Source organism: Pseudonocardia oceanicola, assembly GCF_047200735.1.
Classification (GTDB): Bacteria; Actinomycetota; Actinomycetes; order Mycobacteriales; family Pseudonocardiaceae; genus Pseudonocardia.
Map to the genome: position 1 here is coordinate 1 of NZ_JBJZON010000037.1, position 51236 is coordinate 51236.

Sequence of the window (51236 nt, forward strand, 5' to 3'; positions counted from 1 at the left end):
CGACGCCGCCGCCAGCGCCAGCTCGATCCGCCGCTCCCGCAGGGCGTCCCGGTGCGGCCGCGCCCAGTCCTCGTGGCGGTCCTCCGGCAGCAGCTCCCCCTGGCCCGCCGCGAGGACGCTCTCGAGGAGCCGGAGATCCGTGGAGGTGCGGGCCGCACGGGCCCTCCGCAGGAAGTCCTGCACGTCGACGAGGACGGGTCGGCCCGGTGCGAGCTGGACGAGCTCGTGGCGCAGGACGACGCCGTGGTCGACACCGACCGTGCCGAGGGCGCGGCGCGCGGCGTGCAGGACCTGGTGGAGGTTGTTGCGGACGGCGCCGTCGCCGTCCGGCCACCACATCTCGGCGAGCCGGTCCTGATGCACGCGCCGCTCCGGGTCGAGGGCGAGCAGCTTCACGAGGGTGCGCGCCTTCCGGAGCCGCCACGCGGTGTCGCCGACCCGCCGGTCGCCGACGCCGACCTCGAAGCGGCCCAGAAGCCGGATCGCCAGTGCCTCGTCCACCCGTCCGCCCCTCTCCGCACCTCGCGAGGCGTGGGGCGAGTCTGCTCGGCACGGACCGACGCGGCAAGGATGCTCTCGCCTGCTGCCGACGACGGCCGCGGCCCGTCGCACACCGTGGCGGACGACCGGGTCCGGCTCAGGCGGCGGTGACGAAGCCGACCAGCAGGAACACGTTCAACGCGATGATCATCGCGGCGACGACCACCGCGGCGGCCGTCGTCAGCCGGTGGTTGACGAGCGGGCCCATGAGGTCGCGGCGGCGGGTGAACAGCACCAGCGGCACCAGCGCGAACGGGATCCCGAACGAGAGCACGACCTGGGACCACACCAGGGCCTCGGTGGGTTCCACACCGAGGCCGAGGACGACCAGGGCCGGCGCCAGGGTCAGCACGCGGCGCAGCAGCAGCGGGATACGGCGACGGAGGAAGCCCTGCATGACGACCTGGCCGGCGTAGGTGCCGACGCCCGAGGAGGCGAAGCCGGAGGCCAGCAGCGCGATCGCGAACGCGAGAGCCGCCCACTCGTCGACGGCGGCCCCGAGACCGGAGTACACGCCGGCGAGCGTGTCGGTCCCGGTGAGGGTCGAGCCGGCGAACACCGCGGCGGCGATGAGCAGCATCGAGGCGTTGATGAGCCCGGCGGTGCCCATGCCGACCAGGACGTCGAGCCGGGTGGTGCGCAGGATGAAGCGTTGCCCCTCGAGGGTGTCCGCGCGCAGCCGACGCTGGGTCAGGGCGGAGTGCAGGTAGATCACGTGCGGCATCACGGTGGCGCCGAGGATCCCGGTGGCGAGCAGCAGGCTGTCGGTCCCGGCGAACCGGGGCACCAGGCCGCTCACCGCGCCGGCGCCGTCGACGTCCACCCGGAACAGCGTGGCGAACAGGCCCACGAGCACGACCAGGAACAGCACGACGATCGCGCGCTCGAACGGCCGGTGCCCACGGCTCTGCAGGGCGAGCAGGCCGAACGCCACGATCCCGGTGATCAGACCACCGGTGAACAGCGGGATCCCGAACAGCAGCTGGAGGGCGATCGCCCCGCCGAGCACCTCCGCCAGGTCGGTGGCGACGGCGACCGCCTCGGCCTGGACCCACATCCCCCAGCTCACCGGGCGGGGGAACCGCTCGCGGCACAGCTCGGCCAGGTTCCGGCCGGTGGCCAGCCCGAGCTTGGCCGACAGCATCTGCACGAGCATGGCCAGCAGGTTCGCCGCCACGATCACCCACAGCAGCAGGTAGGCGTACTGCGAGCCCGCCGCGAAGTTCGTGGCGAAGTTGCCGGGATCGATGTATGCGATCGCCGCGACGAAGGCCGGCCCGGCGATCGTCAGCCGGGTCCGCAGACCTGCGCCCCGCCGGCGCTTCCCGCTCCCGGGGCGGTCCGGCCCGTCCATCCCGCCAGGGTAGGCATGGCTATCGCTGCGTGATAGCCGGGGCTCCCACCCCCGTTCGGACGATGGGCCTCGGCGCCGACTCCTGGGGGTGAGAACGGCGGAGAGGCCGGTGTCCCCGTCGAATGGACACCGGCCTCCGCCGACCGTCGGGACGACAGGATTTGAACCTGCGACCCCTTGACCCCCAGTCAAGTGCGCTACCAAGCTGCGCCACGTCCCGGCCGCCCCCGTGAGGGCTCGATCAGCCTACCGCACCGCCGATCGACTCCCTGCACCGGCCCGGGATCCGGCTCCCCCCAACTCGTCCGCGAACCCACTCGCCGAGGCCACACGGTGGGGCACCACCGTGCCGGCCGGGACCAGTCTCGTTCGGCGGGCTGCGGTGCACCACCGCCATCGGTCGCCCCACGGGGGCGACTTTCGTGGGTACCGGCCGGTAACCCGCCCTCGACCAGGAACCCCGCCGACGAGCTCGAGACGGGCGGCGTGCCGGACCGATCAGGCGACCGGGAGGGGCCCGGTGCCGGTGCCGGGCTCGGCCCCGTCGTCGGGTGCGTCGCGACCGGGGCGGACGCGGCGCTGCCCGTGCGGCGGCGTCGCCGGTGCGAGGGGCAGCTCCGCGCGCACCCGGAAGCCGCCCGCGTCGGGCCCGCAGAGGAGGTCGCCGCCGACGGACGCGACCCGCTCGGCGAGCCCGGTGAGACCCGCTCCCCCGGCGCCGAAGGATCCCCGCCCCGGGCGTCGGGCCGGCCCGTTGACGACCTCCACCCGGATCCGGTCGGTCGCGCGCCAGTCGATCTCGACCCGCACGGCGGACCCGGGACTGTGCCGGGCCGCGTTGGTCAGCGCCTCCTGGACCACGCGGTAGATCGCCTGGTCCGGTGCCACGGGCAGGGTGCGGCCGGTGCCGAGGGCGGCGAGCTCCACGTCGAGGCCGGTGTCCCGGGCCCGGTCGACGAGCTCGCCGACACCGCGGGCGACGGCCGGTGCCGGCCCCACGAGGCCGAGCGCGCTGCGCATCTCCGCCAGCGCCTCCTTCGCGTGCGTGCGGAGGAGGTCCGCGGCCTCGCGGGTCCGCTCCTCCTCGGCCGAGGCGGACAGCGCCGCCGCGCCGACGGCGATGAGCGTGGCGTGGTGACCGACGGCGTCGTGCACCTCGCGGCCGATCCGGGCCCGCTCCTCGGCCCGCGCGGCGCTCTCCCGCGCGGCGAGCGCCGCCCCCCGGGCGTCCTGCAGCTCCCGCAGGCTCGCGGTCAACCGCTCCCGGGTGGCCGTGAGCAGGCCGAACCCGAGCGGGCTGCCGGCCGAGAGCACGGCGAACACCACCGTGAGGATCACCGACTGCCAGGTCAGGACCTCGCGGTACAGCACCGGGACCACCGCGGCGAGGACGACCAGCACCAGCCACGGCACGGTCGCGCCGAGCCGCGTTCGGCGCCCGAGGGTGAACAACGCCACGATCTGGGCGGGCCAGCCCAGCCCGCCCCCGATCGCGCACAGCGACCCGACGACGGCGAGCCACGGGCGCACGTGCCGCAGCGGGAGCAGGGCGCACCCGACCAGTCCCGCGGTGACCGACCAGACGTACGGGCCCGGGGCGGAGAGCAGGACGAACACCGCCGGCAGGCCGACCGCGAGGACCTCGACCCCGAGCCGCCACAGCGGACCGCCCCGCCGGACCGCCGTCGCGACCCGCCGCATCAGGCGCCCCAGCTCTGCGCGAGCAGCGCCGCCTGGACCCGGTTCTCGGCACCCAGCTTCACCAGCAGCGCCGACACGTACTTCTTCACCGTCGCCTCGGCCAACCCGAGCCGGCCCCCGATCGTCGCGTTCGACTCCCCGTCGGCCAGCAGCCGCAGCACCTGGGTCTCCCGCAACGTCAGGTCCGCCGGGCGCGGCGGGACGGGCGCGGGTTCGGGCACGAGCCGCGGCAGCAGCCGCGCGGTGATCCGGGGGTCCAGGACCGCGCCGCCGGCGGCGAGGTCGAGCACGGCGCGGATGAGCGCCTCGGGCTCGGCGTCCTTGAGCAGGAACCCCTGCACCCCGATCCGCAGTGCCTCGGTGACGTACTCGTCCAGGTCGAAGGTCGTGAGCACGGCCGCCGGGACGGCGTCGGGGCGGGCACACAGCACCCGCAGCGCGTCGAGGCCCGACCGACCCGGCATCTGCACGTCGGCGAGCACGACGTCCGGCCGGTGCCGGTCGACGGCGGCGATCAGCCCCTCCCCGTCGGCCACCTCCCCCACCACGACCACGGTGCCCCGCGCCTCCAGTACGGTATGCAGACCCGCCCGGAGCAGCGCCTCGTCGTCCGCCAGAACGACACGGACGGGTCCGGTCGGACCGCTGGGGGAGTCAACGGCCATGCGACGAGGGTAGTCGGTGCGGCTGCGCCGCCAGGAGGACGCGCGCGGCGGCCCCCTCAGCGGCGCTTGCCCCTGCGGTCCCGCTTCTCGCGCACCCGCACCGACAGCCGGATCGGCGAGCCCTCGAAGCCGAACTCCTCGCGCAGCCTCCGCTCCAGGAACCGGCGGTACCCGGCCTCCAGGAAGCCGCTCGTGAACAGCACGAACGTCGGCGGCCGGGACTGCGCCTGAGTGGCGAAGAGCACCTTCGGCTGCTTGCCGCCGCGCACCGGCGGCGGCGTCGCGGCGATCACCTCGGACAGCCAGCCGTTGAGCCGGCCGGTCGGGATTCGCTGGTCCCACGAGGCGAGCGCGGTCCGCATCGCCGGCGCGATCTTCGACGTGGCCCGGCCGGTGAGTGCGGAGACGTTGACCCGCTCGGCCCACCGGACGCGGACGAGATCACGCTCGAGCTCGCGCTTCATCGCGAGCCGGCGCTCCTCGTCGACGAGGTCCCACTTGTTGAACACGATCACGAGCGCCCGCCCGGCCTCCTCGACCATGGACAGCACCCGCTGGTCCTGCTCGGAGATCGGCTCGCTCGCGTCGAGCAGCACGAGGGCGACCTCGGCCGCCTCGATCGCGGCCTGGGTGCGCAGGCTGGCGTAGTACTCCATGCCGCTGGCGGTCCGCACCCGCTTGCGCAGGCCGGCGGTGTCCACGAAGCGCCAGATCTCGCCGTCGAGCTCGACGAGGGAGTCGACCGGGTCGACGGTGGTGCCCGCGACGTCGTGCACGACCGAGCGCAGCTCCCCGGAGACCCGGTTGAGCAGGGAGGACTTGCCGACGTTGGGCCGGCCGACCAGCGCCACCCGGCGCGGCCCCCCGGCGGTCGCCCCGAAGGTCTCCCGCGGGGTCTCGGGCAGGGCCTCGAGGATCGCGTCGAGCAGGTCGCCGGAGCCGCGGCCGTGCAGGCCCGACACCGGGTGCGGTTCGCCGAGCCCCAGCCCCCACAGCGCGGCGGTCTCGGCGACCGCACGCTCATCGTCGACCTTGGTCGCGGCCAGCAGGACCGGCCGGTCGGAGCGGCGCAGCACCCGGGCGGCCGCCTCCTCGACCTCGGTCGCCCCCACCCGCGCGTCGACGACGAGCAGGATCGCGTCGGCCGTGCGCATGGCCAGCTCGGCCTGCGCGGCGACCTCCTTCTGCAGCCCGACGGCGTCGGGCTCCCAGCCGCCGGTGTCGACGACGGTGAACCGCCGCCCGTTCCACAGCGCGTCGTAGGACACGCGGTCACGGGTCACGCCGGGGATGTCCTGCACGACCGCCTCGCGGCGCCCCAGGAACCGGTTGACCAGCGTCGACTTGCCCACGTTGGGCCGGCCGACGACGGCGAGGACCGGCGCCGGGCCCTGCTCGCCGGAGCCCTCGCCGCCCTCGCCGAACTCGTCGTCGGCGGCGGCGAACTCGTCGGGGTCGAGCCCCAGCTCCGCCATGGCGGCGCGGTCGCCGCCGGTGATCGTGTCGTCCATCAGGCACTACTCCGCATGTTCGTGGCTCGTCTCGCGTCGAGGTCCGCGACCAGCGCGGCGAGCGCGCCGCGGAGGGTCTCGGTGGCCGCGGCGAGCTCCGCGCGGCCCCTCCCGGTCGGGGGCGGCAGGGGCTCGCCCACCAGTACGTCCACCCGCGGGCGCCACCGCCGCCCGCTCCCCTCCGGCCGGCGGGTCCCCCGGCAGACGACCGGGAGGACCTGCGCGCCGGAGGTGCGGGCCAGCCAGGCCGCGCCCTGCTGGGCCGCGGCGACGTCACCGCTGCCGCGCGTGCCCTCGGGGAACACCCCCACGAGCCCGCCCCCGCGCAGCACGCCGAGCGCCGCGGTCAGGGGGGCCCGGTCGGGCTCGCCGCGCCGCACGGCCAGCTGCCCGATCCCGCGCAGCCCCCTCCCCAGGATGCCGGTGAACATCTCCTGCTTGACCAGGAACACCGAACGCCGCCCGAGTAGTCCGAAGAGCAACGGACCGTCGACGAGCGCGCTGTGGTTCGCGACGAGCACCACGGGGCCGGCCGCGGGGATCCGCTCGCGATGGTGGACGTGGACCCGGAGCACGGGGCGGAAGCACCATGCCCCCACCCAGCGGGCCAGGTCGTGCAGCCTCGGGTCGGCGCCGGCGGGGAGGTCGGCCGGGGCACCGGCCGGGGTGGTGCTCATGTGACGAGCCCACGCTCCCGGACCAGCCGCAGGAGCTCCACCAGCACGGCGTCGACGGACAGGTCGTCCGTGTCGACGACGAGCGCGTCGGCCGCGGCGTGCAGCGGCGAGGTCTTGCGCGTCGAGTCCAGCCGGTCGCGGCGCTGGACGTCGGCGAGGGTCGCGGCGGGGTCGGTGAGCCGGCCCGCCCGGGCGTCCTGCCGGCCGCGGCGCGCGGCCCGGACCTCCTCCGAGGCGGTCAGGTAGACCTTCAGCTTCGCCTCGGGCGCGACCACGCTGCCGATGTCGCGGCCCTCGACCACGATCCCGCGTCCCCGCCCGAGGGCGCGGTCGATGTGCTCCCGCTGCCGGGCGACGAGCGCCGTCCGCACCTCCGGCACCGCGGAGACCGCGGAGACCGCCCTGGTCACCGGCTCGTCCCGGATCTCGGCCTCGACGTCCTCGCCGGCCAGCAGGATCCGGGGCGCGGACGGGTCGGTGACCGACTCCAGCTCCGCCGCCGTCGCGACGGCGGCGATCCGCCCCGGGTCGCTGTCGGCGGTGAGCCCGGCCCGCAGGCAGGCCAGCGTGGCGGCCCGGTACATCGCGCCGGTGTCGAGGTAGGCGGCGTGCAACGTGCGGGCCAGCCGCCGCGAGACGGTCGACTTGCCGGTGCCCGAGGGCCCGTCCATGGCGACGACGTCGTTCAGGACACCGTGGTCCGTCGACCCGGTCGCCGCCGTCGACGCTGTCGACGCTGTCGGCCCGGTCATGCCTCACCCCTCGTGCAGCGGTATTCCAGGCCCCGCCGGAACCTGGTGACCTGGCGCGGGCCGTCGACCATTGTGCCTGGCACGGGGTGCGGCTCCCCGACCCCCCTCGGCGGCTGCGGAGCCGGGGCCTCAGGAGGGCAGGTCGCGGCGCAGGGCCGCGGCCCCGCGCAGGTACACGTGCCGCAGATCGGCCCGGGCGAGATCGGTCTCGACGTGCGCGAGCAGCCGCAGCACCCGGGGCATCGCCCCGGGCACCGCGATCTCGGTGGCACACATCAGCGGCACGTCGGTGAGCCCGAGCAGGCGCGCGGCGTAGGCCGGGAACTCCGCCGTGAGGTCCGGCGTGGCCGTGAAGAGGATCGAGATGACGTCGTCGCTGGTGAGCTCGTTGCGTTTGAGCACGGCGCCGACCAGCTCGGCCGAGCCCTCGAGGATCTCCTCGCGGGAGTCGCCGTCGACCTGGATCGCACCGCGGATCGCCCGGACCGCCATCCCGCCCCCTACAGCCCGACGGCCTTGTAGAGCGAGCCCACCTCGGTCTGGTTGAGCGGGCGGAGCTTGCCGGGCCGCTGGTCGCCGAGGCGGACCTCGCCGACGGCGGTGCGGACCAGCCGCTGGACCGGGTGCCCCACCTCGTCGAGCAGCCGGCGGACGACGTGCTTGCGGCCCTCGTGGATCACCAGCTCCACCATCGAGCGGCCGGGCAGCGAGTCGACCAGCCGGAACGAGTGCACCCGGACCGGCCCGTCCTCCAGCTCGATGCCCTCGCGGAGTCGCTTGCCGACATCGCGTGCGACCTGGCCCATGACCTCGGCGACGTAGGTCTTCTCCACCTCGAACGACGGGTGCATCAGCCGGTGGCCGAGCTCGCCGTCGTTGGTCAGCAGGAGCAGGCCCTCGGTGTCCTGGTCCAGCCGCCCCACGTGGAACAGACGCCCGGCCTGGTTGAGCAGCTCGGTGCGCTGCATCACCAGGTCCCCGACGCAGGGCCGGCCGCGGTCGTCCGACATCGTGGAGAGCATCCCGGCGGGCTTGTTCAACGCCAGGTACACCTGGTCGTCCCGCAGCTGGATGCGGGAGCCGTCGACGTGCACCACCGCCGTGGCCGGGTCGATCCGCCGGCCCATCTCGCGCACCACCTCGCCGTCGACGGCGACCCGGCCGGCGGCGATGAGCTCCTCGGCCGCACGGCGCGAGGCCACGCCGGCCTGGGCCAGCACCTTCTGCAGCCGCACCCCCTCGGCCTGTGGGGAGGGGGCGGGGTGGGACGGGCGGTTCATGCTGCGGTCCTTCGGGTCCTGCTCACGGTCCTGCTGGGGGTCCTGCTCACGGTCCTTCTTCTCACAGCTCGTCGATCGCGTCGATGTCCGGCAGCAGCGGGGCCAGCGGGGGCAGGTCCTCCAGCGAGGACAACCCCAACCGCTCGAGGAAGAGCTCCGTGGTGCGGAACAGGGTGCCCTGGGTGGGCCCGTCCACGCCGGCCTCCTCCACCAGACCGCGCGTGAGCAGCGTACGCAGGACGCCGTCGCAGTTCACACCGCGTACCGCGGCGACCCGCGCCCGGGTGACGGGCTGCCGGTAGGCGACCACCGCGAGGGTCTCCAGCGCGGCCCGGGTGAGCTTGGCCCGCTGCCCGTCGACCAGGAAGCGCTCGACGTAGGGGGCGTAGAGGTCGCGGGTGTGGAAGCGCCAGCCCTCCCCCACCCGACGCAGGTCGATGCCGCGGCCCTGCTCCCGGTAGCTCTCGGCGAGCCGCCGCACCGCCCGCTCCACCCGGTCGACGGGCTGGTCGAGGGCGGCGGCGAGGGCCTGCTCGTCCGTCGGCGAGTCGACGACGAGCAGCAGCGCCTCCAGCGCCGCGGTCAGCTCGTCCTCGCGGGCCAGGCCGGGGAGGCCGTCGACCTCGAGGGCGGGGTCGGCGTCCGGGTCAGGTTCCGGGTTCGGCAGGGTCACTGATCGGCTCACTCGGGGTGGTCTGGGCGGGGGTCCAGCGTACGGTCAGCTCGCCGAACGGCTCCGGCTGCTCCACCTCGATCACCCGCTCCCGGTACAGCTCCAGCACGGCCATGAAGCGGGCGACGATCTCGATCGGCGCGACGCAGTCCGCGGTGAGGGCCGCGAAGGTCGCCTCCCCCAGCTCGGCGAGCCGCTCCCGCAGGATCGCCATGTGCGCCGGGACGGACACGTCGTGCTGGTGGATGTGGTCGGTGCCGACCACGGGCGGGGGCTTGGGCCGGAACACGCTCGCCGCGAGCTCGGCGAACGCGGTGGCGTCCATCCCGAGCAGGACCTCGGGCAGCAGGCCCTCGAACCGGGGCTCCAGCGCCACCGACCGCGGGAACCGGCGCAGCGCCGTCTTCTCCAGCTCCGCGAACAGGCCGGCGACCTGCTTGTACGCCTTGTACTGCAGCAGCCGCGCGAAGAGCAGGTCCCGCGCCTCGAGCAGGGCGAGGTCGTCCTCGTCCTCGACCTCCGCGGCCGGGAGCAGCCGGGCGGCCTTCAGGTCCAGCAGGGTGGCCGCGACGACGAGGAACTCGGTGGTCTCGTCGAGGTCCGCGTCGTCGCCGAGCGCCGCGAGGTGGGCGATGAAGTCGTCCGTGACCTTGTGCAGCGCCATCTCGGTGACGTCGAGCTCGTGCTTGCCGATGAGCTGCAGCAACAGGTCGAACGGGCCCTCGAAGTTGACCAGCCGCACCGTGAAGCGGGGCCTTGCCTCCGGGTTCCCGGAGGCGGCTCGGTCGTCGGCCAGGGTCACCGGGCGATGACCTCGCGGGCCAGCATGCGGTAGGCCTGCGCGCCGCTGGAGCTGGGCGCCCAGGTCGTGATCGGCTCACCCGCGACCGTGGTCTCGGGGAAGCGGATGGTGCGGTTGATGACGGCGTCGAACACCAGGTCCCCGAAGGCCTCGACCACGCGCTGATGGACCTCCCGGGTGTGCACGGTGCGCGAGTCGAACATCGTGGCCAGGATGCCGATCAGGTCGAGGTCGGGGTTGAGCCGGTCCTTGACCTTGTCGATGGTGTCCATGAGCAGCGCGACGCCGCGGAGGCTGAAGAACTCGCAGGCCAGCGGGATGAGCACGCTGTCGGCGCAGGCCAGGGCGTTGATCGTGAGCAGGCCGAGGCTGGGCTGGCAGTCGATGAGCACGACGTCGTAGCGGTCGAGCACCCCTTTGAGCGCCCGGCCGAGCGCCTGCTCGCGGCCGACCTCGGTGACGAGCTGGACCTCGGCCGCCGACAGGTCGATGTTGCTGGGCAGCAGGTCCATCCCGGCGACCGAGGTCTTGAGGATGACGTCGTCGGGCTCGACGCCGCGGTCCATCAGCAGGTTGTAGATGGTCGCGTCGAGCTGGTGGGGCTGCACGCCGAGCCCCACGGAGAGCGCACCCTGCGGGTCGAAGTCGACCAGCAGCACCCGCCGCCCGTACTCGGCGAGCGCGGCCCCGAGGTTGATCGCGGACGTGGTCTTACCCACGCCGCCCTTCTGGTTGGCCACGGCGATGACGCGGGCCGGCCCGTGCTCGGTGAGCGGGGGCGGCTCGGGCGCGCCGACCCGGGGCCGTCCGCCGTACGTCGGGGTGTCCTCCGGGTCCGGCTCCACCGTCGGGTCGTAGTCGGGCCCCGCACCGTCCCCGTGGGGTGCTGTCTCCATGCGGGCTCCGGTCTCCTCGTGTCGAAATCCGGTGTCGGTACCCGGGGTGTCGATCCCCGTGAAGTCGATTCCCGTGGAGTCGATCCCCGCGGAGTCGGTCACCGAGTACCGATCCCTGCCGTCTCCCGTGGCGGGTCCTACCTCGGGCGCAGAGTAGGAACCCATGTGCGGGCGCGGCAACGCGCCACGCCCGGGCGTCTCGAACTTCCGGTCGACCTCACCGCACGCTAGCCCACCCGGAGCAGTGCCTCCCTGGCGGGGCGAGGCCCGGCGGGGGCCGGGCCGCCCGGTCGACGGCCGGGGGTCCCCGCCCGGGGACAGGCGGACCGGGCGGCGCAACGTCGACACGACTGACTGGAGGTACTCGCGGCGGATCCTCGGACGAGGCAGGAGGCCGGCGGGGCGGGGGTACGCAGCTCCGGGTGGTGCAGGACCCCGGCGTCCGCGCCGCCGAGGTCGCACGCGAACAGCAGGAGCGGTCACCGCGTCGCGGTGGTCCGCTCCGGCGTGCCCTCCACTCGGCGGACCCCGGCACCGGGGTGAACACGGGCGGCCGGCCGGCCGGCCGCGCCGAGTACGCCTCGGCGAGGTCGGCCAGGAGGGGGCGTACCGAACGGTCGTCGATCGCCATGCGGTGCACCACCAGGACGAGCAGGTGCTCCTCGTGGGCGACGCGCAGCAGCGCGGCGCGGGCGGCCCCGCACCGGCCAGGTCGGCCGGAGCGGCGACGAACCTGGCGACGGCGGCCTCGCCGGCGGAACTGCTCGTCGGTCAACCGTGAGGGTGCCCGTGCTCGTCGTGGTCGTCGTCGAAGTCGACGACGCCCCGCTTCCAGTAGCCGGTGACGTCGCTGTCCCCCGGGCCGAGCCCGAGGTCGTGCGTCACCCAGCGGCGCAACGGCCTGAGCGTCGTCGCCTCGCCGGCGAGCCAGACGTAGAGTCGTTCCCCGTCCGGGATCGGCACCGCGCGGACGGCGCGCTCGAGCAGGTCCGACCGCCCGGCCGGCACGTCGCCGCGGTGCAGCCACCGCACCTCGACGTCCTCCGGCGCCGCGAGCGGGATCTCCTCGGCCGCGTCCCGGACCTCGACGAACGCCCACCCGGCGGCCGTGCGGGGCAGTTCCTCGAGCCAGCGCGCGACCGCCGGGAGCGCGGTGATGTCGCCGGCGAGCAGGTAGCGGTCGTAGGCGTGCGGGACGATCAGGCCGCCGGGCGGCCCGGCGACGTGGATCCGCTCCCCCGGCCGCACGGCCTCGGCCCAGTCCGAGCCCAGTCCGCCGGGGTGGAGCGCGATGTCGAGGTCGATCTCGCCGGCCTGCGCGTCGTAGCGGCGGACCGTGTACTCGCGGGAGACCGGGAAGGGCCGGGGCCAGTCGAGCATCACGCCGTGCTCCACGGGTAGGCGCAGGGTGCCGTCCTCGTCCGGGAAGATCAGCTTGACGTGCTCGTCCGGCGAATGGCTCTCGAAGCCGGCATGGCCCTCGCCGCCGAGGGTCACCCGGATCAGCCCGGCGCCGATCCGCTGCGTCCCGCGGACCTCCATCTCCCGGATCCGGATCGGGTACGGCACCTTCGCCGCCACGGTGCCGGCCCGCACCTCGGTGAGCCGCTCGTGGTGGCGGGCGCGGTCGTCCGTCCTCCTCACGCCGCCCCCGCGCCGTCCATCGCCACGCGCAGCGACCGCGGCCGCAGGTCCTGCCAGTGCTCCTCGATGTAGGCCAGGCAGGCCTCGCGCCCGTCCGGCCCGAACACCGACCGCCATCCCGCGGGGATCTCGGCGAAGTCCGGCCAGAGCGAGTGCTGCTCCTCGTCGTTGACGAGCACGCGGAAGGTGCCCTCGGGGTCGTCGAACGGGTTGGTGCTCACGCGCTCCCTCCGATCAGCGTCTCGATCACCACTGTCCAGTGGCCCAGCTCGGGCTGCTCGGCCAGGTCGGGGAACTCCAGGTCGGCGGCGCCCGCGGCGCGCCACCTCTCCACCAGCGACATCAGCCGCACCGAGTCGAGGCCGCGGTCGAGGAGGTCCTCGTCCGGGTCGATCTCGGCCGGGTCGCAGGCCAGCAGCTCGGCGACGTCGGCGCGGAGGCGGTCGGCGGTGAGCGTGCTCGGGGTGGTCATCGGGCGGCTCCGGCGGGGACGGCGGCCAGCGCGGCGAGCACGTCGGCCGTGGTGGTCAGGGCCCCGCAGCGCTGCGCGACGTACTCGCAGGCCTGGTCGTGCCGCGTGCGGGAGAAGTCGGCGACGCCGTCGGCCACCAGGAAGGGGGCGACGTCGCGCATGAAGGCCTCCAGCGCCGTGGCCTGGCAGCCGATGTGCGCGTAGATGCCGGTGATCAGCAACTGGTCGCGGCCCGCGGCGGTGAGCCGCTCGGCGAAGTCGCTGCGCTGGAAGGCGCTGTAGCGCCACTTGGTCAGGACGGTGTCGGCGGCCGCGGGCGCCAGCTCGTCGACGACCTGCTCGGCCAGCGGGTCGGCGTCGATCACCGCGCCGATCCCGTCGCCCCAGAACTCGGTGAGCAGGCCGCGCTCCGCGGTGGCCTGCCGGCCGGGCTGGGCGGTGTAGAAGACCGGGACGCCGCGCTCGCGGCACGCCTCGATCAGCGCCCGGACGTTGGCCGTGACCTCGGGGATCGGCGCCCCGGCGTACGGCGCCAGGAAGTAGCGCTGCATGTCGTGGACGAGCAGCGCGAACCGGTCGGGATCGGGCTGCCAGGCCACCCGCCCGGCGGGCAGCTCGGCCGCGCCGGGCAGCGCGTAGGCGGGGATGCTGGGCAGGGACACGGTGCTCACCCCTTCTGGTCGGACGCGAGCTCGGGGGCGAGCCCGGCCAGGGCCGCCCGCAGCTCGCGCTTGCTGGTCTTGCCGACCCCCGTGACCGGGAAGGCCGGGACGATCTCCACGAGGTCCGGCACCTTGTACGCCGCGATCCCGCGCTGCCGCACGAACCTCCGCAGCTCCGGTGCCGTCGGCGTGGCGCCCTCGGCAGGCACCACGTAGGCGCAGGTCCGCTCCCCGAGGTACTGGTCGGCCACGGCGACGACGGCCGCGTCGAGCACCCCGGGGTGGGCCATGAGGTGGTCCTCGACCTCCTCGGCCGCGACCTTCTCCCCGCCCCGGTTGATCTGCTCCTTCGCGCGCCCCACGACCTCGATGTGCCCGGAGGGGTTGCGGCGCACCAGGTCCCCGGTGCGGTAGAAGCCGTCGGCGGTGAAGGCGGTCGCGTTGTGCGCGCCGGCGCGGTAGTAGCCGCGGATCGTGTACGGGCCGCGGGTGAGCAGCGTCCCGGTCTCCCCCGGCGGCACGTCGCGGTCCTGCTCGTCGACCACGCGGATCTCGTCGTCGAGCGAGATCGGCCGGCCCTGGGTGCTCAGGACGAGCTCCTCGGGGTCGTCGAGCCGGGTGTAGTTGACCAGGCCCTCGGCCATCCCGAAGACCTGCTGCAGCGTGCAGCCCAGCGCTGGGCCGATCCGTGCCGCGAGCTCGCGCCCGCACTTCGCCCCGCCGACGAGCAGGACCTCCAGCGACGACAGATCGCGCGTGGTGCGCGCCGCCGCCTGGACCCAGGCCGCGGCCAGCGGCGGAACCACCCCGGTGATCGTCACGCGCTCCCGCTCGATCAGCCGGAAGGCGGTGTCGGCGTCGGGCCGCGGGGCGAGCACCGACGCCGCCCCCGCGTGCAGCGCGCCGAGCACCCCCGGTGAGCTCAGCGGGTAGTTGTGCGCCACCGGGAGCGCCGCGAGGTACACGCCGTCCGGTCGCAGCCGGCAGATCCGGGCGCTCTCCCGGACGCTGTAGAGGTAGTCGTCGTGGGTGCGCGGGATGAGCTTCGGCAGTCCCGTGCTGCCCCCGCTGAGCTGCAGGAACGCCACGCCCTCCGGGTCCGGGTCCGGCAGCTCGCGCGGCGGGGTGGCGGCCAGCTCCGCCCACTGCGGGGTGTCGACGACCAGGACGTGTCGCACCGACCGCACCTCGTCGGCCACCGCGCGGGCCGTGGCGGCGTGATCGTGCCGCTCGTGCACCCCGACCGTGACGATCGCGGCGGCCTCGGTCTGGTCCGCGAAGTGCCGCAGCTCGGAGGTGCGGTGCGCGGGCAGGGCGAACACCGGCCATGCGCCGGCCCGCCACAGCCCGAAGATCACCGCGAGGAACTCCGGCACGTTGGGCAGCTGCACGACGACCCGCTCGCCCGGCCGGATGCCGAGGCCGGCGAGCCCCGCGGCGATCCGGTGGGCCCGGTCGTCGAGCTCGGCGAAGGTCCATCTCGTCTCCTCGCCGATCACCGCCGGGCGGTCGGCGTAGGCCTCCGTGAGGCAGGTGAGCACCGCGCCGAAGGTCTGCCCGCGCCAGTACCCGGCGGCGCGGTAGTGCGCGGCGACCTCGGGCGGCCAGGGCGTGTGGTCCAGGTCGGGCAGCGGGGAGCCGGTCACTCGTCCTCCATCCCGATGGCGCGCAACAGGGTCCGGAACTTCGCGCTCGTCTCGGCCAGCTCGGCCTCGGGACGGGAGCCCTCGACGATCCCGGCCCCGGCGAAGAGCCGGACGGTCCGTTCGCTCACCTCCGCGCTGCGGATCGTGACGACCCACTCGCCGTCACCGTCCGGCCCGGTCCAGCCGACGAGGCCGGTGAAGTAGCCGCGGTCGACCGGCTCGAGGTCGGCGATCACCGCGCGCGCCTCGGGCACCGGCACCCCGCAGACCGCGGGTGTCGGGTGCAGGGCCTCCGCGAGGCCGAGCGACGACACCGCGGGATCCGCCGGGTCCGGCAGCCGGCCGAGGATCCGGCTCGACAGGTGCCACATCGTCGGTGTGCCGATGACCTCGGGCTCGGCCGGGAGGTGCAGGTCGGTGCAGAACCGGCCGAGCACCTCACCGACCTGCGCGGCCACCAGGGCGTGCTCGCGGCGGTCCTTGTCCGACGCGCGGAGCGCGGCGATCCGACGGCGGTTCTCGGCTTCGGCCTCCGCCGACGTGCCGGGCACCCGCGGCAGCGAGCCGGCGAGCGGGTTCGCGACGACCTCGGTCCCCCGCCGCGAGACCAGCAGCTCCGGGCTCGCCCCGACCAGCGTGCGGGTGGCCGCGTCACCGGGCGCGGTGACGTCGACCGCGAAGGCGTGTGCGGTCGGGTTCGCCCGGGCCAGCCGGCGCAGCAGGGCGGGGACCGGCACCTCCTGCCCCGCGGTCAGCTCCAGCCAGCGGGCGAGGACGACCTTGCGCAGCCCGCCGTCGTCGATGAGCGCGAGGGCCCGTCGCACCCCGGCCTGGTACTCCTCGGGGGCGGGGTGCTGGCGCACCGCCCAGCCCTGCAGCGGCTCGGCCGGCCCCGGCTCGGCGGGCGGGGCCGCACCGAGCGGGGCCGCCCGCCGCACCACCGCCGGCACCACGAGGCTGGACTCCGCGTCGGGCCCGAAGCCGAGCGCACCGACGACCAGCGGGTCCCGCACGCCCGCGGTACGGGCCGCGTCGAGGGCGTCGGCGGCCGCTCCGGCGCGCGGACCGGCCCCGCCGCGGCCCCGATCGGCGGGTACCGGGGCGTGCACGCCGTCGGCGAGCAACGCTCCGCGGGTGGAGGAGTAGAAGAACGAGCCCGGGAGGTAGGCGGCGAGCAGGTCGGTCGCACGGTGCCGGGGTACGGGCCGGGCCGGCCGTTCCAGGGCTGGAGTCGACACGGATGGTTCCTCTCGTGGGGGAGGCGAGGGCGGACGGGGTTCAGGTGCCGAGGGTGGCGCCCCCGTCGACGGTGAGGGACTGCATCGTCACGTGGCGGGAGGCGTCGCTCGCCAGGAAGAGGACGACGTCGGCGACGTCGGCGGGATCGGCGATGCGCTGCAACGGGATCCCGAGGCGGTACTCGGCGGGGACGCCGGCGAGGACCCGGGCCCTCGCGGCCCTGTCGTCCGGGTCGGCCCTGTCGTCCGGGTCGGCCCTGTCGTCCGGGTCGGCCCTGTCGTCCGGGTGGGCGGGGTCGGCCCACATCCCGCGCAGCATCGGGGTGTCGGTGGAGCCGGGACACACGACGTTGCAGCGCACGTACGGGGCCAGCTCGAGGCCGAACGCCCGGGTGAGCGCGGCCGCGGCGGCCTTGGACGCGGAGTAGGCGCCCATCCCGGTGCGCGGGGTGGCGGCGGCGTTGGAGGCGACCGTGACGATCGAGCCGGCCCGCCGCGCGTGCATCCGGCGGCCGACGGCCCGCCCGGTGTTCCAGACGCCGGTGGTGTTCACGGCGAGGCTCTCGGCGAGCGCGCTGTCCGGCAGGTCCAGCACGCCGCCGGTGCGCAGCACGCCGGCGACGTTGGCCAGGGCGGCGATCGGCCCGATCTCGGCCTCGACGCGGTCGACCGCCGCCTCGACGGCGACCGGGTCGGTGACGTCCGCGACGAGCGCGATCGCGGTACCGCCGTCGGCGCGGAGCTTCTCCGCGGTGGCCTGCACGCCCTCCTCGCGGTCGACCAGCGCGACCGGGGTGCCGGCACGGGCGAACGCGGCCGCGACCGCGGCCCCGATCCCTTGCGCGGCACCGGTGACGAATGCGGTTCCGGTCATGTGGACACCTCCGGGTCGATCGGCTGCGGCTCGTTCGTGACCCGCCACAGCGCGCCGAGGACGCCGACCAGCAGCGCGGCGAGCACGACACCGCCCAGGCCGTAGACGAGCAGGGCGGTATCCGGGGCGAACCGGCGACCGAGCAGGCCGGCGAGGATCGACCCCACGGACGTCCCGACGACGACCTGGGCCTGCCAGAGGCTGGAGATCCGGCCGCGCAGCGCGTCGGGCGTGTTCTGCTGCAGCACCGCGAAGCGCAGGATGTCGGTGAGCGCGCGGCCGAGCCCGTGGCCGGCCAGCGCGAGGAACGCGACGACGGCGCCGCCGGCGAGGCCGAGCACCGCGATCCCGCCGCTCATCAGGGCCACCGACGCGAGCAGCGCGATCCCGCTGCGCCGGACCCGCCCGGTCCAGCCGCTGGTCAGCGAGCCCGCCACCGCCCCGACGGCGGGGGCGCCGTAGAGCAGCCCGAGGACCTGCGGGCCGGCGCCGAGGGTCTGGTCGACGTACGCGGGAAGCAGCACCATCGGCCCGCTGACCAGCATCGTCAGCAGCCCGACCACGAGCACCGCCCGCACGACGCGGTGGGCGGACGCGTAGCGGAGGCCGGTCGCGAGCGCGCGCAGCGGCTGCTCGTGGGTCTCCCCCGGTACCGGCGAGGGACCGATCCCGCGGATCAGGCCGACCGTGAGCGCGGTCGCGACGGCGGCGACGAAGTAGGTCGTGGCGATCCCGCCGGACGCGATGATCACCCCGGCGATCGCCGGGGACGCGACGGTCCCGAGGTCGGTGGTGAGCGCGGTGAGCGCCCCGGCCGCGGCGAGTTTGTCCCGCGGCACGATCGTGGGGACGACGGCCATCAGGGCGGTGCCGCTGACGCCGCCGGCCAGCCCGTCGACCGCCGACGCCAGGTAGACGACCGCGAGCGACGGCTCGGGCACCAGGGCGTTGGCCCCCAGGACGAGGAAGGCGAGACCGGCGGCGGACCGGGCCAGCTGGATGGTCCGCCGCCGCTCGAACCGGTCGACCAGCACGCCGCCACCGATGCTGCCCACGAACAGGCCGATGCCCGTCGTGGTCGCGACGCCCGCGACGTGCAACGAGGACCCGGTGAGCGCGTAGGTCTGCGCCGGGACGGCCACGACGAGCAGGCCGATCCCGAGCAGCGACACCAGCCGTGCCACGAACGCGAACCGGAACGGCCTGCTCGTCCGCAGCGGTGAGGTGTCGATCACCAGCCCACCGAGCCGCATGGGATCAGAACTCCTGGTCGATCACGGTCAGGGTGCTGGTGGCGCCGTCGAGGTCCGGCCGGTAGCTGGTGGCCGGCAGCTCGTGCACGGTGCCTGCCCGGAAGGCGGGCAGCGCGGCGTACAGCGGGTCCTGCTCCAGCTGGTCGACGGTGCGCCCGGACAGGGTGATCACGAAGAGGTTCGGGGCGTCGGCGACCTTGCCCAGCAGCTCCGGGCTCACCTCGAAGGAGTCGCCGCTGCCGTAGAGCTGCGGGTTGCCGGCCTTGGCCAGCACGCCGTCCATCGTGAAGCCCAGGGCGGCGAGCTGCTGGGGCAGGGCCGCGGTCTCGGGGACCAGGTACGGCTTCTCGTTGGGCAGCGACAGCAGGATGGCGGACGGCCCGGCGGGTACCTGGATCGAGCCCTTGACCTGCTCGAGCTTGTCGTCGTAGCCGTCGATCAGCCCGTCGACCCGGTCGCCGCGGCCCACGGCCCCGGCGACGACCCGCAGCTGCTCCCGCCAGTCCGAGACCGTCGGCGGCACGAGGACGGTGGGCGCGATCGCCGAGAGCTGGTCGTAGTTCTCCTTGGCCTGCACCGCGGTGATGCCCTGTCCGCCACCGATGATCAGGTCCGGCTCGGCGGCGGCGACGGCCTCGATGTTGAGCTGCTCGCCACCGGGAAGCTGCTGCGTGTTCGCCGCCCGCGCCTGGTCCGCCCAGGCGGGCGGGAAGCCGCCGTCGAGGTCGGTCACGCCGAGGACCCGGGTGTCCGTGGCGACGACGGGCGCGTCGACGGCGTAGAGGTAGCCGCCGAGCCCGCCGGAGAGGTTGACGATGCGCTGCGGTGAGGCCGGCACCTCGACCGGGCCCTGCTCGGTCTGGATCGTGCGGGGGCCCGCGGACGCGGACCCCGACGACCCCGACGACCCCGACGACTCCGACGACGGGGCCGACGAGCAACCGGCCAGCGCGACCAGCGCGGCCGTCAGCACTGTCAGTGTTCCCGGGGCCGTGACACCCCGGCGGCGGGGCGTCCGGAACAGCCTGGACATCAGTGGGTTCGGTCCTCTCATCAGGGCGACCCGGGGGTCGCGGGAGCGGCGCCGGCCGGGGTGGCCGGCGCGGTGTCACCGGCGGCGCCGTCGTCCAGCGCGGCCGCGATCAGGGGTCCGGTGCGGGCCCACCCCGCCGGGGACACCAGCCCGGCGTGGTCCAGCGGGACCCGGTGCACGGTGAGTGCGCCGTCCGCGGACACGCCCCGCCATGCCGCGGCGAGCGGACCCGGCCCCGCTGTCGACTCGTCGGAGGTCGCGGCGCCCGCGGCCTCGACGAGGGTGACCGGCCCGCCGTGGCGCACCGGCCGGGACGCCGCGCCGAGGCGTAGGCAGGTGGTGGTGGCCTGCCGGACGGCCGCGCGGAGGTCGTCGCCGGCCTCCGCCGCGAGGTCGGGTTCCGCGCCCGCGTCGTCGGCGTAGCCGGCGCCGGGCGGGCGGCTGTCCAGCAGGCCGGTGAAGGCGACCCGCTCCCCCGCGGACGTGAGCTGCGCGGCCATCGCCAGGGCGACGACGCCGCCGAACGAGTAGCCGAGCAGCTGGTAGGGGCCGGTGGGCTGGATCCCGCGGACCGTGGCGACGTACCGGGCGGCCAGCTCGTCGACCGTGCGCTCGGGCAGGTCGGCTCCGGACAGGCTCGGCAGCTGCAGACCCAGCACCGGGCGGTCGGCCGGCAGGTGCGGGACGAGCCCGGCGAAGGGCCAGGCGAACCCCCCGGCCGGGTGGATGCAGAACAGGGGTTCCCGCTCCCCACCGGCCCGCAGGGTCAGGACGTGCTCCCGGCCGAGCGGCGCCTCCGGGGCGGCCTCGAGCGCCGCGGCGAGCTCCGCCACCGTCGGGTGCGCCATCAGCGTCCCGACGCCGACGGCCTCGCCGAGGTGCCGCTCGATCGTGCCGGCCAGCCGCATCGCCGTCAGCGAGTCGCCGCCCAGGTCGAAGAAGGACTCGTCGGGGTCGACGGCCGCCTCGTCGAGGCCGAGGACCTCGGCGACGAGCCCGCACAGGACCCGCTCCCGCTCGTCCTTCGGCGCGCGGGCGGCAGCCCGGGCGGGCGGCGCCGGCAGCGCGGCGCGGTCCAGCTTCCCGTTGGGCGTCAACGGCATCGACGCGACCGGCACAACGTCGGAGGGCACGAGGTGGGCCGGCAGCGCCTCGCGCAGCGCGGCCCGCACGTCGCCGGGCGGATCGCCGGTGACGTAGCCGACGAGCCGGCCGTCCTGCACCGCGGCGGCCGCCCGGGTCACGCCGGGGCAGCGGGCCAGCGCGGCCTCGACCTCGCCGAGCTCGATCCGGAAACCGCGGATCTTGACCTGGCCGTCCGTGCGACCGAGGTACTGCAGCTCGCCGTCCGGCCGGCGGCGGACCAGGTCACCGGTGCGGTACATCCGCGCACCGGGCGCATCCGGGCCGGCGAACGGGTCCGCCACGAAGGACGCGGCGGTGAGGCCGGGCCGGCCCACATAGCCGTGCGCGACGCCGTCGCCGGACAGGTACAGCTCGCCGACGCCGCCGACCGGCACCTCCCGCAGCCCGCTGTCGAGCACCCGGGCGCGGGCGTTGCGGACCGGGCGGCCCAGGCACGGGGTGGCACTGCCCCGCACGGGCGAGCCCATCGCGTTGATCGTGAACTCGGTGGGCCCGTAGAGGTCGTACCCGTCGACGCCGTCCTGCTCGCGCAACCGTGTCCACAGCTGCGGCGGCACGGCCTCCCCGCCGAGCATGACCAGGGCCGGGTGCCGCTCCCCGTCGAGCAGGCCGCCGGCGAGGAGCTCGCGGGCGTACGACGGGGTCACGTTGACCACGTCGATGCCGACCTCGCGGTAGTGCCGCACGAGCGAGCCGGGGTCCAGCCGCGCCTGCTCGTCGATCACGTGCACCTCGTGGCCCGCGAGCAGCCAGAACAGCTCCTCCCAGGACATGTCGAAGGAGAACGACACGGTGTGCGCGATCCGCAGCGGGCCCCGGTGGGCGGCGGCCCGCGCGGTCGGCTCGAAGATCTCGGCGACGTGGTTGTGGTACATCGCGGTCAGCCCGCGGTGCCCCACGACGACGCCCTTCGGCCGGCCCGTCGAGCCGGACGTGTAGATCACGTACGCGGGCTGGTCGGGGTGCGTGGGGCCGGGGACCTCGCGGTCCGGCGCCGGCACGGCGCCGTCCAGGATCGCGGCGACCTCCTCCAGCAGGAGCTCGGGAGCCCCGGCGCTCCCCGACTCGGCACGGGTCGTGACGACGAGTGCGGCGCCGGCGTCGGCGACCAGTTCGGCCCGGCGCGCAGCGGGGTCGGCCAGGTTCAGCGGCAGGTACGCCGCCCCGGTCCGCAGCACGGCGAAGATCGCGACGACGTGGTCGGCGGTGCGCGGCAGGGCGAGCGCCACCGTGGTGCCCGGTCCGGCCCCGCGGTCGGCGAGGACCCTGGCCAGCCTGGTGACCCGCTCGTCCGTCTCCCGTGCGGTGTGCCGGGTGTCGCCGAACACGAGCGCGGTCGCGTCCGGCGTGGCGACGGCCCGCGCCCGCAGCAGCGCGTCGACGCTGCCGCCGGGCTGCCCCGGCTCCGGCACGGCGACCCGCGGCGGCGCGAACCCGACCGGCGTGCCGGCGGCCGGCACCGCGGTGTCGGCCACCCGGGCCTCCGGGTCGGTCAGCACCCGGAGCACGGCCACCAGCCGGTCCAGGTGGGCCGCCGCGTCGGCGTCGGACACGAGGTCGGGGCGGGACTCGATCGCGATCGCCAGCCCCTCGCCGGTCGGACCGGCGGCGGGGTCGACGTCGAGGGTCAGCGCGTAGTGGGTGCCGTCGACCGCCTCCACGGTGCTGATCCCGTGCCGGGCCAGCACCTCCCGGCGCCGCTCGGAGTCGCGCGGTGCGTTGCGGAACACGTAGAGCGTGTCGAAGAGCGCGGGGTGTCCGGCGGCCCGCTGCAGCCGGCCGAGGCCCAGGTGGTGGTGCGCGGTGAGCCGGCCGGTGTCGGCGAAGGTCCGGCGCAGCAGGTCGGCGACCCGCTCGCCCGGCCGCACGGTCAGCCGGACCGGCACCGTGTTGAGCAGCAGGCCCACCATCCGCTCGGCGTCCTCGACCTCGGCGGGCCGCCCGGACACGGTCGTCCCGAACACGACGTCGTCGAGGCCGGTGCTGCCCCGCAGCGCGAGACCCCACGCGGTGGCCACGACCGTCGAGCGGGTGACGCCGAGCCGCGCCGCCAGGTCCCACAGCGCTGCGGTGGTCCGCGGGTCGACGTCGACGTGGCGGCGGACCGGCAGCGGCGCGCGGCCCTCGGCCGGGCCGGGTCGGCGCTCCCCCGCGACCAGGGTCGGCTGCGCGAGGCCGGCGAGGTAGGAACGCCAGGCCTCCTCCGCCGCCGGCCGGTCGGCCGCCGCGGCCCAGTCCAGGTAGTCCCGGAAGTCCGCGGGCGCCGGGAGCTCCCGGCCCTCGTAGAGCGCGAACAGCTCACCGAGGAGCACCGTGATCGACCAGGCGTCGACCAGCAGGTGGTGCTGGGTGAACACCAGCCGCGCCCGCCCGCCGGGCAGGTGCACCAGCAGCATCCGGACCAGCGGCGGCTCCGCCAGGTCGAAGCCCGCGGCGAACTCGCGCTCGTCGAGGCCCGTCGGCTCGGCGTCATCGGCGAGGTGCACCTCGCGGAAGGGCATCCGCACCTCGGGCCCGACGACCTGGACCGGCTCGGTCCGCCCGGTGTGCGTGAAACCGGCGCGCAGGTTGGGGTAGCGCCGCAGCAGTGCGTCGCCCGCGGCCCGCAGCCGCGCGACGTCCGGGGTGCGGGCGAAGTCGAACCGCTGCTGCACGAGGTAGACGTCGGTGCCGGACGAGTCCAGCGTCGACTGGAAGTACATGCCCTCCTGCAGCGGGCCGAGCGGCAGCTCGCCCCAGGCCGACCCGGTGTCCCGGGACCGGCGGGCCGTGCGCACCTCCGTCGCGGAGGCGGCGAGGTCCTCGGTGCGCGGCGTCCGGCCGGCCGTGGCCACCACGGGCTCCGGCAGCGCCCTGCGGTCGACCTTGCCGTTGAGGGTGAGCGGCAGGGCGTCGAGCACCGTGACGACCTGCGGGATCATGTGGTCCGGGACCCGCCGCCCGGCCGCGGCGCGCACCGCCGCCGGATCGACGGTCCGCCCCGGCTCCGGCACCACGAAGCCCAGCAGCCGGGCGGTCCCGGCGCCGTCCGCGCGGACGACGGCGGCGGCGCGCGCCACGCCGTCGGCGGACACGAGCGCGCCCTCGACCTCGCCCAGCTCGATCCGGAAGCCGCGGACCTTCACCTGGTCGTCGACCCGGCGGAGGAACTCGATCCGGCCGGCGCGGCGGCGCACGAGGTCACCGGTCCGGTAGAGCCGTTCGCCGCCGGGCGCGGCGACGAACCGGGTCGCGGTCATCGCGGGGCGGGCGAGGTAGCCGCGGGCCACCTGGGCCCCGCCGAGGTACAGCTCCCCGGCGACGCCGTCGGCGACCGGGCGCAGGTCGTCGTCGAGGATCCGCACCTGGACGTCCGTCCACGGCGCGCCGATCGTGACCGCGTCGCCCGGGACGAGGTCGGCGCCGGTGGCCCACACCGTGGCCTCGGTGGGGCCGTAGACGTTGCGGACCGACGCGCACCGCGCGGTGAGGTCGGCCGCGAGGTCGGCGGGGAGCGCCTCGCCGCCCACCAGCGCCCGCACGGGGGCCAGGCGGGCCGCGTCCTCGTGCTCGGTCAGCGCCCGCCAGAGCGACGGCGTGGCCTGCACGACCGTGGCGCGCTCGTCGCGGATCAGGGTGTGCAGCGCGTCCGGGTCGAGCACGGTGGCCCGGTCGGCCAGCACGACGGTCGCACCCGCGACGAGCGGCGCGAACAGCTCCAGCACGGCGATGTCGAACGACACGGTGGTCACCGCGACCAGCCGGTCGCCGGCGCGGACCCAGCCCTCGCCGACCACGCTCCCCACGAACGCCGCCAGGTTCGCGGTGGTGACCATCACGCCCTTCGGGCGCCCGGTCGAACCCGAGGTGTGGATGACGTAGGCGAGGTGGTCGCCCGGGGCGGGCGGCGGCGGCAGCTCCCCGGCCCCACCGTGGTCCTCGTCCACGCGGATCGCGGCGGGGGCGTTGCGCGGCAGCCGGTCCACCACGCCCGCCGTGGTCAGGGCGGCGACCGGGCGGGCGTCGTCGAGCATGTACTCCAGCCGCTCGGCCGGATAGTCGAGGTCGAGCGGCAGGTAGGCCGCGCCCGCGCGCAGCACGGCCAGCAGCCCGACGACGAGCTCCGCGGAGCGGGGCAGCGCCACCGCGACCACCGTCTCCGGCCCGACCCCCGCCGCACGCAGCCGGGCGGCGAGGGCGTCCACCCGGGCGGCCAGCTCGCCGTAGGTCAGGGTGCGGCCGCCGGCGACCAGGGCCGGGGCCGCCGGCGTCCGGCGGGCCTGCGCGGCGAACCCGGCCGCGACCCCCGCCGGCACCTCCGCGCGCCGGGGCGGGTCGGCGATGTCGGTGTGCGGCAGCGTGATCGTGGTGATCGGTACCTGCGGTGCGGCCAGGGCCCGGGCGAGGACGTGGACCAGCGCATCGAGCAGGAACCCGACGGTCGGCTCCTCGAACAGCTCCGCGTCCGCGACCAGGCGGAGGACGGCGCCCCCGTCGGAGGCCTGCCCGTCGTCGACCAGCCGGACGGCCACGTCGCACCGGGCGTCCCGGCGGACCGGGTCGACCGGCTCGGGCAGGAGGTCGCCGAGCGGGCTCGGCGCGACCCGGCCCTCGTACGCGACGGCCGTCTGGAACAGCGGGTGCCGGGCGGGGCTGCGGGGCGGGGACAGGAGGTCGACCAGCCGCTCGAACGGCAGATCCCGATGGGCCAGCCCCTCGAGGGCGGTGTCCCGGACACGGCCGAGGAGCTCGGCGAACGACGGCCGGCCGGTCAGGTCGCAGCGGACCACCAGCGTGTCGACGAGGTGGCCGACGGTGTCGGTGACCTCGTGCTCCCCGCCGGTGTCGGGGCGGCGGGCGACGGTGGTGCCGAGCGGGACATCCCGGCCCGCACCCAGCAGGGCCCACGTGAGGGCCACCGCGGCCTGCAGCACCATCAGCGGCGTGGCGTGGTGCTCCGTGCACACCCGGGTGATCGCGGCGCGGACGTGCGCGGGCAGTGGCCGGAGCACGGTGCGCCCGCGGTGCGCGGACAGGGCCGGGCGCGGGTGGTCGAAGGGCAGGTCGAGCTCGACGGGCAGCCCGGCCAGCTGCTCCCGCCAGTACGTCTCCTGCACGGCGAGCCGGTCCTCGGCGGCGGCATCGGGGGCGGTGGGGGCCACCGCCGGCTGCTCGTCGCCCGGGTCCGTGGCGGGCTCGTCCGCGGTGTCGGTGGCGAGCGCGGTCGCCGCCAGGCGGTCCTCGTCGACCTCCGCGAGCCCGGCGAGCGCCCTGGGTGTCGGCGCCTCGAACACCTGCGGCACCGTGAGCCGCACCCCGGCCCGCCGGAGCCGCCCGACCAGCCGCATCGCGGTGAGCGAGTGCCCGCCGAGGGCGAAGAAGTCCTCGTCGGCACCCACCTCGGGGACCTCCAGGACCGCTGCCGCGGCCACCCGGATCGCCCTCAGGACCGCGCGCTCGGCGGCCACGGGCGCGACCGCGACCCGGTCCCCGACCGCGTTCTCCGCCGCGTTCTGTTCGGTGTTCTGTGCTGCGTTCTCGGCAGCGGTCCTCGCGTCGGTCCCCGCGCTGCCGGGCCCATCGACCGGAACCGCACGGCGCACCTCGCCGGCACCGGACCGCACGACCTCACCGGCGATCCGCTCCGGCCCGCTGAGCAGCCCGGACAGGATCTCGGCCAGCCGGGCGGCCATCCGCTCCGCCCGGTCCGCGGGTACCGCACCGGGATCGTGGTCGAGGACCAGCTCCAGGCCGGCGCCGGGTGTCGTGGGGGGCGCGAGCAGCGTCAGCGGGTAGTGCGTGACACCGCGATGCGTGACGCCCTCGACCCGCACGGGGTCGCCGGCGGCCCGCGCCGGGCCCGCCGGGAAGTTCTCGAACACCACCAGCGTGTCGAACAGCTGCCCCTGGCCGGCCGCGCGCTCGATCTCGGCGAGGCTCGCGTGCTCGACCTCCTGCATCGCGAACTGGGCGGCCTGCAACTCGGCGAACTGCGCCGGCAGCGGCCGGTCCCGGTGCAGGGCCAGCCGCCCGGGGATGGTGTTGCTGAACAGCCCGACCATGCCCTCGACGCCCGGCAGGTCCGCCGGGCGACCGGACACCGTGGCGCCGAACACGACGTCGTCGAACCCGGTGGTCTCGGCCAGGACGACCGCCCACGAGCCCTGCACCAGCGTGTTCACGGTGAGCCCGCGCTCGCGGCCGAACGCGGACAGCGCGGTGGCGGTTCCCGGGTCGAGCGGCACCGCGAGCCGCACCCGCTCCTGCGAGGGCGCGCCGGAGGCCACCAGGGTCGGCACCGCGCCCGCGAGCCGGTCCGCCCACGCCGCCCGCTGCGCCGCCCGGTCGCGGCCGGCGAGCCAGGCGAGGTAGGTCCGGTAGGCCGCCGGGGCCGGCAGGTGGTCGGCGCCGCGGTGGTAGAGCTCGAGCAGGTCCCCCAGGACGATCGGCGTGGACCAGCCGTCCGTGAGCAGGTGGTGGGCGGTCAGCACCAGCCGGTGCCGCTCGTCGGGCAGCCGGATCAGCAGGCCGCGCAGCAGCGGCGGCACCCGTACGTCGAACACGTGCGTGGCGGCCTCGTCCTCCAGCCGGTCCGCGGCGCGGGCGGCGGCCCGCTCGGGCAGGGCGGTCAGGTCCACCTCGCGCCAGGGCAGCGACACCGCGCGCGGGATCGCCTGCACCGGGCGGTCGAGCGCCTCGAAGTGGAACGCCGCGCGCAGGTTGGTGTGCCGCGCGAGCAGCCCCTCGACGGCGCCGCGCAGCCGGTCGGCCTCCAGCGGACCGGCGAGGTCGAAGCGCGCGGTGAGGGCGTAGACGTCCCGGGCGCCGTCGCGGACGGCGTGGAAGAGCAGGCCCTCCTGCAGCGGGGAGAGCGGGAGCAGCTCGTCGAGCGGGCCGTGCGCGGCCTCGAGCGCGTCGATCGCCTCCTGGTCCACCGCGGTCCCGGCGCAGTCCGAGGGCGTGAGCCCACCGGGCGCGAGGGCGGCGTGCGCCGCGAGCGCCTCGAGGGCGAGGTCCCAGTGCTCCTGCAGCGCCCCGACGTCGCCGGGCCCCAGGATCGCCGACGCGGCCGTCCACTCGACCGCGAGCCGGCCGTCGGTGTGCACGAACACGTTGAGCGCCAGGGACTCCGCCAGCCGCTTGCCCGCCGGTTCGACGACCGCGAACGGGTCCTCGGGGGGCAGCAGCCAGCCCGGGAGCGGGGCGAAGCGGCCCAGGTAGTTGAGCAGCAGCGCCGGCGGCGGGGCCGCCGCGAGTTCCGGCGCGGTCTCCGGGTCGAGGTACCGCAGCACCCCGAACCCCGCGCCCTCGCCCGGCACCGCGCGCAGGGCCTCCTTGGCCGCGCGCAGCAGGCGCCCGGCGGCCGGGCCGCCCGCGAGGGCGTCGTCGAGGTCGGCGTCGGTGAGCGCGTCGGGCACCCGGACCGGGAACTCGCTGGTGAACCAGCCGACGGTGCCGGCCAGGTCCAGGTCGGCGTACTCCCGGCCGTGCCGCTCCAGGGAGACCGCGCGGGCCTCAGCGGGGCCGCGCCACGAGCGGACGGCGAGGACGAGCGCGGCGAGCAGCACGTCCTCCGCACCGGCCCGGTACTTCTCCGGGAGTACGGTGAGCAGCGCCTCGGCGACCTCGGGGGCGTGGGTCGTGCGGGTGCGGGCCGCGGTGGCGACGGTGTCGGCGGGGCCGACGTGCCGGTCCCCGAGCGGCTCCACCGCGGCCAGCGCGGACCGCCAGTGCGCCAGCTCGGCGCGGCGGGCGCCGGACGTGCCCTCCTCCGCGAGGGCGAGGGCGTGCCGCCGCCAGGAGCCGCCCCGCGGCGCGAAGCGGGGCCCGCGGCGCTCGCGGGCGGCGGTGCACGCCTCCTGCAGGTCCCGCAGCAGCACCCGCCACGACACCCCGTCGACCACGAGGTGATGGGCGACGACCACCAGCTCGTCCGGTCCGGAGCACGAGCGGCGCAGCAGGACCACACGCAGGGTGTCCCCCGCCCGCGGGTCGAGCAGGGCGGCCTCCCGTCCGGCGGCGACCGCGGGCTCGCCGAACCCCTCGCGCACGATCTCCGTCGCCCGCGGGGCACCGCCGTCCCGGACGATCAGCTCGGCGTCGGAACCGCTGCCGCGCAGCACGATCCGCAACGCATCGTGCCGGTCGAGGACGGCCTGGACACCGGCCACGAGGTCGGCGAGCTCGATCGGCTCGTCCACCTGCACCGCGGTCCACTGCGCGTAGCCGGCAATCGCCTCGTCGGCGGGGTTCGGGTCCAGCAGCGCGCGGACGATCGGCGTGGCCGGCGCCGAACCCGTCGCCACGTCCGGCGCGGCGGGACGCCCCGTCTCGACCTCGCGCACCTCCGCGGCGAGCGCGCCGAGGTCGCGGCGCGACAACAGGTCCTTGGGTCGCAGGTCCAGGCCCCGGGCGCGGGCCCGGCTGCTCACGCCGATGGCGGTGATGCTGTCGCCGCCGAGGCCGAAGAAGTCGTCGTCGGGACCGACGCCCTCCTGGCCGAGCACCTCGCCGACGACCTCGCACAGCGCCCGCTCCCGCGCCGTGGCCGGGGCCCGCCCGGAGCCGGCGAGCCGGGGCGCGGGCAGGGCGGCGCGGTCCAGCTTGCCGCTCACCGTGACCGGCAGGGCGTCGAGCACCACGACGGCGGCGGGCACCAGGTGCTCCGGCAGCCGCGCGGCCAGCGCGGACCGCACCCGGTCCGGTTCGACCGTGCCGGTCACGTACCCGACCAGCATCGGGCGGGCGCCGTCCGTGCGGAGCACGGCCGCCGCGGCGGTGACGCCCGCAACCTCGCTCAGCGCGGACTCGACCTCGCCGAGCTCCACCCGGAACCCGCGGATCTTGACCTGGCCGTCCCCGCGGCCGGCGAACTCCAGCCCGCGGCCCGGGGTCCACACCGCGACGTCGCCGGTGCGGTACATACGGTCGCCGGGGGCGCCGAAGGGGTCCGGCAGGAAGCGCTCCGCGGTGGCCCCGGGGCGGCCGAGGTAGCCCCGGGCGAGGTGCGGCCCGGCCAGGTAGAGCTCGCCCCGCTCGCCGTCCCGGACCGGAACCAGCGCGGCGTCGAGCAGGTACGCGCGGGTGCCGGCCAGCGGGAGCCCGATGGTCGGGGTGGTGCCCTCGACCGGCGCGGCGGTCGCGTCGACCGTCGCCTCGGTGGGCCCGTAGAGGTTGTGCGCCACCACCCCGGAGCGCGCGATCCGCTCCCACAGCGCGGCGGGCGCCGCCTCGCCGCCCAGCACGAGCTGGACGGGCGGGTGCGGACCGTCGAGCAGGCCGTGGTCGACGAGCGCCGCGGCCATCGACGGGGTCAGGTCCACGCAGTCGATGCCGTCGGCGGCGAACGCCGCGACCAGCCCGGCGGCGTCCTTGACCAGGTCGGCGTCGTAGAGGTGCATCTCGTGCCCGCAGAGCAGCCAACTCAGCTGGTCCAGCGAGGCGTCGAAGGAGAAGGAGGCGGTGTGCGCGGTCCGCAGCCGCCGCCCGGCCCGCCGCTCGGCCGCGGCGTAGAGCGTGGTGCGGTGGTGGTGCAGCAGCGCCGCCAGGCCCGCGTGCCGGACCAGGACGCCCTTGGGCGTGCCGGTCGAGCCGGACGTGTGGATCACGTAGGCGAGGTGCTCGGGGTGCCGCGGCGCGGCAAGCTCGGCCGCGGTCAACGGCCCGTCCGGCAGTCCCTCGGTCTCCAGGGTCACGGCCTCGGGCACGCCGGATCCGAGGACGAGTGCCGGGCAGGTGTCGTCGAGCAGCGTGCGCAGCCGCTCGGCCGGATGGTCGAGGTCGAGGACGGTGTAGGCGGCGCCGGCGTCGAGCACCGCGAGCAGCGCGACGACGAGGTCGACCGAGCGGGGCAGGGCCAGCGCGACGACGTCGTCGGGCCCGATCCCCCGGTGCCGCAACGCCCGCGCCAGCCGGTGGACCCGGCCGGCGAGCTCGGCGACGGTGAGCTGCTCGGCGCCGTGGACCAGAGCGGTCGCGTCGGGCCGGGTCGCGGCGAGGCGGTCGAGGACGGCCGGGACGAGCTTCGGGGTGCCGGGCAGCGCGGCGGGGGTGCGCCCGGCGAGCAGCCGGGCCTGCTCCTCCTCCCCGAGCAGGTCCACCTGCCCGACCGCCGGGTCGGCCGGCCCGGTCAGGCCCTCGATCATCCGCACCAGGGCGGCCATCCGCCGGTCGACGGTGGCCTGCGAGGTGGTCCGCGCGTCGACCTCGAAGCCGAGCATCAGCCCGCCGTCGCGCTGCGGGGTGACGGTGAGGCCGAGGTCCTCCGGCGGCCCGCCGGCGACGTTGCGCAGGATGCCGACGGCGCCGGCGAAGTCCAACGTGAGGTCGAAGGCCTTGACGTTGATCCCGATGCCGTGCAGCAGCGCGCCCGCGCCGGGGACGCCGAGGTCGCGCGGCAGGTTCTCGCCGCGGTAGCGCTGGTGGGCCCGCATGCCCAGCATCGCGCGGCCCACCTGCTGGGCGAGGTCGCCGAGCCGGTCGCCGCCGCGCACCGACAGCCGCAGCGGCAGCACGTTGACCGCCATCGCCGGCGTCCGCAGGGCCGCCGCGCCGGTGCGCGCCATCATCGGCAGCGCGACGACCAGGTCGGACTCGCCGCGCAGCCGGTGCAGGAAGCCCGCGTAGCAGGCGATGAGCGCCTCGGCCCAGGTGGTGCCGGTGTCGTCGGCCAGCGCCTCGAGCCGGTCGAGCGTGGCGCCGGAGACGAACGCCCGCGCGTGCAGTGTGCGGTCGGCGGGGCCCTCGGGTGCGTCCCCGCGGCCGCCGAGCTCGGGCAGCGGGGTGAGCAGGTCGCGCCAGAACTCGCGGTCCCGGACGAACCGTTCGCTCGCCTCGTACTCGCGGTCCTTCGCGACCAGGTCGGCGATCGCGCCGAAGGTCGCGGGCGGCGGCTCGGTGCCGCGCACCCGCGCGGTGTAGTGGGCCGCGACCCGGCGGGAGAGCATCGCCGCGCTGTACCCGTCGACGATCAGGTGGTGGTACAGCTGGATGCACCACACGTCCTGATCGGACAGCCGCACCAGCGTGTAGGTGTGGAGGGGACGGTCCACCATGCCCCGGCAGGCCTCGGCGGCGCGCGAGCGCTCGGCGTCGACCAGCGCGTGCGCCACCGCGACCGGGTTGCGCTCCCCGCGCAGGTCCACGACGCGGGGCCGCGCCGCGGGCTCGTCGGACACCGTCTGGCGTGGACCGTCGGGGGTGTCGTGCACGCGCAGGCGCAGGGTCTCGGCCTCGTCGATCGTCGCGCGCACGGCGTCGCCGAGCGCCGCGACGTCGATCGGGTCGCCACCCTCGCCGGCGGAGATCTCGAGGACCTCGCCGACGAGGTAGCCGCGCGACTCCGGGTCCAGCCGCTGGGCGTTCCACACCCCGAGCTGCGCGGCCGACAGGGCGAGCGTCGCGCCGGTACGGATACCGAGTGCGGGGGGCACGCTCACTCGTGACACCGCCTCTCGTCGAGTTCGTCGGACCGTGCCGCGCGCAGGAGACAGCCATCGTCCCCGCTCGCAGACCCCCCTACACACATGACCGGGAAGGCTGCATTCACACGCGGTAAGGCTTACTTAACAAACCAGGGCGGGGGTCCGGATGCAAGCACGGGCCGAGGGCCGTTCGAGTGAGGAAGACGACAGAACGCGACAGATCGGTCACGTCGCGAGGTCGACGCCGGTCGGCGGCACCGGACCCGCAGGGTCCGTCCGCGGACGGGTCCTCGCTGGTTCGCGCTGGTCAGCGGTGCGCGACGCGGACGTCGCCCGCCGTGCTGTGCGCGCTGATCGTGGCCGCCGCGCCCGGGTCGTCCGCGACACCGACCTCGACCGAGCCGACGGTCGTGCCCGCGTCCACGCGGTACACCGGGCCGACCGGGACGAGCACGTCGACGTCCCCGGCCGTCGACTCCGCGACGACCGTGGACGGTGCGGCGTCGAAGATCAGCTCGACGTCCCCGGCCGCACTGTGCGCGGACACCCGCGGCCCGGCGAGGCCGCTCCCGGCGACGTCGCCGGAGGCGGTGCGCAGCTCCTGCGCCCCCGCCAGGTCCTCGACCGCGACGTCACCCGCACCCAGGTCCACGGTGGACCCCGACGCGGCGGGCACCGTCACCGCCAGCCTGGTCTCGCACCGCTCCCCCGGGTCGGGGCACCGGGCGGTGATGCGCAGGACGTCGCCCGTGAGCTCCTGGGTCAGCTCGGGCCGCGCCCCGGTCCACCGCATCTCGTGGTCCACCGTGGCCACGCCGTCGGGTCCGGATCGGAGCGTGACGTCGCCGGCGTCGGACATGATCTCGACGCGCCCGACGGTGCCCTCGTGTCGCTGGGTCCCGCCCTCGATGGTGAGCGCTCCCGAGGACGCGCCCGATACCCGGCCGGGACCGGTGTCGGTGCGCAAGGTGCTGCCGCCGCATCCGGCGAGGAGCAGGCCGGTGACCAGGACGGGGAGGAGCAGCAGGCGGGGGGCCCGGGTCGCGATCATCACCGGGGGACGTTAGCGGTGCCCGGTCCGCCCCGTGCGTCGGGTCCGTCCCGCACCCAGGGCCCGCGGGTGTGCGGTCGCGTAGACCTCGCGGAGGGCGGCGACGGTGACGTGCGTGTAGACCTGCGTGGTGGTCACCGACGCGTGGCCCAGCAACTCCTGGACCACGCGGACGTCCGCGCCGCCCGCGAGCAGGTGGGTGGCGAAACAGTGCCGCAGGGTGTGCGGCGAGACCGTGGTGGGGTCGAGGCCCGCGACGTCGGCCGCGGTGCGCAGGGCGTGCCAGGCGCTCTGCCGGGAGAGCCGGGCGCCGCGGGCGTTGAGCAGCAGGGCCGGGGTGCCGCGGCCCCGGGTGGCCAGGCCGGGACGGGCCCGCACCAGGTAGGCGTCGACGGCGGCGAGCGCGGGCCGCCCCACGGGCACGATGCGCTGCGTGCCGCCCTTGCCGCGCAACAGGACCGTCCGCGAGGCGGTGTCGAGGTCGTCGAGGTCGAGGCCGACGGCCTCGGAGGTCCGGGCCCCCGTCGAGTAGAGCAGCTCGAGCAGCGCACGGTCGCGCAGCCCGGTCGGCCCGTCGCCGACGCAACCGGCCAGCAGCTGCTCGACCTGGTCGACCGTGAGGGTCCTGGGCAGCCGCCGGGGCAGGCTGGGCGGGGCGACCGCGCGGGCGACGTCGACCGGCACCAGCCCGTCCCGCGCCGCGAACCGGTGCAGGCCACGGACCGCGGCGAGGGCCCGCGCCGCCGACGACGCCGCCAGCGGCGCCTCGCCGCTGCGCAGCGCCACGACGAAGTCGGCGACGTCGGACTCGGCGACCGCGGCGAGGTCGTCGATCCCCCGCTCCTGCAGGTACGCCGCGTATCGGCCCAGGTCGGTCGTGTAGGAGCGCACCGTGTTCGCCGAACTCCCCCGCTCCACCGCGAGGTGCGCGAGGAAGGCCTGCGTCCCGTCCGCGACCCGCGTGCCCATGCGCCGCATTATGGATGCACAACGCGCTGGAACCGGGTCGTCACACGCACCATGGCTCCACGACGCGCTCGACCGGGTCGTCACACGCATCAGGCCAGGTTCGGGATGACCTCGCGCTCGAACAGCTCGATCCCCGAGCGGTCGTAGGCGGCCTCGGGGAAGTAGAAGATGCCGTAGGTCATCCCGCGCTCCTGCATCCCGCGCAGGTTCTCCACGATCTGCTCCGGCGTGCCCACGCCCGGCAGCCCGCGGAAGGCGCCGAGCTGCGACTCCGCCTTCTCCTTGCCGACGTAGGGGGTCAACCGGTCGACCACCTGCCGCAGCCGGTCGGAGACCTCGGCCTCCGTGGCGCCGATGGCGACGTTGTAGTTCGCCGAGCGGACGATCGCCTCGAAGTCCGTACCCAGGTCCCGGCAGTGCCGGGCCAGGATCTCCGACTTCGCCGTGAAGCCGTCGGGGCTGCCGTCGAAGTTGGTGTAGTCGGCGTAGCGGGCCGCGATCCGCAGCGTGACCTTCTCGCCGCCACCGGCGACCCAGATCGGGATGCCGCCGGCCTGGAGCGGCCGGGGTTCGCAGATCGCCCCGTCGACCCGGTAGTGCGTGCCGTCGAGCGTCGCGACGCCCTTCCGCCAGGCCTGCCGGAAGATCTGCACGCCCTCGTCGAGCATGCCGAGCCGGTCCCGCGGCGGCGGGAAGCCGTAGCCGTAGGCGCGCCACTCGTGCTCGTACCAGCCCCCGCCGATGCCCATCTCGACCCGCCCGCCGGACACGACGTCGACGGTCGCCGCGACCTTCGCCAGGTATGCCGGGTTGCGGTAGGCCATGCAGGTGCACATCTGGCCGAGCCGGACCCGCTCGGTCGAGGCCGCGAACGCCGCCATCAAGGTCCACGCCTCGTGCGTGGCCTGGTCGGTCGGGGCGGGCACGGTGTGGAAATGGTCGTAGACCCAGATCGACTCCCACGGGCCGGCGTCCGCGTGGGCCGCGAGCCCCTTCATCACCCCCCACTGCTCGGCGGGGTCGATGCCGGCGAGATCGTGCCGCCAGCCCTGAGGGACGAAGAGACCGAAACGCATGGTCGCGAGCCTAGGACTCCTCGACCCGCCGCGAGGACCAGGGCGGCCGTGACGTCCGGCCCTACCCGCTCCCCGCGGGGGCGCGCACGGTCGGGACATGACCGGCTCACGTGTCCGGAGCGAGCGGACCCGGTCCGGCGCCGCCCGGCGGCACCGTGCCTGGCTGGGTGCCGGCTTCGGCGTGGGCTTCGCGGTTCCGTGCCTGTTCGCGGACGTCCTGCACCTGCCGAGGGACCTCTACTACGGCGTCTACCTGGCGACCGCGCTCGGGTTCTTCGTGCTGTGGGCACGGAGGACCGGGCAGCGCCTCGACGTGATGGTGCGCCGCCGTCGGCGGTCGGCCGTCGTCCTCGGCGTGCTCGTCGCCGCCGTCCTCGCCGCCGTCGTCGTCGGCACCGAACCCGCGACGCCCCGACCGGAGGGCCTGGCACTGGCGTGGGCGGTGCTCTGGCGCGGGGTGGCCTACGGTGCCGTGGACGGCCTGCTGCTGTCGGCCTTCCCGATCCTGGCGGTCTTCGCCGCGGCCGAGGGGAGCAGGATGCGCCGGCGCAGGTCCGGCACGGTTCTGATCGGGGCGGCCGCGCTGCTGGCCTCGCTGGTCATGACGACCGTCTATCACCTCGGGTATCGCGACTTCCGGTCCTCGATGGTGGCCCGACCGGTCGCGGCGGACGTCGTCTGGAGCCTGCCGACCCTGGTCACCCTCAACCCGGTCGGCGCACCGATCGCGCACGCCGGCCTGCACGTGAGCGCCGTCCTGCACTCCCCCGGAACTGAGGTCTTCCTGCCGCCGCACCGCTAGGCCTTCACCGGCGCGGTCGTCACGTCGCGCGGGAGGCGGATGAGCGGAGGTGAGGTTCCCGGCCACGGGTGTCGTCGCCCGCCGGGCGGTCACGGGTACGGTCTGTCCCGTGAGCGAGCCCGAGCCCCCGCAGGTCAGGATCGGCAACGCCGAGCGCGAGGACGCCGCGCAGGCGCTCGCGGAGCACTTCTCCCACGGCCGGCTCGACGGCGCGGAGTACGAGGAGCGCGTCGCGCAGGTGTGGGCCGCGCGGACGCTGGACGACCTCGGCGGGCTGTTCACCGACCTTCCCGCCCCGCACCCGTCGGCGCTGCGGAACCGCGCGGGCGGGCACGGCGGCGGGCAGACCGGGTACGGGCAGGCCTACGGACCACCGGCGGGCCTCCCCTCCGGGTACGCCGACGGGCCGTACACCGGCCACCAGGCCTTCACCGGCCACGGCTCCGCGCCCGCGCCGCACGGGGGCCCGACCTACGGCGCCCCCGGTCTGCCGCACCACGTCCCGGGCGCCGCCCCCGACGCCCCCTACGGCCGCGAGCCCGGCACCGGCGCCCCCTACTCGGACAAGTCCAAGCTCGCCGCGGGCCTGCTGCAGCTGTTCCTGGGCGGCGCCGGGATCGGCCGCTTCTACACCGGGCACACCGGCATCGCGATCGCCCAGCTGATCGTCACGATCGTGACGTTCGGACTCGGGGCGATCTGGGGCTTCGTCGACGGCATCGTCCTGCTCGCCGGCCGGTCCACGGACGCGCAGGGCCGGCCGCTGCGACCCTGAGAACGGCCTCGGGAACCTGCCGACCCCGGCGTGCGCCGGATCAGGCCCGGCGGGCCGCCAGCGCCCTCTCGCCGAGCCGGGCCAGCGTCGCCTCCGGTGTGAGCGGGTGGAACGGGCCGCCCCGGACGTCGCGGTAGGCCCGCTCGAGCGGCGAGCTGCGGAAGAACGCCGGCCCGCCCGCGACCTCCAGCGCCCGGTCCACGACCTCCCGCGCCTCGACGACGGCGTGCCGCTTGGCCGTCAGCACCGCGTCGAGGGTCGGGTCGTCGGCGGGCGGGTCGTCGCCGACCTCGTCGACGGCCGCCAGCAGGGCCCAGCGGGCGACCCGCAGCCGCGCCCGCATCTCGCCGATCCCGCGCACGGCCGCCGGGGGCACCTCGGCCCGGCCGGCGGCCAGCCGCTCGGCCTCCTCGCACGCCCCGCGCGCGACACCGAGGTAGGCCGCCGCCGCGACCGGGGCGAAGTGGATCACCGCGACCAGCAGCGGACCGGCGAGCGCCCCGTACGGCCGGGTGCCGAGCACCTTCTCCTCCGGCACGAACACGCCGTCGAGCACCACGTCGTGGCTGGCCGTGCCGCGCATGCCGAGGGTGTCCCAGGTCTCGACGATCCGCACGCCCGGCGCCGCGAACGGCACTCCGGCGTGCAGCACGACCGCGTCGGGACCGGGCTCGCCGAGCACCGCCGAGGTGGCGAGCACCCCCGCGGCCGGGGCCTGCGAGCAGAAGGTCTTGCGGCCGTCGAACCGGTAACCGCCGTCGACGCGGGTGGCCGTGGTCGTCGGGCAGACCCAGTCCGAGCCGCCGCTCGTCGCGAGGACCAGGCCCTCGTCGGCGACCCGGCGCAGGACCGCCGCCGCATCGGGCTTGCCGCGCCGGTGCCGCCACACCTGCATGCGGGTCAGGTACTGGTGCATCGCGGCGGCGAGCGCGGCGGACCCGGACCACCGGCCGAGTTCCTCCTCCGCCAGCACCACCTGGCGCAGGCTCGCGCCGAGCCCGCCGAGCTCCACCGGTACGCCGAGGCGGTGGTAGCCGAGCTCGGCCATGGCCGCGTAGGCCTCGGCGACGAAGCCGGCGTCGGCGTCGTGCGCGGCCTCGAACGGGGCCGCGGCCCGGCCGACGGCCGCCGCGAGGGCCACGACGTCGGCGTCGGCGAGGGTGCTGGTGGGGACCTGCTCGAGAGTCGTCATGCAGGCAGGATCCGGCGTGCCCGGCTCGTCGCATAGTTCCGAAAATGAACCGGGCCGAGGAAGATGTGCGGCCATGTCCCGCTATGGCCAGTACTGCCCCATCACGCGGTCGCTGGAGATCCTGGGCGATCGGTGGACCCTGCTCGTGGTCCGTGACCTGCTCGTCGGTGCGACCCGCTTCAACGAGCTCGCCCGCGGGCTGCCCGGGATGTCCCGGGCGCTGCTGTCGAAGCGGCTCGGCCAGCTCGAGCGCGCAGGCCTGGTGGTGCACGCCGACGGCGAGTACCGCCCGACGCCCGCGTGCGAGGACCTGATGCCGCTGCTCTTCGGCCTCGCCGAGTGGGGCGCCCGCTGGGCCTTCGGCGAGCCGCGACCCGACGAGCTCGACCCGACCACGCTCATGTGGTGGATCCGCGGCGGGATCGACCCCGGACCGCTCGGGGGGAGACGCACGGTGCTGCACGTCCACGTGCCCGACGCCCGACGCCGACGGTTCTGGTTCGTGATCCAGCCGCACGACGTGTCGCTGTGCTTCACCGACCCCGGCTACGAGGTCGACGCGGTGATCGAGACCTCGCTGGGCGTGCTCTACCAGGTGTGGGCGGGCGCGCTGGACCTCGCCGTGGTCCGCGGCGACGGGCGGCTGTCGCTGACCGGACGCCGGGACGTGGTGCTGCGGCTGCCCGACGCCCTGCGGCTGAGCCCGGTCGCCCCGTCCGTCCGGCGCGGGCTCGCGCGCGCGGCCGGCTGACCGGCTCCCCGTCGCACGAACGGCACTCTCGTGCGGACCTACCGCACGAGAGTGCCGTTCGTGCGGTCGGCTCAGGATTTGCGCTCGGCGAAGGCCGTGGGGCGGTCCGGCCAGGGGGCGTCGGTCGGGCGTGTCGCGCCGTGCCCGTCCCGCACCGCCTGCAGGGCGAGGACCCCCGCGACCGCCGTGGCGTTGACGATCTCACCCCGCAGCGCCATGTCGACCGCCTCGGCGAGCGGGATCCGGCGCAGCTCGAGCTCGGACTCCTCGTCGTCGCCCAGGTCGGGGCGCCCGACCTCGCGCAGCCCGGTGGCCAGGTAGACCCGGATGGCCTCCTCGGAGAAGCCGGGCGAGGGCACCGCGTCGACCAGCACCGACCAGTGGTCGGCCTCGAGGCCCACCTCCTCGGCGAGCTCCCGGGCGGCCGCGGCCACCGGGTCCTCGCCGGCCTGGTCGAGCAGCCCGGCGGGCATCTCCCACAGCCGGCGCCGCACCGCGTGCCGGTACTGCAGGATCATCATCAGCCGGTCCTGCTCGTCGAGCGCGGCGATCGCGACCGCCCCCGGGTGCTCGACGATCTCGCGGGTCGCCTCCCGGCCGCCGGGCATGCGGACCGTGTCCGCCCGCACGGCCATCACGCGGCCCTCGTAGATGTCCCGCGAGGCGGTGATCGGGAAGTCGTGCGTCCCCGGAGCGCTCCGGCTCACGAGCCCACCTCGGCGGGTGCCGCGGTGTCGACGGGCTCCGCGCGCTCGGCCTTGCCGTTCGCCTTCGCCCGGGACGGCATCTCCACCGGCAGCCGGTCCTCGGCGTTGTACCGCAGGGCCGCCTTCACGAACGCCGCGAACAGCGGGTGCGGCCGGGTCGGCCGGCTCTTGAGCTCCGGGTGGGCCTGGGTGCCGACGAAGAACGGGTGCTTCGCCTCGGGCAGCTCGACGAACTCGACGAGCCTCCCGTCCGGCGAGGTGCCGCCGAACACCAGGCCGGCCTCGGCGAGCCGGTCCCGGTAGGAGTTGTTGACCTCGTAGCGGTGCCGGTGCCGCTCGGACACCTCGCGGCCGCCGTACGCCTTCGCGACGACAGTGCCCTCCCCCAGCGCGGCGGGGTAGGCGCCGAGCCGCATGGTCCCGCCCATGTCCCGGTCGCCGGCGACGACGTCGAGCTGCTCGGCCATCGTCGAGATCACCGGGTACGGGGTGCGCGGGTCGAACTCGCTGGAGCTGGCGGCCTCCAGGCCCGCGAGGTTGCGCGCCGCCTCGATCACCATGCACTGCAGGCCCAGACACAGCCCGAGGGTCGGGATGCCGCGGGTGCGGGCGTGGGTGATCGCGCCGAGCTTGCCCTCGATGCCACGGATGCCGAACCCGCCGGGGATCAGGACCCCGTCGACGCCCTCCAGCGCGCTCGCGGCCCCGGACGGACTCTCGCAGTCGTCCGAGACGACCCAGCGGATCTCGACCTTGGCCCGGTGCGCGAACCCGCCGGCGCGCAGGGCCTCGGTGACCGACAGGTAGGCGTCGGGCAGGTCGACGTACTTGCCGACGAGCGCGATCGTGACCTTCTCGTCGGGGTTGTGCACCCGGTCGAGCAGGTCCCCCCAGACCGTCCAGTCGACGTCCCGGAAGGGCAGCCCGAGCCGGCGGACCACGTAGGCGTCGAGCGCCTCGCGGTGCAGCACCCGCGGGATGTCGTAGATCGACGGGGCGTCGGGGCAGGCCGCGACGCCGTCCATCTCCACGTCGCACATCAGCGAGATCTTGCGCTTCATCGCGTCCGGGATCTCCCGGTCCGCGCGCAGGACCAACGCATCCGGCTGGATACCGATGTTGCGCAGCGCCGCGACGGAGTGCTGCGTGGGCTTGGTCTTCAGCTCGCCCGAGGGCGCCAGGTACGGCACCAGCGAGACGTGCAGGAAGAAGCAGTTGTCCCGGCCCACCTCGTGGCGCACCTGGCGGGCCGCCTCCACGAACGGCAGCGACTCGATGTCGCCGATGGTGCCGCCGACCTCGGTGATGACGACGTCGGGGACGACGCCGTCGGCGTCGGGCTCCGCCATCGCGAGGATGCGGTCCTTGATCTCGTTCGTGATGTGCGGGATGACCTGCACGGTGTCGCCCAGGTACTCGCCGCGGCGCTCCTTGGCGATGACCTCGGAGTACACCTGACCGGTGGTGACGTTGGCCCGGCCGTGCAGGTCCCGGTCGAGGAACCGCTCGTAGTGGCCGACGTCGAGGTCCGTCTCGGCGCCGTCCTCGGTGACGAAGACCTCGCCGTGCTGGAACGGGTTCATCGTCCCGGGATCGACGTTGAGGTACGGGTCGAGCTTCTGCATCGTGACCCGCAGGCCGCGCGCGGTGAGCAGCTGACCGAGGGACGACGCGGTGAGGCCTTTGCCCAGCGAGGATGCGACCCCGCCGGTGACGAACAGATGACGGGTCGCGCGAGTCTGCACGGAACTCCAGTGTACCCGGGCCGCTCTCGGCGCCCCCGCCAGACCGCCGTGCCGCGTGTCGCCGCCCGTCCGGACGAGAGGAACGGCGCTCCGGCTCGCACCTCGTGAGTGAGCGAGAGCGCCGTCCGCCCGACGGGGTCAGGCGCCGGGGGCCGCCCCGTTGCTCGCACTGCGGTCGGAGCCGTAGCTGCCCACCCCGCCGTCGAGCTGCTCCTTGAGGGCCAGCACGGTGGCGACACGACCGGAGGCGGTCTGGACGTCGTCGACCGTCGACAGGCCCGCCGTCGGACCGCCGGCGGCACGCGCGACGCCGACGGGGCCGGTCGCCGACGCCGAGCCCTCCCGCCCGGCCAGCACGGCACCCGCGCCCGAGCGGTCGAGCTGCGCGGCCAGCCGGGCGAGCACGGCCGCCGAGTCGCCGGCGTCCGGGCCCTGGGCGGCGCCCCCGGTCAGCACGACGACGAGGTCCGCCGGGCCGGGGGCCGTTCCGGGCTGGACGAACCCGGCGTCGGCGAGGCCGGCCCACACCGCTCCCGCCTGCTCCGCGGTCGGCGCGTTCGCCGAGCTCAGGACGCTGCCGAGGAGGCCGCCCGCCAGGCTTCCGGTGTCGGAGGCGGCAGGCAGCTGCGCGCCGGCCGGCAGCAGCTCGGCGGCCAGCGCGTTGAGCTCGTCGGACCGGGCCGGGTCGCCGACGGCGTCGGTGAGCGTGATCGAGCCGGTCACCGTGCCACCCGCCTGGCCGACGAGCCGGATCACGGACTCGGCGTCGGTCTGCTGGCCGCCGGCCTGCACCAGGGCCACGCTCTTCCCCGACAGCAGCCCGCGCACGGCGGCCGGGCCGACCCGGCCGGCGAACTCCTCGGCCGCGGCCTGCTCGTCGAGCAGCGCGTCGCGCTGGGCGGTGAGCGTGTCGACCTGGGCGGAGAGGGTGTCCCGGTCGGTCGAGACCGCGGCGAGCAGCCGGTCGGACAGGCCGCTCGCGCCGAGCACCACGCCGACCGCGAGCGCGAGGAACACCGCCGCGATGGACACCGCGTGGTAGCGCAGCGAGATCACCGGACGAACCACCCCTCGATCGTCTCGAACACGGCGGTCGTGGTCGTGGTGATCCACGTCAGGACCGCGTCACCGGCCTGCGACATCAGCACCGCGGCCAGGACGGCGACGAGCGCCGCCCCGACGAGCAGCAGCAGCGCGCCGGTGGAGATCCGGCTGCGGTAGAGCTGGGCGATGACCCGGCCGTCGACCAGCTGCCCCCCCACCTGCAGGCGGGTGAGGAAGGTCGAGGCGTGGGAGCCGGACCGGCCCCGGTCGAGGAACTCGACCATGTTCGCCGACAGGCCCACGGTCACGATCATCGACGCCCCGTGGTGGTGCGCGAGCAGCAGCGCGAGGTCCTCGGGGTTCGCCGAGGACGGGAAGGTCACCGCGCTCGCCCCGAGGTCCTGGACCCGGTGCAGGCCGGGGGCATGCCCGTCGGCGAAGGCCGGCACGACGACGTCGGCACCGCTGGTCAGCGTCTCGTCGGAGATGTCCGACGGGTCCCCGACGATGAGGTCCGGCTTGTGCCCGGCAGCGCGCAGCGCGTCGGCACCCGCCCCGACACCGAGCAGCACCGGCTGGTACTCGCGGATGTAGTTGCCCAGCCTCGCCAGGTCCTTGGCGTGGTCGAACCCCGCCGCGACCACGAGCACCTGCCGGCCCTGCAGGGCGACGTCGACCTCCGGGACGCCGAAGCCGTCGAGCAGCAGCGAGCGCTCCTGACGCATGAACTCGGTGGTGTTGGCGGCGAACGCCTCGAGCTGGTGGGTGAGCCCGGCCTTGGCCTCGACCAGGGCGTCGGCGACCGACTCGGCCGTCTGCTCGGTCCCGCGCGCCAGCTCCAGCTCACCGGCGTACACCACGCCCTCGTGCACCCGGATCCGCGCGCCGTCGCGCACGTCGTGCAGCACCTCGGGGCCGGTGTCGTCGACGAGCGGGATCCCGGCCGCCAGCAGGGCCTCCGGCCCGAGGTTGGGGAACCGCCCGGAGATGGACGGCGAGGCGTTGACCACGGCGGCGACCTCGGCCGCGATCAGCGCGTCGGCCGTGGCGCGGTCCATGTCGATCTGGTCGAGCACCGCGACGTCGCCCGGCTTGAGCCGCTTGAGCAACGCGTCCGTGCGCTTGTCGACGCGCGCGGTCCCGGCGAGCCCGGGCAGCTCGGGTCGCGAGCGGTGCAGCAGGCCGGTCAGCTTCATGCCGCGCACCCTGGCACCCACCTGGCCCGGATCGGTGAAGGCGCGCCGCACCGTGACCGCCCCGTCACCCGGGACGACGAGCCGGGCGCGCTCGCCGGTCGACTCAGCCCTTCCGCCGGCGCCGGCGCGGCGCGGCCCGGTCCTCGGCACGGTGCGTGCGGGCGGCGGCCAGCAGCTCCTCGGCGTGGGCCCGCCCGGTGTCGGTGTCGTCCAGCCCCGCGAGCATCCGCGCGAGCTCGACGATCCGGTCCGTCTCGGGCAGCGTGCGCACGCTGCTGCGGGTGACCCCCTCACCGCGCCTCTTCTGCACGACGAGGTGCCGGTCGGCGTAGGCCGCGACCTGCGGCAGGTGGGTGACCACGATGACCTGGTGGCGCGCGGCGAGCCGGGCGAGCCGGCGGCCGATCTCGACCGCCGCGCGTCCGCCCACGCCGGCGTCGACCTCGTCGAACACCATGGTCGGCACCGGGTCGGCGCCCGCGAGCGCGACCTCGAGGGCCAGCATCACCCGGGACAGCTCGCCACCCGAGGCGCCCTTGTGCAGCGGCTGCGGGGCCGAGCCGGGGTGCGGGACGAGCCGCAGCTCCACCTCGTCGACCCCGTCCGACCCGGCGACCACCCACCGGCTGTCGACGAGCAGTGCGTCGGTGGTGTCGGGCCCGGTGGCCGTGCGGGCGGCGACGGAGACGTGCAGCTCCGCGTCCTTCATCGCGAGCCCGCCCAGCTCGGCGGTGGTGTCGGCGGCGAGCCGGCCGGCGGCCTCGACGCGGGCCGCGCCCAGCGCGGTGGCGTGCCCCGCCAGGTCCGTGGCGAGCGCGTCCCGCCGTGCGGCCAGCGCGGCGAGGGCCTCGTCGGAGGTGTCGAGCCCGGCGAGCCGTTCCTGCGCCCGCGCGGCCCACTCGAGCACGCCGTCGATGTCCGCGGCGTACTTGCGGGTCAGCGCCTTGAGCTCCGCCTGCCGGGAGAGCACCTGGGCCAGCCGCTCGGGATCCGCGTCGAGCCGGTCCAGGTACGAGGACAGCTCCCCCGCCACGTCCGTGAGGACCGCGAGGGCCTCCCCCAGCCGCGGGTCCAGCGCCGCGAGGTCCGGGTCGGCGCCGGAATGGAGCCGGTTGCGGGCCTCGCCGACGAGCCCGACGGCGCCGGGGGTCTCGCCGTCGTCCGACCCCGAGAGCATGCCGCGGGCCAGCCCGGCGGCCTCGCGCAGGTCGTCCGCCGCGGCGAGCCGCTTCGCCTCCTCGACGAGCTCGCGGTCCTCCCCCGGCTGCGGGGCGACGGCCTCGATCTCGGTCAGCCCGTGCCGGAGCATGTCCGCCTCCTGGGCCAGCCGGCGCGCGTTGTCCCGGCGCTCGCGGAGCTCCGCGGACACGGCCTGCCACTCCGCTCGGATCTCGCGGTAGGCGGCCAACGGCTTCGCCACCGCGTCGCCCGCGTACCGGTCCAGCAGGGCGCGTTGGTCGGCGGGCCGTAGCAGCCGGAGCTGGTCGTTCTGCCCGTGCACGGCGAGGGTCGCCTCGGCGAGCCGGCCGAGCACGCCCACCGGCACGGACCGCCCACCGAGGTGGGCCCGGGACCGCCCGTCGGCCGACACGGTACGGACGGCGATCAGCGTGCCGTCCTCGTCCGCCTCCGCGCCGACCTCCTCGGCCAGCTCCAGCGCGGTGGCACCGGTGCGCGCGAAGCGGCCCTCGACGACCGCCCGCGACGCCCCCTCCGCGACCCGCGACGCCTCGGCGCGACCGCCCCCCAGCAGGGAGAGCCCGGTGACCACCATCGTCTTGCCCGCGCCGGTCTCCCCGGTGAGGACGGTGAGACCCGGGTCCAGCTCGAGCGTGGCGTCGTCGATCACGCCGAGGCCCTGGATGCGCATCTCGGCCAGCATGGGCCGCACGATACGGGCCGCCGCCGACAGATCCGTGCGCAGACCACGGTGGGCCGGGCGGGTGGTGCGGGGAGGACCCGGCGCGACGCGGGTGATCAGTGCTCGTCGGGGGTGTCCGGCGCCCCGCGCCAGCCGCGGACGGGCAGGTCGAACTTGCGCACCAGCCGGTCGGCGAAGGGCTGTGCCAGGACCCGGATCATCCGGACCGGCTCGATCCCGCGGCACAGCTCGACGCGGGCGCCCGGCGGAACGTCGATCACCCGGCGGCCGTCGCAGTCGAGGACGGCGGGCGGGCCGGTGGCGTCCACCTCGACGGCGAGCTGGCTCTCCGGCGACACGACCATCGGCCGCGCGAACAGCGCGTGCGCGTTGCTGGGCACCACCAGCATCGCCTCGACCTGGGGCCAGATCAGGGGCCCGCCGGCGGAGAACGCGTAGGCGGTGGAGCCGGTCGGGGTCGAGCAGATCACGCCGTCGCAGCCGAAGCTCGACACCGGGCGGCCGTCGATCTCCAGCACGACCTCGAGGATGCGCTCGCGCGTCGCCTTCTCCACGACGCCCTCGTTGAGCGCCCAGGTCCGGGCGACGACGCGGTCGCGGTGGCGGACCACGGCGTCGATCGTCATCCGTTCCTCGACCTCGTACCGCCCGGACACGATCGCGTCGAGCGCCTCGCCCAGGGACTCCTGCTCGGCCTCGGCCAGGAAGCCGATGCGGCCGAGATTCACCCCGAGCAGCGGCACCTTGGCCGGCCGGGCCAGGTCGGCCGCGCGCAGCAGGGTGCCGTCGCCGCCGAGGACGAGGACCGCCTCGGTCTCCGCGGCACACGCGGGTGTCCCGTCGACGAGGACCGGGCGCAGCTCGGGCGGCAGATCGGTGCCGTTGTCGACCCCGGCCCACTCGTCGGCCAGCACCCGCAGCCGGATGCCCTCCTTCGCCAGCCGGTGGGCGACGCGCGCCGCGACCCGGCGGTTCGTGGCCCGCCCCGCGTGCAGGACGACCAGGATCTCCCTCACCGGGGGCCCTCCTCGACGGCGCGGGCGAGCGGCCCGTCGCCCACGTCGTCCTCGCCGTCCCGGGCCAGGCGGAGGAAGTACTCGACGTTGCCCGACGGGCCGGGCAGCGGGCTGGCGACGGCGCCGCGCACGGCGAGGCCGAGGCCCCGTGCGGTGTCGGCGACCTCGGTCAGCGCGGCCAGCCGCAGCCGCGGGTCGCGCACGACCCCGCCTGCGCCCAGCCGCTCCCTGCCCACCTCGAACTGCGGTTTGACCATCGGCACCAGGGTGCCACCCGGTGCCGTGCACGCGACGAGCGCGGGCAGCACGGTGCGGAGCGAGATGAACGACAGGTCGGCCACGGTGAGGTCGACGAGCCCGCCGATCTGCTCCGGGTCGAGCGCCCGCACGTTGGTGCGGTCGTGCACCCGCACCCGCGGGTCCGACCGCAGCCGCCAGACCAGCTGGCCGTAGCCGACGTCGACCGCCACGACCTCGCGCGCCCCGCGCTGCAGCAGGACGTCCGTGAACCCGCCGGTCGACGCACCCGCGTCGAGGCAGCGCCGGCCCTCCACCACCACGTCGGCGAAGGCCGCGAGTGCCCCGAGCAGCTTGTGCGCGCCGCGGGAGGCCCAGTCCGGCTCGTCCGCCCGCTCCTCGACGACGACCGGGGCCGCCCGGTCGACCTGGGTGGCGGGCTTCCCCGCGGGCAGCCCGTTGACGGTCACGCGACCGGCGGTGATCAGCTCCGCCGCGTGCTGCCGCGAGCGCGCGAGCTTGCGCCGGACGAGCTCGGCGTCGAGCCGGGAACGGGTGGGCACGGCGGTCCCCGGGGTCAGGCCCGCTCGGGCGAGCCGGCCGCGAGGGCGGCGCCCAGCGCCGCGTGGACCCGCTCGAAGGCCGCGACGTGCTCCTCCGCGGGCAGCTCGGCGACGGCGTCGAGGGCGCCCAGCGCGGCCTCGACGTCGGCCCGCACGGCCTCGAGCGGGCGCGCGGACGGCGGGCGGGGGTCGCCCGGGACGGGAACGGTCATCGGTCGTGCTCTCCGGTCGGGATCCGACTCACGGCGTCGGTCTGATCGCCACGGTAGCCGAAGGGGAGCGGCGGCCCGGCGCCCGGCGCGGCGCCGGTGCCCCGCCTCACCCGAGCCCGAGCCGGGCGACCGCGGCCCGCGCCGCCCCGCCCTCGGCACGCACCCGGGCCTCCCCGCCCCCGGCCGCCCAGTGCAGGGCGCAGAGTGCGCGCAGGGCGTCGAGATCGGAGCCCTCGCCCGAGAGCACCAGCTCCCCGTCCACGGCCCACCCGTCCCCGGGACCCGGCGCCAGCTCCTCGGGGCGCCGCAGGAGCGCGCCCAGGTCGGCACCGACGTAGGTCGGGCGCAGCGGCTCGGGCGCCTCCAGCACCTCCCGCGGGGTGGACACCCCGGTCAGCACCACGAGCGTCGGCAGCCCCGCGGCGTTGCCGCCCTGGATGTCGGTGTCGAGCCGGTCGCCGATCACCAGGCCGTGTTCGCGCCCCGACGCCGTCAGCGCCTCCTCGATCAGCGTCGGCGCCGGCTTGCCCGCGACCTGGGGTTCCACCCCGCTCGCGATCCGCACGACCCCGACCAGGGAGCCGTTGCCCGGCATCGGCCCGCGCTCCGTCGGCAGCGTGGGGTCGACGTTCGTCGCGACCCACACCGCGCCCCGCCGCACGGCGAGCGTTGCCTCGGCGAGGTCACGCCAACCCGTGTCCGGCGAGTGGCCCTGGATCACGGCGTCGGCATCCTCGGCAGAGTCCACGACCCGCAGGCCGCGGCGGGTGACCTCCTCCGCCAGAGCGCTCGTCCCCACGACGAGCACCCGCGCCCCCTCGGGCAGCTGAGCCGCGAGCATCGCGGCGCCGGCCTGGGAGCTGGTGCGGACGTCCTCGGTCGTGGCCGGGAAGCCCAGCCCGGCGAGCTGCGCCGCGACTTCCGACGGCCGCCGCGAGGCGTTGTTCGTGACGTACGAGATCCGCACGCCGCGGTCCTGCGCCGTCGCGATCGCCTCCACGGCGCCGGGGACCGCCGACGAGCCCGTGTACAGGGTGCCGTCGAGGTCCACCAGCAGGACGTCGAACCGGGCGAGGACGTCCTCGCTCACGAGGACCGCTCACCCTCCGGGCCCTCCGCGGGCCAGGTGTCGACGAGGGGCTCGGGGTCGCCGTCCTCGTCGGGCTCGACAGGGGCCTGCGCCCGGAGGGTCGCGGAGCCGGGGTCGGCGGGATCCTCGGCCTCGTCCTCCAGGTCCTCGTCGCCCAGGTCCTCGTCGTCCAGGTCCCCGGCCTCGTCGCCCAGGTCCTCGGCCTCGTCGCCCAGGTCCCCGGCCTCGTCGCCCAGGTCCCCGGCCTCGTCGCCCAGGTCCCCGGCCTCGTCGCCCAGGTCCCCGGCCTCGTCGGTCCGGCGGTCGGCGACCGGGGTGGGCTCGTCCTCCTCCACGACGTCGCCGATCGCGAAGCCGTCGTCCTCGTCCTCGATCTCCTCACCGGTGAGCTCGGCCAGCCGACGCCGGGCGTCGGTCTCGCCGGCGTCGTCGGCGTCGGCGGCGTGGACGAACCACTGCACCGCGTCCGACTCGCGGTCCGCGGCAAGCAGGTTGTCCGCGTAGGCGTAGAAGAGGCGCGCACTCCACGGGTCCCGCTTGCGCGGGTCCAGGTCCGCCCCCTGCAGCCCGACGACCGCGGCGTCGACCTCGCCGAGGTCGCGCCGCGCACCGGCCGCGACGATCGCGAGCTCGACCCGCTCGGCGTGGCCCAGCTCCTTGGCCTCCGGGCTGCGAACCAGCTCCAGGGCGCGCTCGGGGCGCCCGAGCGCCCGCTCGATGTCCGCCATCACCGGGATGTGTCCGGGCCCGCCACCCATGCGCCGGGCCGCCCGCAACTCGCCGAGCGCCTCGGTCCACTCACCGGCGTGGTAGGCCGCGATACCGGCGGCCTCGCGGACCACGGCGATGCGCGATGCCCGCTTTCGCGCGTACCGCGCGTGCGCCAGCGCCTCCTCGGGATCCTCGTCGACGAGCATGCCGGCGGCGACGAGGTGCAGGGCGACCTTCTCCGCGGTCTCCTTCTGCAGGCCCCGCAGGTCGCGCCGGACGTCGGCGTCGAGCCCGTTCGGCCGGACGCCCTCCGGCAGTTCGGGTTCGGCCATGAAGGAGGTCGGCACGCCCTCCGCGCCGCGCGGGCGACGCTCACGCTCCTCGCGGTCGAACCGGTCACCCCGGTCGCGCGGCACACGGCCCGGGCGGTCGGTGTCCCGCGGCCCGCTCTCCCGGCGCCCGCGCACCGGACCGACCCGGTCGCCGCGGAAGCCGCGTTCACCGCCTGCCGGACGCTCCCGTCGTCCGAACCCGCGGTCGCGGAAGTCGGTCCCGCGGTCCTGCCGCGAGGGCCCGCCGATCCCGTCTCCGCGGTCCGGACGGGACTCGCGCTCCTCGGTCCGGAAGGCCGCGGAGCGACCGCCGCCCTGCCGATCGTCACGGGGCCGGTCGTCACGGGGCCGGTCGTCACGGGGCCGGTCGTCACGGGCACGCTCGTCACGGGCACGGTCGTCCTGCCATGCCCCGCGCCGGTCCTGACGGTCGTCGGCGCGGTAGCCGCTGCGCTCCGGGCGGTCTCCCCCGCGGGGGCCGGGGTCGAAGCGCCGCCCCCCGTCCCCGCGCCCGAACCGGTCGGCGCGGTCGCCGGGCCCGCGCGAGTAGCCGCGGTCCTCGCGATCGCCCCGGACACGGTCGTTCCGGTCCCCGCCGCGCGGACGGCCGTCCCGGCCGAAGCCGCCCGGGCGCTCGTCGCGGTCGGGCCCCCCGCGCCCGCCCCGAGACCCGGACCGGAAGTCGCGCCGCTCGTCCCGGTCGGAACGGGCCCCAGGGACGTCACGGGACTCGCGGTCGTACCGGCCGCCGCCGCGCGGGCCGCGGTCCGGCCCGCCCCGACGCCCGGCCTGGTCGTACGAACCGCGACGGTCCTCCCGCTCGCCCCTGCCCTCGCGGGGCGACCGGTCGTCGCGGGCGCCACCACGCTCGCCGCGCGGGAAGGAACCACGACGGTCGTCGCGCTCGAACCGCCCACCGCGCTCACCCGAGCCGTACCCGCCTCGGGAGCCGCCGCGGTCCGCTCCGCGCGGCCGCTCGTCACGGTCTCCGCTCCGGACCCGGTCCTCGCGCCGGTAGCCGCCGGAGCGGTCGTCGCGGTCGGACCGGTCCCGCCGATCGGAGAAACCTCCTGCACGACGATCGTCGCCGTAGCGCGCGCGGTCGCCACGGGAGCCACGATCGTCCCGGCCGTAGCCGCCCCGCCGGTCGTCACGCTGCGGTCGGCCACCGCGGCGGACGTCCCGCCGGTCGTCCCGCCGGTCGTCCCGCCGGTCGTCCCGCCGGTCGTCCCGCCGGTCGTCACGGCCCCAGCGGTCGACGTAGACCTTGCCGCTGCCCGCACCGCGGCCGCCCCGCGCCGACTGGCCGTCGCGGCCGCGGGAGTCGCGGTCCCGTCCTCCCTCGCGGCCCCGGAAGCTCCCGCGACCGCGGTCGCCTTCCGACCCGCGGCGGGCCTCCGAGCGGGCTCCGGGGCGGTCGTCGCCGCGGCGCGGGCCGCGCCGCTCGTCCGCGCCGCCCCAGCCCGTCCCTACCCGGCCGCCACGGCGGTCGTCCCGGCGGTCGTCCCGGCGGTCGTCGCGGCCACGGCGCTCGCCGCTTCGCTGCCGGGGACCGTCCTCGCGACGGTCGCCCTGCCTGTCGTCCCGATCAGTCACTCTGGAATTCCGATTCTCGTCGCGTCGCCGGCGTGATCGCGGGCGCGATTCCAGCCGTCGGAGAAGAT

General features: G+C 76.0%; 41 protein-coding genes and 1 tRNA gene. 5 read left to right on the forward strand and 37 right to left on the reverse strand.

Annotated elements, in window-relative coordinates:
* The 13 genes from ACL02T_RS31905 to ACL02T_RS31965 all read right to left on the reverse strand — a co-directional run.
* Positions 1–501: AfsR/SARP family transcriptional regulator (locus ACL02T_RS31905; RefSeq protein WP_412834532.1), on the reverse strand; the 501-nt coding region annotated here is incomplete at its 3' end.
* A gap of 136 nt (positions 502–637) precedes the next feature.
* Entirely contained in the window at positions 638–1894 is a 1257-nt protein-coding gene (locus ACL02T_RS31910; protein ID WP_412834533.1) for an Nramp family divalent metal transporter, read from the reverse strand.
* Between the two features lie 146 nt (positions 1895–2040).
* Positions 2041–2114: transfer RNA gene (locus ACL02T_RS31915), tRNA-Pro, on the reverse strand.
* 278 nt (positions 2115–2392) lie between these two features.
* Entirely contained in the window at positions 2393–3595 is a 1203-nt protein-coding gene (locus ACL02T_RS31920; RefSeq protein ID WP_412834534.1) for a sensor histidine kinase, read from the reverse strand.
* Positions 3595–4260, reverse strand: a complete 666-nt coding sequence (locus ACL02T_RS31925; protein ID WP_412834535.1) for a response regulator — start codon at positions 4258–4260, stop codon at positions 3595–3597. The genes ACL02T_RS31920 and ACL02T_RS31925 overlap by 1 nt, the downstream gene beginning before the upstream one ends.
* Positions 4261–4316: 56 nt before the next feature.
* On the reverse strand, positions 4317–5771 hold the full coding sequence (gene der, locus ACL02T_RS31930; RefSeq protein WP_412834536.1) for a ribosome biogenesis GTPase Der: 1455 nt from the start codon (positions 5769–5771) through the stop codon (positions 4317–4319).
* Positions 5771–6448 carry a lysophospholipid acyltransferase family protein gene (locus ACL02T_RS31935; protein WP_412834537.1) on the reverse strand — a complete coding sequence of 226 codons (678 nt, stop codon included), beginning with the start codon at positions 6446–6448 and terminating at the stop codon, positions 5771–5773. The genes der and ACL02T_RS31935 overlap by 1 nt, the downstream gene beginning before the upstream one ends.
* Positions 6445–7119 carry a (d)CMP kinase gene (cmk, locus tag ACL02T_RS31940; RefSeq protein ID WP_412834566.1) on the reverse strand — a complete coding sequence of 225 codons (675 nt, stop codon included), beginning with the start codon at positions 7117–7119 and terminating at the stop codon, positions 6445–6447. The genes ACL02T_RS31935 and cmk overlap by 4 nt, the downstream gene beginning before the upstream one ends.
* 210 nt (positions 7120–7329) lie before the next feature.
* The gene (gene aroH, locus ACL02T_RS31945; protein ID WP_037038527.1) at positions 7330–7692 is read right to left on the reverse strand and encodes a chorismate mutase; all 363 of its coding nucleotides are present in this window, start codon (positions 7690–7692) and stop codon (positions 7330–7332) included.
* A gap of 8 nt (positions 7693–7700) precedes the next feature.
* A complete protein-coding gene (locus ACL02T_RS31950; RefSeq protein ID WP_412834538.1) occupies positions 7701–8480 on the reverse strand; it encodes a pseudouridine synthase in 780 nt (259 codons plus the stop codon).
* A 61-nt stretch (positions 8481–8541) separates the two neighbouring features.
* The gene (scpB, locus tag ACL02T_RS31955; protein WP_412834539.1) at positions 8542–9165 is read right to left on the reverse strand and encodes an SMC-Scp complex subunit ScpB; all 624 of its coding nucleotides are present in this window, start codon (positions 9163–9165) and stop codon (positions 8542–8544) included.
* Positions 9128–9955, reverse strand: coding sequence for a segregation and condensation protein A (locus ACL02T_RS31960; RefSeq protein WP_412834540.1), 828 nt, complete (start codon positions 9953–9955; stop codon positions 9128–9130). Before ACL02T_RS31960 ends, scpB begins: the two co-directional genes overlap by 38 nt.
* Positions 9952–10851 carry a ParA family protein gene (locus tag ACL02T_RS31965; RefSeq protein WP_412834567.1) on the reverse strand — a complete coding sequence of 300 codons (900 nt, stop codon included), beginning with the start codon at positions 10849–10851 and terminating at the stop codon, positions 9952–9954. The genes ACL02T_RS31960 and ACL02T_RS31965 overlap by 4 nt, the downstream gene beginning before the upstream one ends.
* A 634-nt stretch (positions 10852–11485) precedes the next feature.
* On the opposite strand from ACL02T_RS31965, the gene ACL02T_RS31970 reads away from it, so the two are divergent.
* Positions 11486–11632: a hypothetical protein gene (locus ACL02T_RS31970; protein ID WP_412834541.1), complete on the forward strand. Its 147-nt coding sequence runs from the start codon at positions 11486–11488 to the stop codon at positions 11630–11632.
* Here ACL02T_RS31970 and ACL02T_RS31975 read toward each other — a convergent pair.
* The 13 genes from ACL02T_RS31975 to ACL02T_RS32035 form a co-directional block, all read right to left on the reverse strand.
* Positions 11623–12495: a siderophore-interacting protein gene (locus ACL02T_RS31975; protein WP_412834542.1), complete on the reverse strand. Its 873-nt coding sequence runs from the start codon at positions 12493–12495 to the stop codon at positions 11623–11625. The genes ACL02T_RS31970 and ACL02T_RS31975 overlap by 10 nt on opposite strands.
* Positions 12492–12716 carry an MbtH family protein gene (locus ACL02T_RS31980; protein WP_412834543.1) on the reverse strand — a complete coding sequence of 75 codons (225 nt, stop codon included), beginning with the start codon at positions 12714–12716 and terminating at the stop codon, positions 12492–12494. The genes ACL02T_RS31975 and ACL02T_RS31980 overlap by 4 nt, the downstream gene beginning before the upstream one ends.
* Positions 12713–12967, reverse strand: a complete 255-nt coding sequence (locus tag ACL02T_RS31985; RefSeq protein WP_412834544.1) for a phosphopantetheine-binding protein — start codon at positions 12965–12967, stop codon at positions 12713–12715. Before ACL02T_RS31985 ends, ACL02T_RS31980 begins: the two co-directional genes overlap by 4 nt.
* Positions 12964–13629 (reverse strand): isochorismatase family protein, encoded by a 666-nt coding sequence (locus tag ACL02T_RS31990; protein WP_412834568.1) that lies wholly within the window; start codon positions 13627–13629, stop codon positions 12964–12966. The genes ACL02T_RS31985 and ACL02T_RS31990 overlap by 4 nt, the downstream gene beginning before the upstream one ends.
* Positions 13630–13634: 5 nt before the next feature.
* A complete protein-coding gene (locus ACL02T_RS31995) occupies positions 13635–15275 on the reverse strand; it encodes a (2,3-dihydroxybenzoyl)adenylate synthase (protein WP_412834545.1) in 1641 nt (546 codons plus the stop codon).
* Entirely contained in the window at positions 15272–16513 is a 1242-nt protein-coding gene (locus tag ACL02T_RS32000; RefSeq protein ID WP_412834546.1) for an isochorismate synthase, read from the reverse strand. Before ACL02T_RS32000 ends, ACL02T_RS31995 begins: the two co-directional genes overlap by 4 nt.
* Before the next feature lie 40 nt (positions 16514–16553).
* A complete protein-coding gene (locus tag ACL02T_RS32005; protein WP_412834547.1) occupies positions 16554–17387 on the reverse strand; it encodes an SDR family oxidoreductase in 834 nt (277 codons plus the stop codon).
* A complete protein-coding gene (gene entS / locus ACL02T_RS32010) occupies positions 17384–18640 on the reverse strand; it encodes an enterobactin transporter EntS (protein WP_412834548.1) in 1257 nt (418 codons plus the stop codon). The genes ACL02T_RS32005 and entS overlap by 4 nt, the downstream gene beginning before the upstream one ends.
* 4 nt (positions 18641–18644) lie before the next feature.
* Positions 18645–19673, reverse strand: coding sequence for a Fe2+-enterobactin ABC transporter substrate-binding protein (locus ACL02T_RS32015; protein ID WP_412834549.1), 1029 nt, complete (start codon positions 19671–19673; stop codon positions 18645–18647).
* Between the two features lie 20 nt (positions 19674–19693).
* Positions 19694–32236 (reverse strand): non-ribosomal peptide synthetase, encoded by a 12543-nt coding sequence (locus ACL02T_RS32020; protein WP_412834550.1) that lies wholly within the window; start codon positions 32234–32236, stop codon positions 19694–19696.
* A gap of 292 nt (positions 32237–32528) precedes the next feature.
* On the reverse strand, positions 32529–33272 hold the full coding sequence (locus tag ACL02T_RS32025) for a DUF4097 family beta strand repeat-containing protein (protein WP_412834569.1): 744 nt from the start codon (positions 33270–33272) through the stop codon (positions 32529–32531).
* A 12-nt stretch (positions 33273–33284) separates the two neighbouring features.
* Positions 33285–34241 (reverse strand): site-specific tyrosine recombinase XerD, encoded by a 957-nt coding sequence (locus ACL02T_RS32030; RefSeq protein WP_503129109.1) that lies wholly within the window; start codon positions 34239–34241, stop codon positions 33285–33287.
* An 89-nt stretch (positions 34242–34330) separates the two neighbouring features.
* The gene (locus tag ACL02T_RS32035; protein WP_412834552.1) at positions 34331–35317 is read right to left on the reverse strand and encodes an LLM class F420-dependent oxidoreductase; all 987 of its coding nucleotides are present in this window, start codon (positions 35315–35317) and stop codon (positions 34331–34333) included.
* Positions 35318–35414: 97 nt separating this feature from the next.
* Here ACL02T_RS32035 and ACL02T_RS32040 point away from each other — a divergent pair, with 97 nt between their 5' ends.
* Both ACL02T_RS32040 and ACL02T_RS32045 read left to right on the forward strand, forming a co-directional pair.
* Positions 35415–36119, forward strand: a complete 705-nt coding sequence (locus ACL02T_RS32040; RefSeq protein WP_412834553.1) for a hypothetical protein — start codon at positions 35415–35417, stop codon at positions 36117–36119.
* Positions 36120–36228: 109 nt separating this feature from the next.
* Positions 36229–36894: a DUF1707 domain-containing protein gene (locus ACL02T_RS32045; protein ID WP_412834554.1), complete on the forward strand. Its 666-nt coding sequence runs from the start codon at positions 36229–36231 to the stop codon at positions 36892–36894.
* Positions 36895–36934: 40 nt separating this feature from the next.
* On the opposite strand, the gene ACL02T_RS32050 is transcribed toward ACL02T_RS32045, so the two are convergent.
* Complete coding sequence (locus ACL02T_RS32050; protein ID WP_412834555.1) at positions 36935–38086, reverse strand: acyl-CoA dehydrogenase family protein; 1152 nt, start codon at positions 38084–38086, stop codon at positions 36935–36937.
* 73 nt (positions 38087–38159) lie between these two features.
* Here ACL02T_RS32050 and ACL02T_RS32055 point away from each other — a divergent pair, with 73 nt between their 5' ends.
* Positions 38160–38837: a winged helix-turn-helix transcriptional regulator gene (locus ACL02T_RS32055; protein WP_412834556.1), complete on the forward strand. Its 678-nt coding sequence runs from the start codon at positions 38160–38162 to the stop codon at positions 38835–38837.
* Positions 38838–38908: 71 nt separating this feature from the next.
* Here the strand turns inward: ACL02T_RS32055 and ACL02T_RS32060 are convergent, their stop codons facing one another.
* The 10 genes from ACL02T_RS32060 to ACL02T_RS32105 form a co-directional block, all read right to left on the reverse strand.
* Positions 38909–39472, reverse strand: coding sequence for an NUDIX domain-containing protein (locus ACL02T_RS32060; RefSeq protein ID WP_412834570.1), 564 nt, complete (start codon positions 39470–39472; stop codon positions 38909–38911).
* A 68-nt stretch (positions 39473–39540) separates the two neighbouring features.
* Positions 39541–41289, reverse strand: a complete 1749-nt coding sequence (gene pyrG / locus ACL02T_RS32065) for a CTP synthase (protein WP_412834557.1) — start codon at positions 41287–41289, stop codon at positions 39541–39543.
* 138 nt (positions 41290–41427) lie between these two features.
* Positions 41428–42345 carry a copper transporter gene (locus tag ACL02T_RS32070; RefSeq protein WP_412834571.1) on the reverse strand — a complete coding sequence of 306 codons (918 nt, stop codon included), beginning with the start codon at positions 42343–42345 and terminating at the stop codon, positions 41428–41430.
* Complete coding sequence (gene steA, locus ACL02T_RS32075) at positions 42342–43529, reverse strand: putative cytokinetic ring protein SteA (RefSeq protein ID WP_412834558.1); 1188 nt, start codon at positions 43527–43529, stop codon at positions 42342–42344. Before steA ends, ACL02T_RS32070 begins: the two co-directional genes overlap by 4 nt.
* Before the next feature lie 103 nt (positions 43530–43632).
* Positions 43633–45411 carry a DNA repair protein RecN gene (recN, locus tag ACL02T_RS32080; RefSeq protein ID WP_412834559.1) on the reverse strand — a complete coding sequence of 593 codons (1779 nt, stop codon included), beginning with the start codon at positions 45409–45411 and terminating at the stop codon, positions 43633–43635.
* Positions 45412–45506: 95 nt separating this feature from the next.
* Entirely contained in the window at positions 45507–46427 is a 921-nt protein-coding gene (locus ACL02T_RS32085; RefSeq protein WP_412834560.1) for an NAD kinase, read from the reverse strand.
* Positions 46424–47227: a TlyA family RNA methyltransferase gene (locus tag ACL02T_RS32090; RefSeq protein ID WP_412834561.1), complete on the reverse strand. Its 804-nt coding sequence runs from the start codon at positions 47225–47227 to the stop codon at positions 46424–46426. The genes ACL02T_RS32085 and ACL02T_RS32090 overlap by 4 nt, the downstream gene beginning before the upstream one ends.
* 14 nt (positions 47228–47241) lie before the next feature.
* Positions 47242–47439 (reverse strand): hypothetical protein, encoded by a 198-nt coding sequence (locus ACL02T_RS32095; RefSeq protein ID WP_412834562.1) that lies wholly within the window; start codon positions 47437–47439, stop codon positions 47242–47244.
* Positions 47440–47545: 106 nt separating this feature from the next.
* The gene (locus ACL02T_RS32100; RefSeq protein ID WP_412834563.1) at positions 47546–48529 is read right to left on the reverse strand and encodes an HAD-IIA family hydrolase; all 984 of its coding nucleotides are present in this window, start codon (positions 48527–48529) and stop codon (positions 47546–47548) included.
* Positions 48526–49572 carry a tetratricopeptide repeat protein gene (locus tag ACL02T_RS32105; protein ID WP_412834564.1) on the reverse strand — a complete coding sequence of 349 codons (1047 nt, stop codon included), beginning with the start codon at positions 49570–49572 and terminating at the stop codon, positions 48526–48528. Before ACL02T_RS32105 ends, ACL02T_RS32100 begins: the two co-directional genes overlap by 4 nt.
* Between ACL02T_RS32105 and ACL02T_RS32110 the strand changes: the two genes are divergently transcribed.
* Positions 49462–51204 carry a hypothetical protein gene (locus ACL02T_RS32110; protein ID WP_412834565.1) on the forward strand — a complete coding sequence of 581 codons (1743 nt, stop codon included), beginning with the start codon at positions 49462–49464 and terminating at the stop codon, positions 51202–51204. The genes ACL02T_RS32105 and ACL02T_RS32110 overlap by 111 nt on opposite strands.
* The last annotated feature ends 32 nt before the right edge of the window (positions 51205–51236 follow it).

What these genes read in the sequence shown, in the direction of transcription:
- ACL02T_RS31910 (WP_412834533.1), bottom strand. Translation starts at nt 1,894, where the DNA reads ATGGACGGGCCGGACCGCCCCGGGAGCGGGAAGCGCCGGCGGGGCGCA.
- ACL02T_RS31920 (WP_412834534.1), bottom strand. Translation starts at nt 3,595, where the DNA reads ATGCGGCGGGTCGCGACGGCGGTCCGGCGGGGCGGTCCGCTGTGGCGG.
- ACL02T_RS31925 (WP_412834535.1), bottom strand. Translation starts at nt 4,260, where the DNA reads ATGGCCGTTGACTCCCCCAGCGGTCCGACCGGACCCGTCCGTGTCGTT.
- der (WP_412834536.1), bottom strand. Translation starts at nt 5,771, where the DNA reads ATGGACGACACGATCACCGGCGGCGACCGCGCCGCCATGGCGGAGCTG.
- ACL02T_RS31935 (WP_412834537.1), bottom strand. Translation starts at nt 6,448, where the DNA reads ATGAGCACCACCCCGGCCGGTGCCCCGGCCGACCTCCCCGCCGGCGCC.
- cmk (WP_412834566.1), bottom strand. Translation starts at nt 7,119, where the DNA reads ATGGACGGGCCCTCGGGCACCGGCAAGTCGACCGTCTCGCGGCGGCTG.
- aroH (WP_037038527.1), bottom strand. Translation starts at nt 7,692, where the DNA reads ATGGCGGTCCGGGCGATCCGCGGTGCGATCCAGGTCGACGGCGACTCC.
- ACL02T_RS31950 (WP_412834538.1), bottom strand. Translation starts at nt 8,480, where the DNA reads ATGAACCGCCCGTCCCACCCCGCCCCCTCCCCACAGGCCGAGGGGGTG.
- ACL02T_RS31965 (WP_412834567.1), bottom strand. Translation starts at nt 10,851, where the DNA reads ATGGAGACAGCACCCCACGGGGACGGTGCGGGGCCCGACTACGACCCG.
- ACL02T_RS31985 (WP_412834544.1), bottom strand. Translation starts at nt 12,967, where the DNA reads ATGACCACCCCGAGCACGCTCACCGCCGACCGCCTCCGCGCCGACGTC.
- ACL02T_RS32005 (WP_412834547.1), bottom strand. Translation starts at nt 17,387, where the DNA reads ATGACCGGAACCGCATTCGTCACCGGTGCCGCGCAAGGGATCGGGGCC.
- entS (WP_412834548.1), bottom strand. Translation starts at nt 18,640, where the DNA reads ATGCGGCTCGGTGGGCTGGTGATCGACACCTCACCGCTGCGGACGAGC.
- ACL02T_RS32015 (WP_412834549.1), bottom strand. Translation starts at nt 19,673, where the DNA reads ATGTCCAGGCTGTTCCGGACGCCCCGCCGCCGGGGTGTCACGGCCCCG.
- ACL02T_RS32025 (WP_412834569.1), bottom strand. Translation starts at nt 33,272, where the DNA reads ATGATCGCGACCCGGGCCCCCCGCCTGCTGCTCCTCCCCGTCCTGGTC.
- ACL02T_RS32030 (WP_503129109.1), bottom strand. Translation starts at nt 34,241, where the DNA reads ATGGGCACGCGGGTCGCGGACGGGACGCAGGCCTTCCTCGCGCACCTC.
- ACL02T_RS32035 (WP_412834552.1), bottom strand. Translation starts at nt 35,317, where the DNA reads ATGCGTTTCGGTCTCTTCGTCCCTCAGGGCTGGCGGCACGATCTCGCC.
- ACL02T_RS32040 (WP_412834553.1), top strand. Translation starts at nt 35,415, where the DNA reads ATGACCGGCTCACGTGTCCGGAGCGAGCGGACCCGGTCCGGCGCCGCC.
- ACL02T_RS32050 (WP_412834555.1), bottom strand. Translation starts at nt 38,086, where the DNA reads ATGACGACTCTCGAGCAGGTCCCCACCAGCACCCTCGCCGACGCCGAC.
- ACL02T_RS32055 (WP_412834556.1), top strand. Translation starts at nt 38,160, where the DNA reads ATGTCCCGCTATGGCCAGTACTGCCCCATCACGCGGTCGCTGGAGATC.
- ACL02T_RS32060 (WP_412834570.1), bottom strand. Translation starts at nt 39,472, where the DNA reads ATGGCCGTGCGGGCGGACACGGTCCGCATGCCCGGCGGCCGGGAGGCG.
- steA (WP_412834558.1), bottom strand. Translation starts at nt 43,529, where the DNA reads ATGAAGCTGACCGGCCTGCTGCACCGCTCGCGACCCGAGCTGCCCGGG.
- recN (WP_412834559.1), bottom strand. Translation starts at nt 45,411, where the DNA reads ATGCTGGCCGAGATGCGCATCCAGGGCCTCGGCGTGATCGACGACGCC.
- ACL02T_RS32095 (WP_412834562.1), bottom strand. Translation starts at nt 47,439, where the DNA reads ATGACCGTTCCCGTCCCGGGCGACCCCCGCCCGCCGTCCGCGCGCCCG.
- ACL02T_RS32105 (WP_412834564.1), bottom strand. Translation starts at nt 49,572, where the DNA reads ATGGCCGAACCCGAACTGCCGGAGGGCGTCCGGCCGAACGGGCTCGAC.